Genomic DNA, 57,671 nt, shown 5'->3' with positions numbered 1-57,671 from the left:
GGAAGCATCAACAGCCCTCCATTTATCAAAGCGCAAGACGTGGCTGTCCGTTATATTGCCGCAAGCGCTGCCTCCCATCATCCCAATGATGGGCAACTATTTGATTGTTATATTTAAAGAGACGCCAACCTTGTCAGCCATCACGCTTGTAGAACTGCTGCTGACCGCAAAAAGCGAGGCATCTGTCTCCTACCGCGTATTTGAACCATATACTGTTGTCGGTCTGTTGTTTTTAATCGTTAGTTTGATCTTTTCATACGGTATACGCCAGCTGGAAAAACGAATGCTTCGGCACGAGCATCCAGGGGGAGGAGAAAAACGATGAACGCACAGCTAGAAAGAAGCATCATGCCCGAAGAGGAAAAATCACCTGGAGATGGTCGATTGATCGAATTAACAAGAACTTCGCAAACGAATCCAATGGTTCGTTATCAGTCCATACAGAAAAGTTTCGGGGATCTGCAAGTTATTAAAGGAATTGACTTGGATATATTTCCGGGAGAAAAAATTGCGCTTATTGGACCTAGCGGTTCCGGCAAGACAACGCTTGGCAGGATGCTGATGACGCTAGAGGAGCCATCTTCAGGGACGATTACAATTGAAGATGAACCATTATGGCAAATGGAACTAAAGGGGAAGCTGGTTCGGGCCAATGAAAAGCACCTGCGAAAAATGCGCGGCAAAGTAGGGATGGTCTTTCAGCATTTCAACTTATTCCCTCATTTGACGGTGTTGTGTAATGTGACGATGGCTCCCAGATCTGTACTTGGATTATCAAAGGAAGAGGCTGAGGATCGGGCTGTTATGATGCTTCGCAAGGTCGGATTGGAACAGAAGCTGCATGTATATCCATCTCAGCTCTCCGGTGGGCAAAAGCAACGTGTGGCGATTGCGAGGGCGCTGGTCATGCAGCCGAAGGTGATGGTATTCGACGAGGTAACCTCTGCCCTAGATCCTGAGCTTGTTGGCGAAGTGTTGTCCGTCATCAAAGAAATCGCTCTAGAGGGCCAGATGGCAATGATGCTTATAACGCATGAAATGGAGTTTGCCCGCGAGGTAGCGGATCGTGTTATTTTCGGGGCGGAAGGTCTTATTGTTGAGCAAGGGACTCCGGAAGAACTGTTTAGAAACCCGAAAAGTGAACGTCTGCAAGCATTTTTACAGCGGTTTCTTTAGAAAAGTACATCAGGGCATTTAAACAAAGGGAGGTGAGAAGTTTGAAGCATAATGAAACTGAATGCTTTAGTCTGCGCGCTCCTGACACCAGTGACGGTTCAGTTGTATGGCAGCTCATTAGGGATGCGGGCTCGCTTGATTTAAATTCTCCGTACAGCTATATCATGCTTTGCGATATATTTCGAGATACGTGTGCGGTTGCTTGTAGCGGGACGGATATTCAAGGTTTTATGTCCGGTTACCGGTGTCCTGATAAGGAGGATACGTTGTTCGTTTGGCAGGTAGCCGTAAGCGAGAAATTCAGAGGACGAGGCATTGCGAAGGCAATGCTGCAAGAGCTATTGAACCGTAAGGGAAATGAACATATACGGTACGTCGAAGCAACCATCGCACCTGAAAATATTCCCTCCAGAAGGCTATTTACGGGTCTTGCAGCAGAACACGGAACGGAATGCAAAGTAGCCGAGCACTACGGCAAGCACCTATTCCCAGTAGGGATGAACCATGAGCCAGAGCTGTTGTTTCGTATCGGTCCGCTTCGTAAGCGTAGCCATCATTAATTGATTATACAAGAGAAATAAGGAGGGTATAAGATGAATCAAATGCAGCAGCAAACAGATAAAATGAGTGTATTTGAACAAATGGAGTCGGAGGTTCGCAGCTATTGCCGCAGCTTCCGAACGGTATTTACGAAGGCGAGCAATGCGAAAATGTGGGATGTTAACGGGAAGTGCTATATTGACTTTTTTGCCGGTGCAGGCGCATTGAATTATGGGCATAACGATTCCAATATACGGACGAAGCTGATCGATTACTTGCTGGAGGATGGGATAGCCCATAGCCTAGATATGGCTACAAAGGCAAAAGAAACATTCTTGTTAACATTTAATGAGGTAATCTTGCAACCGAGAGGACTGAATTATAAGGTAATGTTTCCTGGTCCTACCGGAACCAATACGGTGGAGAGCGCATTGAAAACGGCACGTAAAGTGACGGGACGAACGAACGTCATATGCTTTACGAACGCATTTCACGGCATGACACAGGGTTCTTTGTCAGCGACAGGAAATCGTTTCAAGAGAGCAGGGGCTGGATTACACCTTGGGGGTACGACCTTCATGCCTTACGACGGTTACTTTGGTGAATCAATGGATACGTCCTTTATGCTGGAGAAGCTTCTGGATGACCCAGGAAGCGGTATTGATCTTCCAGCAGCGGTTATTTTGGAAACATTGCAGGGCGAAGGAGGACTAAACAGCGCTTCCTCTGAATGGCTACGCAAGGTCGAGCAGATTTGCCGCAAGCATAAAATGCTGCTTATCGTTGACGACGTGCAAATGGGCTGTGGACGCACAGGAACGTTTTTTAGTTTTGAGGATTCAGGCATTAATCCGGATATCGTTTGCTTGTCGAAATCAATTGGCGGTTATGGACTTCCTCTCGCATTGACGCTCATCAAGCCGGAGTATGACATTTGGAGCCCGGGCGAGCATAATGGTACATTCCGTGGCAATAATCTTGGCTTTGTAGCAGCTACAGAGGCACTCCAATATTGGAAGTCCAATGAATTCCAAAAGGATATCAAGCGCAAGTCCGACGTCATACTTGCTTGTTTGAAACGTCTGGCGATGGACTACCCAGATTGGATTAGCGAAGTTAAAGGTAAGGGATTTATAGTAGGGATGGCCTTCCGACAACCAAAGCTAGCGGCGAGACTGTGTGCAGAAGCGTTTGATAATGGTTTAATTATGGAAACCTCAGGACCTTACGATGAGGTGGCAAAGCTCATGCCTCCGCTTACAATTGAGGACGCCGTTTTGAAGCAGGGACTTACGATTATGGAGCAAGCTTTGAAGCAAGTTATAGATACCGAAAATAAAGCAGTAAAGAATACGGCAGTCGCTAAGATTAAGATAAATGCATAAATAAATGAAAGATATATGAATCAATTTCATAATGCATAGTTAAAGAATCGTAGACTAACCGAATGTGAGCATTTTCGTTTTTTAAATTATGCTGCTACTTCTTGTAATTGGCGACTTAGACGATCGCATGCTAACTTTGTGCAATTATAAACCAGCGTTACCAAGTTAAAATGTGCTTTCGCTTTTTGACCTGTTCGATGTCTTACATTGTTCAACTGGAAGAATTCCTTTAGGTAAGCATTCACTCTTTCGACTGCAGATCGTTTTTTAGCGATTTCTTTCCAAAGTTTCGAGCCTCGAGCCGGAGCACTATACTTTCTAAGATCAATTGTGATCTTCATCTTGTAAACCTTCTGGCAAAGTGAATCATGCGTTAATGGACAGCTCTCACATTCTTTCGGTCGTACGTATTTGAGCGTTTCATATTTCGAGTCGTAGCTGTCGTAACGATACGAATGCTCTCTCACACAGGTAGGGGCGAAGTGTTCGTCAAACCCGACAAGTTCGGGTTCTCGCCGACGGTTATAAGCGATAACGGCATGAGCCTTCGCTTCTCGCACTTGCTTATATATGGGCTCATAATCGTAACCTGCATCCATCGCTGCATAGTTGAAATGGAAATTTGGATGCTGCAAAGCAATCCCTTTTAGGAGCGGAATCGCGGCTTTACCATCATTCAAGTTCCCAGAAGAGAGCATGGCTCCAAGGATATATTGACTCTTGGTTCCGACTGCAAGATGACCTTTATAGCCATACCAAAAGACGTTTTTCCCATCACTATTTTTCTTGATTCCCCACTGCGGGTGAAGAGGCATTTCATCCCTTAGAACATGGAACGTCTCGCTGAGTTGTGCAGCGATTTCTTTCTCGAAGATTGGCTTTTGTTTCTCTTCTTCTTGTTTTTGTTCGAGCCAAGCTTCACGTTCGGCTTTTGATTTTCGACCACGCTTTTTAGGTTTGGGTTTTTCCTTTTCTTGCTTTGCAGGCGCTTGATCCCGAGCCTCGATATGAGTTGCATCTATGGCAACGGTATCGTCCGTAATGAATGATTCTGCCATGGCTTGCTTTAACAACTGGTCTTGCATTTCTTCTAGCGCATAGCTTTGGCTCATCTTGCGCACCAGCCTGGAATAGGAAGATGCAGAAGGAATGGCTTCTGAAAGCATAAAGCCACAATCCAAGCGGAATAGGATGTCATGCTGAAGACGCTTTATTAAATCTTTGATCGTAGGAATACGTTCAACGATTCTAACGATTAAGGAATAGACCATCGCCCTGTAATTCACTTCAACGGGAGCGCCATAAAGAGATGTTTTTCTGACCAAGCGCAAGATAGGCGTAATATCGATGGTAGAGAAAATCTCAAGGAAACGATCTTTTTGTTCCATTTCATAAAGCTCTTGCAGGGTAAATAAGCTCTCGTGTCGTATATATGGCATAGGGAGTTCTCCTCGTCTCTTTCGGTATGGTGTGGTTACTTTACCTATTCGAGATTTGGGGAGGTACTCCTTTTTCTATGCCTTAAGAAGCTAGTCCTAGCAAGGCTTTATTATTATGAAATTGATTCATATATGTACAAAATAGGAAGGTGATAGAGTATGATCGTAAAACATTTGGTTGATGTTATTCGTACAAAGGACGATATCGATACACCGACATGGAATTCGCGGCGTTTGCTGCTCAAAAAGGATGGAATGGGATTCTCGATGCACGATACGCTGATTAAAGCCGGAACTGAAACGCTTATTTGGTACCGTAACCATGTGGAAGCCGTGTATTGCATCGAAGGTGAAGGAGAAATAGAGGTCGTCGGTGGTGTTATTTATCCGATCGAGGCAGGAACACTGTACGCATTGGACGGTAATGAGAAGCATTTGCTGCGGGCAAAGAGCCAAATGCGAATGGTATGTGTGTTTAATCCACCGCTTACGGGCAATGAAGTGCACGATGCGGACGGTGTTTATCCTTTAGTTGAAATCCAAAAGACCCAATAAATATATTAGGGAGTGAAGGTTATGAATCCTATTTTGAAATCAGACCAGTTAGAGAAACAATTGTTAGCGGATAAGTATCCATCCAGAGTAACTGATGTACCCGTTATAATGAAACGTGAAGACCCGGTGATTTATTCTGAATGGACGGAGCAAAGTCCTTTGACCACGGAGCAATTGGATTTCTACGAACAAAACGGTTTTTTGGTTCTAGATCAATTCTTCTCAGCGGAGGAAATTACTGAATGGCGGTCGGAATTGAAAAAGCTTGGTGACATTTATCGTAAGGAAGAGGCGGAGCACGTAATTTTAGAGCCGGAAAGTAGAGAAGTACGTTCAATCTTCGCCATTCATGATCATAATGAATGTTTCAAAAAGCTGGCCGAGCATCCGCGACTCGTAAAAATAGCAAACTACTTACTAGGGTCGGACATTTATGTTCACCAATCACGCATTAATTTCAAGCCGGGCTTTACGGGCAAAGAGTTTTATTGGCATTCGGATTTCGAGACATGGCATGTGGAAGATGGAATGCCGGCAATGCGGGCGTTCAGCTGTTCTATAGCGCTAGAGGATAACTATCATCATAATGGACCGTTAATGGTTATTCCCGGTTCACATAAGAAATTTATATCTTGTATCGGTAAGACGCCGGACAATCATTTTAAGCAATCGCTTCGCCGGCAGGAATACGGAGTTCCAGATCCGGATAGTCTGGAAATGCTGCGCAAGGAAGGTGGCATTCATACGGCATTAGGCTCTGCGGGCTCTATTATCTTGTTCGATTGCAATACGATGCATGGTTCGAACAGCAACATTACACCGGATCCGCGCAGTAATGTATTCCTTGTGTACAACAGCAAGGAAAATAAGCTTCAAAAGCCGTATTCCGGACAAAGTCCGCGACCGTTATACATCGCAGCGCGTGAATAAGTAATGAGCCCGTTATTGCTTATTAGTTCAATTGCTATTATTAATATAACCTACGTATCGTTGTTTACGCTGCGCCTAATATTTCTAATAAAAGGGAGAAGAGGCGCAGCCTCTCTCCTTGCAATGGTTGAAGTGTTCATTTATTTAGCCGGGTTGAATCTTGTTCTACAAAATCTTTCCAATCCTATTAATATGGTAGCCTACTGCCTTGGCTTCGGAGCAGGCGTCTATCTGGGGAGCCGAATCGAAGAGTATATGGCGCTAGGCTATTCCGTCGTGCAGGTCATCGCCGATTCCGTAGAGACTACGCTGCCGGACAAGCTAAGAAGTTACGGGTATGGCGTGACGTCTTGGCTAGCAGACGGCAAGGATGGCAAGCGGCTCGTAATGCAAGTGCTCGTCAAGCGAAGTAATGAGAAGCGACTCATGGATAGTATTGCAGCAGATGCTCCGCGTGCGTTCGTGATTTCTCACGAGCCAAGACATTTTAAAGGCGGATTTTGGACGAAAATGATTGAAAGGTAGCTAGGTCATGCTTTCTTCTTGGCTATGATAAATTTTAATGTTGATATTTGGCCGTAAGAAAACCGCCTTTGTGAAAAGGCGGTTTATTGTGGTATCCTTCCCAATAGATCAATTGGTTGGGGATATAAATTGGAAGACACCAATCAAGACCAGTAAAACCACAAGAACAATTATAAAAGTTAAGCTAAACCTCAATTTGGTTGCAACACCATTAAAGCGGTCCTTCCTTTTTTTCAAGCGCTCGTTATGAGTGGTGAGTTGAGCGAGAATCAAAAGGAGAAGATTGTTTGAGCTCAGGAATGCACAGGCTAATCTATTCTCTTCATGAATGATCCCAGCATGCTTTTGAAAAATAGAAGATGTAACACAAGGCCAATTCCAAAAGCTCCTAATGAAAGCAATGATTCTCCTGATACGGCTAAAATATAGCTTTTTGCAGGCCAATATGTCGGAATCCAAATCCCCAAATACGACCAGGGAAACGGTGTGAAGGCAGCTATAATAGGTCCTGCAAAGAGCAAGCCGCTTATTTTGGATAAGGCTAAGCCTTCTACCTTATTGGCGGCATAGGCTGCTAAAAATAAAGCCAGGCAGGGAGCCTCTATTGTGAGCAGAAGTACAGAATAGAGGCTCTCTATTCGTATCGAGGTAATGCCGGAGCATATAAAAAACAAGCTGGATAAACCAAATGTCAAAAGGCAAGGCCAAAATAGTCGGTATGCAAAATAGCCTCTTCGGGTAAGAGGAGTAACAGCATAATAGGAAATCATGTTTTCATCGCGTTCATCCAGCATGAGCAATCCGGCGAACGTACCTGAAAGAAGCGGTATTGTAAGCAGGAGAAAGGTTGCAATAAAATCAGAATATAGGAATATCGAAAATGCATATTGTTGTTCGATCCAAGACGAAAGGGGCGGGACGATGAAACGTGCAAAAACAATAACGGCTATTGGCCCTAACAAGCTGGCCATTAGCAGTGGATCATTCCAAATTTGCCGGGCATCATTTCTCATCAGCGCCTTCAGCTTTTTAATCATCCTTCTCCGCTCCCCATGTTTAGTAAGATGTTCTGATTGAAGGAATACTGCGCCCAGAAAAAAACAACAGCATTGCCAATGGATAAAATGATAACTCCATAAATAGCCTCACCAACCGCTATTTGCTGAAGCATCGATTTTAGAAGCAGCAGAGAGCCCTCTGTTGGGAAGATTAAATACATAAACCTGGGTCCTATATCAAAAAAATCAAGCAAAGGTAATGCAAACGGCAGTGCATATAGCTGTGAAAGGAGAATAAAGCCGTTAATGGATTGGGAACGGACAACTACGCCGATAGAAAGCAACGTGAAAAAACTTGAAGTCAGCATGACGGCAAATGTAAATAAAAAGGGGGAAGAAGGCATACCTAGAGCAAAAATATGAATAACCCATGCCGAGAGGACCGAGATAATTGATAATGAGATCGATTTAGCGATCAGGTATTCCCTTAAACGAATCGGCGTTACAAACAGACTGTCATGTATGCCCTGATCCTTCTCCAGCAATACAATGCCTCCCGCTAGGATTAGTCCGAGCGCGCTCGGGTCAGAGAAGGTAAGCAGGAGTGCGGCCGTTTCTTTGTAATGCACAGGAATAGAGTGGAGTAGAATAAGATAGATTGTACAAACCAATAGATAGACGAAATAAAACCCATGCCGCCACTGGAAGCGAATATCGTATAATATCGTCATCAGCATTCTCATTGTAAGAGTCTCCCTGTTATATCGATGAATATTTGCTCAAGCGATGCTTCCAATGAATGTATGGTTTCGATCTGTTCGTTGCGGAGAAGATTTAGAAAGGATGGATCATCAGCCAACCCAATCATTGAAAAATGTGCACTTAAACGTTCTTGCTCCTTTAAATAGTCAACTCGAATTTGTTTCTGTCCAAAGCGCAGCTTTAGTTCACGGGGGGAATCAATGAGCTTGATATGACCGTCGACGATGAAAGCGACACGATCGCAAAGCTCCTCTGCGGCCACCATGTTATGCGTTGTAATAACGATGGTTGTACCGGATGCTTTTTTCTCTATTATTATATCCTTCATTCGTTTGGCATTTACGGGATCAAGACCGGAAGTAGGCTCATCAAGAAATAAGACACTAGGACGATGAAGCAAGGAACGGCAAAAATTAAGCCTCATTTTCATTCCTTTAGAAAGCTGTGACACCTTCATATGGGCTGCCTCCTCAAGTCCAACCAGCTCCAGTAGTCGCATAGGTTCCTCTGTAGCGCCGGCATATAAGGAGCGGAAGACATTTAAATTCTCAAGAGCTGTAAATTTGCTGTAGAAGTTTGGAAATTCAAATGCAACACCAATGCGTTCATAGTAATCTGGGGTAGTATTCTTTATTTCATTTCCAAGAACCTGTACACTGCCCGTGTAATTTTTGAGGGCACCAATAAGTATTTTTTGGGTAGTGCTCTTTCCAGCGCCTGATGGTCCTAAAAACCCGAACACTTCCCCTTCTGCAATAGAAAAACTTAAATCATTTAGAACTGTATTTGTTGATGCTGGGTACGCATATTTCAGATGGTTGACATTAATAATCACTGAGTTTCCCCCTTAGTCTCTTTTAGCGACCATGCCTTCTGAGATCAAGTCCAGTAAAAATGAAAGGGTGTCGTTATAAATATCCGTTCCGATCTCCGGCTTATGTAAAGTAAGTAGTACCAAAGATCTAATCAAACTGACAATTAGTTCAGGACGCGTGTGTACTAGAATTCCAGCTGCTTGCCAAGAATGAATAACGGGCATTAGCGCATCGGTATCCTCTGAAAAATTACGCTTTAGTAGTTCCGGGGGGAGCTTTCGGACAAGCTGAGCAAACTCACCATCCAAATACATCTGACGGATTAAGGGGTTTTCGTCTAATAAACGTAATGCCTCAAGCAGAAATTGTTTAATATCTTCTTTTGTTACCGTTGATATCTCCTTTACCGTGGCAAGGATCTGATTGCGTATTGCAGCTTCTTCCTCAAGCAGGATGTGATAGAGGAGCTCTTCTTTAGAACCGTAGAACATATAGAAGGAGCCTTGCGCAATTCCGGAGGCTTTGGTTAGGTCCTCTACACTCGTTTTTTTTAGACCAACTGACTCGAAGCGTCGTTTGCCTTCCTCAAATAGTTTTTTTCGTATCCATTGTTTTTCATTTTCATTGAATTTTTTAGGCATAAAGGATTAGTCCTTTCATTTAATGACTTTGTGAATAATTTTATTTTAAATTCATAATAATTGTTTGAAAAGGTAAGTGTCAAGAGTGCAGGTGTGTTCTATATTCCAAACCATTTTTGCAGAAAATATTCGGGATATCGATGTGTACCGCCTTTTTACCAAGATTACTCCTAAGTTCGGAAATATCTCTGTACCTTATTCGATGTTGAAAAATAATGGGACATGCGATAAAAACATATTTAGAAAGTCTTGATTAGCTCCACCTTTATCCTTTATTGGGTGAACGTCTTGCAGCTAGTTGGATAGGGGGAATCATTGATATTTTGACGGTCATCGCCACTATTTTTGGAGTAGCAAACGTCGTAACCGTGTTGTTCCTCATCTCGGCAAGTACAGGTTTGGATAAAGGAATTAAAATTATGAGCAACACAAACCTGATTATAGCTGTTATATTAATGCTTTTCGTATGGGTAACAGGGCCGACTTCCTTTATGAGGACCGAGTTCGTTACCTAAAAGGGCTCAGGCCCATCCGCTAAACGCTATCGGTCTCCACACCTTGGATGGGTATAACTAAGGAATGTAAGGGCATTGACCCGTTGAGTTATGGGAGGGTGAACCTCCAGAGATCATGTGGAGTATGCGTGCAGTAGAGATAGCCAAGGGAATATTTCCTGAGTATACCTCTATTTCCGCATGCCCCAGCCAACCACTTCAATTCGCAGCAACTGCGTTTTTATCTGAGATGGACTTGATCCAAGGGTAGGATCTGAAGAAGCCTTCCAGAGTAGCTCTATGCAAGGTTCATTTTTTAAATTAGGTCCTCTGTTTTATGATTAAGTAAACCATAAAACATTATTCTGCTTAATTCCTCGAGCATACGTGTATTGGTACTTACTTCTTTAAAAATAGGTGTGAGCTTAATCTCCTTAAGAAGTCTAAAATAGACAAGTATAGTATTAGAAGACAAATCACGATCGATATAGCCCTCGTTTTTCCCAGTCTCGATGAATCGCATTAATTCTGGCAAAACATCCTCAAACATATCTTCAACCATTTGTTTCCATTCATTATCATTAGAAAGCAGCTCTTCAAGAATTTCTTTATTCCATTTACCTGTCCACTCTTCGCCGTCAAACATTAATCTTTTTACTTTCTCAAGAAACGGAAGGTCACTTTGCATTAGCTCAATTTGCCTGCGCCATTCTTCTTCTAAAAAGTAAATCATGACTCCTTTGACAAGCGCATCCTTGGTGCCAAAATAATTATAAATCGTTACAGGCGATACACGAGCCTTCTTTGCAATTTCAGCAAGGCTAACTTTCGCAATGCCGTGACTAGCGAATAAATCGAGCGCGGCAAGCTGTATGGCCTTTCTTTTGTTTTCTGTACGCTGCCGGTAACCATCCATTCTATTCACCTCGTCTTAAGCATATCTTACGTTTTGAATGATTACAACGGATTATATTCAAAAACATATTGATATTGTAGTCATTCAGTAATATTATGAATAATATATATAATTTTAATTCAAAACAGTCAAAGGGGTTGGCGCAGGATGATTCAACTCAATGAGCTAACAAAGACCTTTAAAAACGGTAGAGGCATATTTCAATTAAACTTTGTAGTAAAGCGTGGGGAAGTTTTTGGTTTTTTAGGTCCAAATGGGGCAGGTAAGTCCACCACCATTCGTCATTTAATGGGATTCATAAAACCTGAAAGCGGCAACGCAGAAATTAATGGGCTTGATTGCTGGAGAAAGAGTGCAGAAATTCAACTTCATGTTGGTTATTTGCCAGGGGAGATTGCTTTTCCAGAAGGACTGAACGGATACCAATTGCTAAAGATGCTTGCAGGAATGAGGGGCATGAAGGATTATGGTACATCACTTGATCTACTAATTGAACGACTGCAGTTTGATGTTCGAACTCCATTTCGCAAAATGTCAAAAGGCATGAAACAGAAGGTCGGAATTGTAGCGACTTTCATGCACGACCCCTCGGTGCTTATACTTGATGAGCCAACATCGGGACTTGATCCTCTTATGCAGAATGTATTTATTGAACTGGTGAAGGAGGCAAAGGACGCTGGAAAGACAGTTATCATGTCGTCACATAGCTTTGAGGAAATCAATAGGACCTGTGACCGTGCAGGAATTATAAAAGACGGCCGTATTATCGCAATTGAAGATGTGCAGCAGCTGCAAACGATGCAAAGAAAAATGATTGATCTCACACTGGCTACGAAGCAGGACATCACTGTGATTCGCGAATCAAATTTGGAAATTGTTGATGAGGAAGGTCTTACTATAAAAGTGGCTTTGCAGGGAAATTACGATGAATTCATTCAAACCTTATCAAAGTGTAAAGTGAAGAATATGGATATTCATGCGCAGAAGCTTGAAGACATTTTTATGCATTATTATGTTCAAAAGGAGAGAATGGGATGAACACAGCACTATTTCTATCTACAGTGAAGAGAACCTATAGGCTGTTTGCAATATTTACAGCGCTCATCTTATTTTATTTGCTAGTTATCATGGGTATGTATACATCAAGTCTTGAATCTGATCCATTCGCCATGCTGCCCGAGGCTATGCGTGATGCGTTGGGGTTAAGCGCTGGTTTACATGGAATGACAGGATTTATAGCCACAGGCTTTTATGGCGTTACTTTTGTTGTTTTCATGATTATTTTATGTATCATCGCTGCAAATCAATTAATAGCTAATTTAGTAGATCGGGGTTCAATGGCTTATTTACTTTCTACACCTGTCTCAAGAAGCAAGATAGCGATAACTCAGGCCACTGTCCTGCTTACAGGGCTATTCATGCTTATATCAATTACAACGGCAGTGGGTTTAATAGCGGGCTCTATTTTAATTGATCAAGATGATTTCAACCGTTCAGCATTTATTCAAATCAATGCCATGGGGTTTTTATTGTTTTTTGCCATTAGCGGATATGCCTTCTTCTTTTCCTCTATATTCAACGAAGCGAAGCAATCGCTTCTCGCTTCGGGAGCGCTGTCAGTCGTATTCTACATGTTTCAATTACTTTCAAATATGTCCAATGATCTGAAATGGCTTGATCGATTTACTGTGCTTACTTTCTTTAAGCCGGCAGAAATAGCAGCTGGGAGCGCAGATCTTTTGCCAAGTATGATTGGTCTTGGTATGATTGGACTATTGTTTTATACGAGTGCTATTTATGTATTTAAAAGAAGAGATTTACCTTTGTAAGCTGAAGTAATTGGAGTAGGACAAGGAGAGCATTCATGAAATGGATTGCAGAAATGCCCTATTATAAGGTGGGGCGTGAAATCATCGGAAATGAGCAAATAACGGTGATAGATGAACGGTTCATCCATCTGTATGCAGATAAAATCACAACCCGATATCATGAGTTTCTTATCCGAGAGTTATTTGATATCTCGTACCGACATTTGGGCAGCACGGAAGGCTTCCTCTATTTGCATACAAAGCATGGAATATTTTCTTTTTCTATTAAAACGGACCCAACTGGCTTCATAAAAGTGGTTAGGGCTGCTATAAACAAAAAACATGAGCAGCATTAATCATCTAAACTGCGTATGGTTACGTGTTATTCTGACGTATTCACGCGGCCCATAAGGTGTTTTTGGATCAACAACGGGCTGTTGAGTATGCGAAGAGAAAATGGTATAGCCTTTATCAACTGGCGGAAATACTTGTTGATTAGTGTGTTTTATCTGAATGTGTGAATCCATAGCCCATGCAAGTCCAAAAAGAACAAGAAAAATAGTTACACTACTCCATACTCTAACGCAATACATCCTACATCACTCCTTCATCCAAAGTAATCCCCTCCCATGTGTGCTTTTATTCATCTGGCATGGTTTTCTTTTGACAATACTAGCTTTTAACGATACAATTGAAAATGGTTTTGCAAATAATTAAATAACTTTATTTTTCGGAGGAGCCTGCCAACAGCGGGCTCTTTTTGCTTTTTTTTTAGAAAATCGCGTGGAATTGAAGTATTTTTACTGAAAATGGGAAATGCTTATTAGGTTAAGTCAAATGATCTGGAGGGTTGAAATGTCTTTATTGCTGATCGCTGTTTTTTTACCTTTTATTGCAGCCGCTGTTAGTCCTCTTTTGCAAAAGCTGTTGCATCGTATGCATACAGGTTGGTTTGTTCTTACTATTCCTGTATTATTATTCTCATTTTTTCTGGGCCAAATTTCATCCATACAAAATGGAAATAGCATTTCCGATGCCATTCCTTGGATTCCATCGCTGGGTATTTCAATATCCTTGTATTTGGATGGATTAAGCTTATTATTTTCTTTGCTTATAACGGGGATTGGAGCTTTGGTTGTTCTTTATTCCATATTTTATTTAGATAAAAGAAAGGAAGCTATCAACACCTTTTATGTTTATTTACTTTTATTTATGGGAGCTATGCTTGGCGTTGTGCTGTCCGATAATCTCATTGTCCTCTACGGGTTTTGGGAGCTAACTAGCATTTCATCCTTTCTACTAATTGCGTTTTGGCATCGAAGGGATAAATCAAGATATGGCGCATTAAAATCCATGCTTATTACCGTATTTGGCGGATTATCCATGCTAGCCGGTTTTGTCTTGTTGTATGTGATGTCGGGGACGTTCAGTATTCGAGAAATAATAGGGAGTCTAGAGACTGTAACGAATCATTCGTTATTTTTACCTGCCATGATACTCGTTCTTATTGGCGCATTTACAAAATCAGCACAGTTTCCTTTTCATATATGGTTGCCGGATGCCATGGAAGCCCCAACCCCAGTAAGTGCCTATCTCCATTCCGCAACGATGGTTAAGGCAGGATTATATTTGGTCGCAAGGTTCAGTCCTGTATTTTCCGGGGAGGCTGCTTGGTTCTGGCTTATATCATTTGTCGGACTGCTCACCATGATTTACGGATCTTACCGGGCTATGAAACAAATAGACTTAAAGGCATTGCTGGCGTTTTCCACCATTAGTCAGCTTGGTCTCATTATGAGCTTACTGGGACTTGGATCGGCAGCAGCTTTCTACACCGGTGGAACGGACTCTCTTTTCTACACAAAAGCAACGATGGCGGCAATCTTCCATCTTATCAATCACGCAGTATTTAAAGGTGCTTTGTTTATGGTTGTTGGAATTGTAGACCATGGAACAGGAACAAGGGACATTCGGAAGCTGGGAGGCTTGATGTCCTTTATGCCGATCACTTTTTCAATAGCGCTTATTGGAACGTTTTCTATGGCTGGTTTACCACCATTTAATGGTTTTCTGAGCAAGGAAATGTTTTTTACGGCAGCGCTCAATATTAAACAGATGGATATTTTGGATTTACAGTTTCTTCTTGTTCTTGTGCCTGTTATTGCATGGATCGCAAGTATATTTACATTTATTTATTGTATGATTTTATTATTTAAAACCTTTAGAGGACCTGTACAGCTTGAGAAGCTTGAAGTTAAGCCGCATGAAGCACCTATGGGAATGCTGATCTCGCCGGTAATACTTGCATCGTTAGCGGTTGTGATTGGATTTTTCCCGAATTTGCTCGCTTATTCCTTAATTGAACCTGCTATGGCTGCTATCCATCCTAGCATGCTTCTGCCCGGTGAGCGTTTTCTTGTCTCCATTCATTTCTGGCATGGCTGGACGACTGAAATATATATGACAATCGGGGTTATTTTGATTGGAACAATTCTATTTAGGCTGCATCAGCGTCTGAAACTAATCAGTGAGCCATTGGTTCGCAAAATGACTCTAAACAAGATGTATGATGGAGGCCTCCATTTTCTAAATCGATTTTCTAACCATATAACGAATATGTATATGACGGGGTCTATCCGACATTACCTGATCTACATTTTTATGTTTCTTATCGTTTCGCTTGGCTATACCATGCTACAATCGCAAAACATGCAATTCGATTTCACCAACTTTGCGCCTACGTCGATGTATGAAGCCATTATTATTGTTGTTTTGATTTTATCGGTTATGGCTATACCCTTCACAAAGTCTAGAATGATGGCTATTATTTTAACCGGTACGGCTGGTTATATGGTTACTTTGTTCTTTGTCATTTTTCATGCGCCAGACTTAGCATTAACGCAGATGATCGTAGAGACCGTTTCTGTAACCTTGTTTCTACTGTGCTTTTACCATTTGCCGAAATTAAGCAAAGAAATTGCAGCTTTACGTTTTAGGCTGTCTAATTTTGCGATAGCTGTTGGTGTCGGTACGGTTATGACACTAATTGCGCTAAGCGCGAGCGGAAACCGTTCGTTTGATTCCATATCTGATTTTTTCTTGAAGGAAAGCTATCAGCTAGCTGGCGGGAAGAATGTTGTTAACGTTATTCTTGTTGATTTCCGTGGCTTTGACACCATGCTTGAAATTGTCGTGCTTGCTATCGCATCCTTCGGTATTTATGCCATGATCAAGCTTCAACTGGAGCCGGAGGGTGATGGGGTTGAACTCCCGAAATTTAGCAACAGGGGTAAGTTAGTATTTCCTGTGATAAAAAGTAATGATGTAATCCTTCAGACGATTTCCAAATTGGTTATTTCCATTATTTTAACCTTTTCAGTATATTTGTTTTTTGCAGGCCATAATAATCCCGGCGGGGGATTCATAGGAGCATTGATGGCATCAGCGGCTTTTGTACTACTCACCATGGCATTTGGTATCAAAACAATGCGGAAGGTCATCCCCATCGATTTCAAGATGCTGACAGCAGTCGGACTCGCAGTTGCAGTATTGACGGGAATAGGCTCTTTCTTTGTAAAAGCGCCATTTCTCAGCCATTCGTTCGGACATTTCATGCTGCCGATTCTAGGCGACACGGAGCTTGCAACAGCCATGTTATTTGATTTAGGAGTCTATTTAACAGTCATTGGCATCACAATGAACATTATTTTAACAATTGGGAGGGATAAGTAACATGGAATTATACATGTCACTGGCAATAGGCGTGATATTCACTGTCGGGGTGTATCTCGTTTTGTCCAAAAGCCTTCTTCGTATTATATTAGGCACATCTATTCTTACACATGGCGTTCATCTACTCTTGCTGACCATGTCAAGGCTGAAGACGGGCGATGCACCGCTGCTTGGAGAAAAGGCAGATGCTTATGTTGATCCCTTGCCACAGGCTCTTATTCTAACTTCGATCGTTATTAGTTTCGGTGTAACCTCATTTTTTTTCGTGTTGGCCTATAAAGCGTACCAGAAGCTGGGAACGGATGATATGGAGCAGTTGAGGGGGAAGGAAGATGAATAACCTATTGGTATTACCGCTTTTAATCCCGTTGTGTACCGCTGTTATTCTTTTGTTCTTTAATAAACAAATCGCATGGCAGCGATGGATCAGCACCATAAGTGTTTTGCTTAACCTAACCGTTTCAAGCGTGATCCTCTTTCAAGTGAAAATAGAAGGCATTCAGACGCTGTATATGGGAGGCTGGCTGCCGCCATACGGTATTGTATTTGTTGCTGATATGCTGGCTGCTTTAATGGTCCTAGCAACATCGGTAGTAGGTGCTTGCTGCTTGTTTTTTGCGTTTGGGACCATTGGAAAGGAAAGAGAGAAGTATTACTTTTATCCTTTTTTTCAATTTCTGCTTGTGGGGGTAATCGGGTCATTCCTAACAGGAGATTTGTTTAACTTGTTTGTTTGCTTTGAGGTCATGCTCATTTCCTCGTATGCTTTAATCGTTCTCGGAGGAACAAAGCGTCAGTTAAGGGAAACGTTAAAATATATTCTCATCAACATCCTATCCTCGACTTTATTTGTAGCTGCTGTTGCTTATTTGTATGGTGTCGTGGGCACGCTGAATATGGCAGACCTTTCCGTGAGAATAGGGGAGGTGGGGCAGGATGGCATTTTGAATGTAATTGCCATTATGTTCTTGGTTGTGTTTTCTTTAAAGGCGGGGCTTTTCTTATTTTTCTGGCTACCAGGCTCGTACAGCGTTCCTCCTGCAGCCATATCATCTTTATTTGCCGCATTACTCACGAAGGTTGGTCTATATGCGCTAATAAGAATGTTCACGCTCATTTTCTACAACGATCCGGCTGTTACGCATAGTTGGATCGCTTGGATGGCTGCAGCAACGATGATATTTGGCGCTTTTGGGGCAATGGCCTATTCAGATATATGGCGAATTTTAAATTATAATGTAATCATTAGCGTAGGTTTTATTGCGGTGGGTTTAGCGGTTGGCACGGAGGATGCGTTAAACGGAGCGGTATTCTACTTGCTGCATGATATGGCGGCTAAAGCGCTGCTGTTTATCCTGGGTGGGACTCTTGTTATTACAGCTGGAACCAGTCGCTTGACTGAAATGGGTGGACTCATAAGGCGTTATCCGCTCATGGGGTGGATGTTTTTTATTGCTGCGCTTGCAATAGCCGGAATCCCACCATTAAGCGGGTTTACAGGCAAACTGCTTATCATCAAGGACGGCTTTCAGGAAGGTTACTTTTGGTTGATGGCAGTGTCTCTTGCTTCAAGTTTTATTGTTCTTTATTCGCTAATAAAATTATTTATGGCCGCTTTCTGGGGAGAAGAGGGACAAATGGTCTCTGCTTTACCGAAACTCAATAACGGATTTATTCTAACGGCTGGAGGCATGAGTTTACTCCTTATTGTTATGGGACTCGGTTCGGAATGGGTATATGAGTTCGTTTCAGAAGCAGGGAATACGCTTAGCAGCCCTGCAACATATATTGATGCTGTACTAAGGAGTAGATGATATGGCTTTACAAATCCTATTGAATTTTATTATAGCCGTCGTATGGATGTTTTTGCATAATGAATGGTCATTTCCTAGGTTTACAATCGGCTACGTGATCGGTGCTGCGATTATGGGACTTCTTAGCCGCATTTGGCCACATGATTTTTATTTAAAGAGAGCTTGGGCAGTTATTAAGTTGCTTATTTTATTTACGAAAGAGCTATTCGTATCCAGTTTTGTCGTTATGGGACTTATCATAAAACCTAAGTTATCCATTCGTCCAGGAATCATAGCTCTACAGACTGAACTTAAATCAGATTGGGAAATTACAGTACTTTCCTGTTTAATCTGTCTGACACCAGGCACGTTGACGCTAGACGTATCTAGAGATGGACGAACTTTGTATATTCACGCAATGGATATTAATGATGCAGAGCTGCTTTCTCAGCAAATTAAGGATTCTTTTGAAAAAGCCATTATGGAGGTGACGCGTTAATGTTATATCCTATGTTGCTCGTATCACTCGCTATTTTATCACTAGCCATATTAGGATGCTTGTATCGGCTGCTATTAGGACCCTCCATACCGGATCGGATTGCCGCTTTGGATACCATTGGTGTTATTTTATTATCGATGATAGCCGTGATTAGTATGCTGCTGAAAACAAAAACGTATTTCGATATTATTCTTCTAATTGGTATTTTAACCTTTATCGGAACAACTGCTTTTGCAAGATATATCGAGAGGGGTGTAGTCATTGAGCATGGAGATGATAAGTAAGCTAGGAGAACTGCTCCTTGGATTGGTTATCTTGTTTGGTTCACTAATTAGCGCACTAAGTGCATTTGGTCTTATAAGGCTGCCAGATGTTTACTTAAGATCACATGCAGCCACTAAAAGCGCGACGCTAGGCGTTTTGCTTATTTTAATCGGTACATTTCTCTATTTTATGTTTTATTTGGAGCATTCAAGCGCTAAGCTGCTACTTGGCATCGTGTTCGTATTCATAACAGCGCCGGTAGCTGGTCATTTGAACGGAAGGGCTGCGTATCGGTCCGGCGTTGCATTATGGGTGGACAGCACGCAGGATGATTTGAAGGATGCTCTGAAAAAAGAACAACGAATGTAAGAATTCATGAGTTTAACCAATCCTTTATTCAATATCAAATAGTCATTACCATAGTTCATGATTTATTCTTAAGTGCTAGTTTTATCAAAGCCACCAGAAAGATAAGTGTTGTTAACCCGCCTTCTATCGATAATGCGACATAAGGAAACCAATAACTTAAATATTTATCAACGATGTAGCTATCTTGGCTATATGGAAATACTGGACTGAAAATAATGACAGCCCCGAAAATGAATATCCATTTTTTGTGGGAACGGTTTTTAAAAAGTTGTGCTGTGCCAACGGTTAATGAATAAAATAATGTCGAAATTGTAATAAACGAGCCAGAAATGAAAATGAGAAGAAGTAATACTTCAATTCGTTCAAAAATAATAAATTGAGAAACTCTAGATAGGATATAGATAGGATTTTCGAATTGTCCGGCCATAAAGGGTCCCATAACAGCAATACTATACAAAAGGTAAAGCGTCATGATAAAAGCACCTAGAATAACTGCAGAAATTTTCACTTGAAGTGTTTTCTCAGGTGTCTTCATATGCGGCATAAGCATTCCCATGATAATACAAATCCCAAACCAGCTTCCTGGATAAATGGCCCCATTTAAAGCAGGCATGAAACCATTCTCAAATTGAGGAAATAAATATCCAATATGAAAATAAGGGATTGAGCTGGCAAACAAGATAAGTGATGTCAGTAATACCAATACACCTATAATCTGACTCAGGCGGGCAATGGACTCAATACCTTTCCCAGCGGCTGACCCTGCACAAAGAGTCATGGTTATTGAGAACACAATTCGAGGGGTATCTGGCATAAATGATCTCGACAAAAAGTCGCAAAATATCCACATAGCTGTGATAATGACAACTAGAAAAAATAGCAGAAAAATTAAATTGATGATTCTTCCTAGAAAGCCCATTATTTCATTGGTATATTCAACTAAAGATTGATTGCGGTGTTTTAACCCTAGCCAATAAAGTATAGAAGCAACACAAATATCAATGATTGTACCTAAAGTCATAGATAGCCAAAGGTCCTGTTTTACTTTTCCTACGAGCTGGCTTGGGACAGAAAAGAAACAGAGAGATGCTATTGCCACAAATATGATAAAAAAGAATTGTCCATTCGAAATTTTATTTTTAATCATTTCGGTCGTCCTTTTTTATTATGCCATCTATAAGCAAACCTGATTTTGTTAAATGAGCTTCAGTGCTGACAGTGATTTTAATTGATTTCATCTCTGATTCCCATTTTGCTCCAAGTGATTTCCATTTGTCGGGATAAGAACGATGAACGACTTCTCCAAAGCCGACTACATCACTCTGATAAGAAACAAATATTTTATGTAATGTTTTTTTAATTTCTTTCTCCAGGTATTGGTTTAATTTTGTTTCAATAGTATGAGATATCTTTTTGGAGGATAAATCTAGTTCTTTTGTAGAAGTTTTTATGTGCGCGTCACATTTCATCTGAGTTTTCATAATTAATTGTCCGTTTTGAAATTGTGGAGTCATTTTAATATGAATGTTTTTTAAATCAAAATCTATGTACTCATCCTTCATTATTTTGACTTGTATGACTCCAGTTTTGGTTGAGTGAGAAAGCCAATTAACTATTCGACTCTCATCTGATGAAAGCCAGCCCGACATTTTATAGCCATTAAAAACAGCAAGCTGCCCGATTTCCATTATCATTTGATTTGAATTCGTTGAATAAGGTAATAAACCAGGGGCCACAGCCTCGTAACTGGATTGATCCAACCGCGATAAAAATTCGTATAATTCAATTCCACCACGTGCAGTTATGTTTGTTTTATCTTTCAAATAGGCCTTCCATTCATCTGCAGAAACGGAAAGGAGTTCCTTAGAATTGCTTAGAGTATTAATTGCGGAAATGTCAGAAACGAGTACCCAACTATTAAAATTTTGGTTAGGCTCTCTCCAAAAGTAATCAACAATATCTTTGAGTCCATTTCTAGCTAGTTTTTCGCTGAGAAGAATCACTCTAGTTTGAGAAAAAAACAAGTCTTTTTTAGAATGTTTTTTTATAACTTCTATGGCTTCGTGAATTGTATTTCCAGTTGCGGAATAAACGGCAACAGCCCTACGTTGCTGAGTAGCTCCCCCAGCTGCAACTGGGAGAGTCGGATTAACAAGCTGGACGGAAACCTGTAATTTTTTATCTTCATTTAAATCTAAACCTATAGCTGACACTACAGTAATTTGATCGAAATTAATTTGACTCCAGCATCCGCTTAATATTATTGTTATGGTAACTGCAAAGAAGCATTTGAAATAACGGATAACCACGGATGAACCTCCCTGAGTCTTATATGTTATTTGTGTTTTTTTCGAAGAGTAAACCATGGTATGCGAACGAATGTTCCTATGGCTTCTTTAGGCTTAAAGGGTGCAAATGGAGCGAGGTATGGCATACCCACTGATTTAATAGATGTAAGGTGAATTCCTAATAAGAACAAACCGATCATAATTCCATACAGTCCTAGAAAGGAAGCTAAAATAATCATAACAAAGCGCAGTAAACGAATAGTGGCTGATAAAGAAATGGACGGGATTGTAAATGAGGCAATTGCGGTTCCCGCCACTACAATTACTGAAGGTGATGAAATAATCCCTGCTTTAACCGCTGATTCCCCAATAACCAAGGCTCCAACAATGCTAATTGCCGAACCAATGGATTTTGGCATTCGAATGCTGGCTTCCCTCAAACCTTCAAAAGTCAATTCCATAAGAAAAGTTTCCATAAGTAGTGGAAATGGAACGCCATCTCGAGCTGAAAGAATACTGCTTAAAAGTTGGGGGGGTAACATTTCAGGATGATAAGTGAGCACCCCTAAATAAGATGCTGGCAATAATAACGTAATTAAAAAACCTGTGAATCGAAGCCAACGTATGAATGTTGCAATAGGATAAGCTAAATATAAATCTTCAGTTGTTTTAAGTAGATGAAAAAGTGTGCAGGGAAGGACTAACGCAAATGGAGTACCATCAACAATAATGGCTACTCGCCCTTCAAGAATTGCACCTGCAACATCATCTGGTCGCTCAGTACTATATACGGTTGGGAAGAAAGAATAGGGGCTATCTTTAATTAAGTCCTCAATATACTGCGATTCTAATATGGCATCGATGTCAATGTGCTCAAGCCGCTTCCGGATTTCTAGAACAGTATCTGGATGTGCCCGATTATGAAGGTACATCATTGCAATTTTTGTATTAGAGATATTACCGATGCAATGATTCTCAACTCGAACCATTTTATTTCTCACACGACGACGGATTAGAGAGATATTTACATCAATTGATTCCACAAAACCATCTCTTGGTCCACGAATAACACTTGCTGAAGCAGGTTCATCAATATTTCGAGTCTCTAAACCTTGTGTATTTGCAGCAATCATGAGATCAATTCCCTCTATAATTACAATTGACCACCCATTTATGAGTAAAGGAATTAACTTTTCATTGGTTGATATATGTAAGACTTCGGTCGTTGTTATTAAAGAATTACTAATAAATCTTACTGTTTCCTCATCTTGATCAAGAATATTTATCTGTCTGCTGCCGTTTAAAAGCGGTGAAATGATATTTTCATTTAAGTTTTGTTTGTTAATCAGTCCATCTATCCATATGATCAAAGTAGGTAGTTTTTCAGTTCCGATTTGACACTCTCTGACGGAAAGATCTGAACTATATCCGAGTTCTTGCTCTATATATTCAAAGGCGTGTTTTAATTGACTATTGAAGTTTCTCATGGAGTTCTCCTTTAAAATTTCATTTGTCACTTAAGAGTAGTATGGCTTAAATTGGTTATAATATTCGACAATCAAACATTGAATGAACAGCAGGAACGTAAGTTGCATTAATACTATTGGACGTTAGAGGTCATTTGACAAAAGTAATAATATACTTTAGATTAAGCATATTAAAAATTACATTTTCAACAACGGAGGAGCCTGCCAACAGCGGGCTCTTTCTGCGTTTTTAAGACATTGTATAAGAAGAGAGGAAACTAATATGCAGAGGGTATCATTAAGAATGAGCTTAATGTTAATTCTCATTGTAGTCATTGGTCTTGGACTTCCAGTATATGAAAACGAAAAAATACAGAAACATAGCTCAACAGCAATATCTGCCATTGAAAAAGTGCGGGGCGATGGATTTATATTCTACAATAAATTTGGGTGCAGAATATGTGAAATTAACAACAAGAGGCTGGACTTGGGTAAACGGAGGAAGTTTTGGTTCAAGCGATATTGTATTGGGTCTCGAAACGGATAAAGCTAGGAGTGTAAGCTTAAAAGCTCAATATTTAGAGAAGGGCAATGAAAGAACAGGGGTTGATTCCCCATTACCGCTTATATATGGAGTTGTTCAAAGTCCTGATATTACGAGAATTTCGATTCAGGATAATACTGCAGGTATAACGAGGCAAGCAACAATAATTGAAGTGGAAAAACATTTTAAATTATTTTATGTATTTGTTGATGAAATTAAAGGTGAGCAATTCGATATATTGGGTTATAGACCCGATGGGAGTATTGAAATAATTGAGAAGTTGAACGACTCTTTAGTAAATCAAAACAGTACCGAAATTGATGGTTAATAGGGTACTAACAGCTCCAGAGGGCATTTTCGGATTAGATAAGTAAGCTCGCCCTCCAAAATACATCTGACGAATTAAGGGCTGGTTGTTAGCCGATGATTAGCGTTTATATTTATAGAAATGCTACAATAAGTAAAAAAACAGATGCATGTGAAGAAGAGAGGACATTGTTATGGAAAATACTAAAACGGGAACTGAGCGGTTCAAGCAATTTATTTTGAACAATAAGTTTGTCTTGTTTCTGCTCGTTTTGCTGCTTGTTGGGCTCAATATTATGGTGATAACAAAAATTTCATATATTTTCACACCATTTACTATTTTGCTCAAGACTCTAGTTCTACCGGTCATACTAGCGGGAATCGCTTATTATTTGCTGAACCCTGTTGTTGATTTTCTAGAGCGGAGAAAGGTGAATAGAATCTATTCGATTATTGTATTATTTATGATTGCAGCAGGTTTAATTACGATACTACTCGTTGCGGTAATTCCGCTTCTAAGTGATCAAGCCGTGAGCTTCGTTAATAATTTCCCTAAATACGGTGAGCAGCTCCGCCATATATTTGAGGATTTTATGGGCAGCGCAGGTTTTCTTCAAGTTCAGGAGTGGTTTAACTTAAACCCTGCCGAGCTAACAGGCAATATAACGGAGAAAGCAACATCATTGCTAAATAGTACGCTATTGAGTCTCGGCTCATTTGTTGGGGCGCTTAAGGAAATTGTTCTCGCGATTCTGCTGCTGCCATTTATTTTGTTTTATTTGTTAAAGGACGGAAAGCACTTGCCGCAGGCGATTGTCAGGTTTCTGCCTGGTCAGGTACAGCCACAGACGAAACGAATTATGGCGGAAATGAATGGTCAAATCAGCAGCTATATTAGAGGACAAATTATAGTGAGTTTTTGTATCGGTATTTTGTTATACATTGGCTATTTAATCATCGGCCTGGAGTACTCTCTTGTACTTGCTCTTGTCGCTGCGTGTACGAGCATTATCCCCTATTTGGGCCCGGCGATTGCCATTACACCTGCACTTGTTGTAGCTATGGTAACATCACCGGTGATGCTGTTAAAGATGATTATCATTTGGACAATTGTTCAGTTTATTGAAGGTAAATTTATTTCTCCACAAATTATGGGCAAAAGCTTGCGAGTTCATCCGATTACGATCATTTTCGTTATTTTAACAGCAGGCAATTTATTTGGTCTTGTAGGAATCGTATTGGCAGTACCCGGATATGCGGTTATTAAGGTTGTTGTCATTCATCTGTTTGTATGGTTTGAAAATAATTCTTCTCTTTATAAAAAGAAGTACAACAGCGATCAGCTCCTATAATAAGCGGAAACGCAAGAGCAGCTTGTTATACAGGTATACGATGCCGTATGCAAGCAAGTAGGACAGAAAGGTAAACCCGATATTCCAGCCGTTACCGTAGGATTGAGGCTACAGAGCCGATGGGGAATATCAGCAGTATCGTTTTTGGACTTTTGCGAATGAGGAATAGGGCTGCCAGCCAAGGAATGATGAACCCGAAAAATATGTTGTTTAACATCAGAAATCTCTCCCTTAACCTTTTTGGTTAGCGTTCCCTGAATAACGAGCAGCATACGTTGTAAACAAAAACAAGGACGGTGCCTGAAGACACCGTCCTTGTTCAACTTATACTCCGCCTATATTTTTGCGAGAAACTTCTTGTGCATACAAAATGTATTTATAAAAAATTACGCTCATCCAGCTTCTGTTTTGAGTAGAGGAATTGGCGACGTTATCGTAAGCTCAACCTTGTTAATTCGATGCTTGCTTACTTCGCGAACAGTAAAGATTAGATTTTGAAAGCTGAATTGCTTGCCAGGCTTAGGCTCTTCCATTTCACTGAACAACCAGCCGCCAATCGTATCAACCTCTTCATGCGTAAGTTCGGAACCAATCAAATCACCAAGCTCTGTGAGCGATACTTTGCCATCCAGCAAATACGAGGTTTCTGATAGCTTGTCAATGTTCTTGCGTTCATCCGCATCAAATTCATCTCTAATATCGCCAACGATTTCTTCCAAAATATCCTCAATGGTCACAAGCCCAGATGTACCGCCGTATTCATCGACTACAATCGCAAAGTGTACTCGCTCCTGTTGCATTCTTGTCAGCAGCGTCTTGACCGGCAATACCTCAGAGACAGACATGACTGGTTGAATGAGCGTTTGCAGATCAATATCTTTGTTTTCCTGATACTGTAGAAATAACTGCTTCGTATTGATCATTCCGACAATATTATCTTTGCTGTCGCCAGCTACCGGGAAACGAGTGTATTGTTCCTTGCGAATGATAGCCATATTTTCCTGGAGCGTGTTGTTCTTATATAAGACGGTCATATCCATACGCGGAACCATAATTTCTTTCGCCAAAATTTCATCAAAGGCAAAAATCCGGTTTACATAGCCATATTCCGTATTGTTAATTTTCCCGCTTTCTAAGCTGTCGGTCAAAATAATTTGAATTTCTTCCTCAGTATGGGCATTCTCATGCTCATTGGTAGGCTTTAAGCCTAATAAGCGAACTAAAGCATTCGCAGAGCCGTTTAATACCCAGATAAACGGGTACATAACTTTATAGAAAAAAATAATTGGCTTTACAATAGCGAAGCTGACGAGCTCTGCCTTTTGAATGGCGATGCTCTTGGGAGCAAGCTCACCGATAACGACGTGAATAAAGGTAACTCCTATAAACGCGATTAGAAACGATAAAATATGACTGATATCGCTATTCATATTCCACTTATCGAATAGAGGGAGCAGCAGTTTCTCAACGGTAGGCTCTCCAAGCCAACCTAGTCCGAGTGCTGTAATCGTGATGCCGAGCTGACATGCGGATAGGTAACCATCCAAATTGCTTATTACTCGTTGAACGGCAAGTGCGTTTTTTTTGCCCTCAACGACTAATTGATCGACGCGACTGGAACGAAGCTTGATGATGGCAAACTCAGTAGCTACGAAAAAAGCGGTTAACACAACTAGCAAAGCAACTAAAAATAGATTAAATCCTATACCCATAATGAATATTCACAATCCTTCTTATTCAAATTTTATTTGATTCTCTTAATAGTACGAACTTTCAGGAAATTCATCAAACCGCTGTTTAAGTGATTAAAGGCGCAATTAGCTCAATTAAACTGATTTGGAGAGGCTGGCAGATCAATATTAGCCAATATCTCAGTTTTACGGGATCATCAGTATGGTTTTATGAATAGTTCATATGAACTTGTTCTGAAAAGTAAAAAAGAACGGCACTCGGCCGTTCTTTTTTACTAGACATTTTAAAACTTATTAGCCTGCTGCTCGGACCAATCGCCAATGACGGGCAGCTTGCTTAGCTTGCCTTGCAGTGTTAGCAGCATGAGTCCAATCCATAGGACAAAGCTGGCTAATGAAAGCAGAGCGCCAAGGAGCCACCCGAGTATAGGGATAAATCCAAGGAAAATACTAATCACGATCAATGCTACGCTTACGACAATCGATTGAACAGCGTGCAATCTAACGAATCGGCTCTGTTTCTCCAGCACTAAAAATATGATGCCGGTTATAAAGCCCCCAAGATAGCAAAGCAAGCCCGCTACCTTCGGGTCTAGACCGGTTGATGATTTGTCTGGTTGTATAGTTGGAGGCTGGTCCAAAAGAATCATCCTTTCTTTATACATATACTTGCAATGATTGTATTCGTCACAAAATGCTAATAGACCTTTTTTATTTTGAAAAAATATTAAGGTGAAACGGCTGTCGCCTTCTTTTGGCGGCGCTGCGCGTTTCATTCCGGAGAAATATAGAGATAGTAAGGCGAAATGATTTACTTTCTATATTTTAAAAAAAGGAAGAAATTCATTGTAAAAGTTTTGTAACCTGTTCTAAACTATTTTCGTTTAAAATGAGAGGATGTAATAATAAAACCATATTTCAGTTAGGGGCAGTCTCATATTATGAATAGACGTAAATGGATATACCTCTCGTCATCCGTAGTGCTTATCCTTCTCGCCGTGGTTTTCTTTAACCGCACTGCTTTAACGATGCTTGGGTTTGATTGGTTCCTTCAAGGCCATGTGGAAAAACAGCTGGAGCAAACTTATAAACCAATCGTTGGACGGGAACCCGTTCCAGTTAGTACAATAGATAAAGAGCAGGATCCTTTCTCTGTGCTTCTGCTTGGCGTGGATCAGCGCGGCAAAGAAATCGGACGATCAGACACAATGATTTATACTGTTGTGCGTCCTTCTGATGGAGATATTCTAATGGTCTCTATTCCGCGGGATACGTATGTGGAAATTGTAGGCAGGGGCAGAGAAGATAAGATTACACATGCATTTGCTTTCGGAGGAGCGGGAATGGCGATGGATACCGTTGCGAAGTTTTTTGACGCGCCTATTCATTACTACGCATCTATTAACTTTGAAGGCTTTCGCAATGTAATTGATACACTTGGCGGAATCTCTCTTCCAATTGAAGAGGATATGGTAAATGATGATCCTGATCACGAAAAGTTTGTCATTAGGGGCGGTCAAGACACTTATAATGGTCAAGATACGCTTAATTATGTTCGGTACCGTGAGGATGCTGGCGGTGATATGAGCCGTATGGAGCGTCATCAAATATTTCTGAACCTTCTGATGGATAAAGCGAAGCAAATGAATCAATGGTCAAAGGTACCGGATCTTATGAACATCATGGGCGATAATTTCAGTACAGATATGCTTCCGCAGCAGCTTGTAGATCTAGGCCAAGGGATTTTGCAGGCGAAGGAGCGTAACATTTACAGCCATTCACTATTAGGAAATGGGCATCGCTTGAAGGATGGCGGAGCCTGGTATTATTTCGCCGATGAAGAGGATTTAACGAAGGTGCAGACGATGATTAAGAGCTGGTTAAATGCGGATACGCCTGAAGCTAGCCTTGTTTTTCCGGATAAATACGCGGTGAACAAGGTTAAGGAGGTAGGGGTGCTATCGAGCAGTGACACCCCAATCAAACAGCCCTAGTGCTGCTTGCTCCGATCCGTCAGCAGCCTTCGAGGGCTTAGGAAAAGGAAAGAGCAAACGGAACGGAGTTGTTGGTGAAGATGAATATAGCCTTTTTTTTATTGCCTAAACAGGATGTCGTGTGTTTTACACAGGATACGACTTTAAGACAGACGCTGGAACGTATGGAATATCATCGCTATACCGCGGTGCCTATCATTAATGAAGACGGCGGTTATGCAGGAACGGTCACTGAAGGAGATCTGCTTTGGTATATCAAAAGTCGTACAGATCTCACGCTCGATCAGACAAACAAAGTAAAGCTGCTCGATGTGCCTTTGCGCATCAATAATAAATCCGTACGGATCGATTCGAATATGAATGATCTCATTTCGTTAGCCAAGGTCCAAAACTTTGTCCCGGTTGTGGATGATATGAATCGGTTTATCGGCATTGTACGTAGAAGCGAAATTATTGATTATTGTCAAAAAATCATTATGGAACAGCACAATATTTTGCAGGATCAATAGTCATTGATTGAGCTGTAGAGCATAATAAGGTACTATTCTCAGAGCATGCAGGGCAATATAACATAGAAAAAAGACGGATCGCAGCTGCTATTCCGTCTTTTTCGCTTTTGCACAATGATTGGAATGTACGTGATAAGTTTAGCTTTTATGCTATAATGAGATGTAAAAGTTTCGTAAGAAACCAGATTCTATGAGCAAGAGGTGAACGGTTTGAAAACCGGCTTGAAACCAGTGTTGTGGAGCTGTGCAGCACTCCTTTTATTATTGTCCCTTGCAGTACCTGTACTTAACCTCATTAGCTTGCTGCTGATGATGTTGCCGCTCGTAGTACTGTATACGACCCTGCCTCCAAAGTCCTTTGGTCTGCATATGCTTGCAGTATGGGTGCTCGCGTTTGTCATCGGAGGACCGGCTACGCTAATTATTGGGTTGTTTTTCTTAATACCTTCAATTGTGATGGGTTACTTGTACATGAAGCAAGCGACTGCCTCAAGAGTTGTTAGGTCGGTAGGTGTTGTAATTCTTGCTCAATTGATGCTTGAACTGCTTATATTCGAGATCTTCTTGGATATTTCCCTTCTCAAGGAAATGGGCACAATCGTACGAAGCACGTTTGCTGACTTGATGACACAAGGTCTGATCCCGTCCGATTGGGATTCCAGCTTAACGGAAATCGTTATTCAGACGATGATTAATTCCATTCCTGTTGTTTTTATTATGATGGCTTTTGGCTATACGGTCATTACGCAATTCATGGCGCGCCGCCTGGTAAGATGGAGCGGAGGACCGGCTACGCCAAGATTTACACGCGCAAGAGAGTGGCGCTTGCCGCGCTTGCTGGTTGTGCTGTATCTCATTACTTATGTCATGGAGCTATTCTCCTCTACGACAAGCAGCTCATTCTTTTCCGTCGCACTATTGAACTTACTCCCATTGCTTAGTTATCTTTTTGCGTTTCAGGCTGTCGGATTCTTCTTCTTCCTTGCTCATCAGAGAGGATGGAATAAAGCCATACCGGTGCTCATTGCTATTCCGGTGCTTTTGTTCCCGCCGCTTAGCATAATTGGTGTGCTGGACACTGCTTTTCCAATCCGAAAGTCGTTTACGAAACCATAGCACAGGAGCGGATCGGAAATGCCGAAGTTTTTGGTAACACGGTGGCACGGAATGCATCAAATATGGGCTTTCGTAATTATGGTGCTGATGTCAGTAGCGCTCGCATGGTTTGAGTGGCTGCTGGGACTGCTGGGGCTTTTATTAACCGGTGGTGCTTTGTTTTATACCATCATGGCGGAGCGGGCGTTCCGTAAAGATCTAAAGTCGTATTTAGGTACTTTGTCTTATCGAGTGAAGAAGGCGGGCAACGAGGTTATTAGCGAGCTCCCTTTTGGCATTATTTTATATAACGAGGAACGAACGGTTGAATGGCATAATCCTTATATCGCGGTTCTGATGGAGAAGGAAAATGTAATTGGCGTGCCGCTTGCAGATCTTTTTCCATCCTTGCAGCAGGTTAAGGAACGTGAAGGGACCATCGAGGCAACAGTGGGCTCTCATGTTTATCAGCTTATTTTCAAACCGAAGGAACGGATTCTGTATGTGCAAAATATTACCGAGCGTTGGCAGCTAGCACGGAAATATGATGACGAGAAGCTGGTTCTGGGCATCGTGATGATCGATAACCTGGAGGAAGTTACTCAAGGGCTTGATGACCATCAGCGCAGCTCGATGCTGGCGAAGGTAACTACAGAGATTACGGAATGGGCGCAAAAATATCAAATATTTTTGAAAAGGCTGACTTCCGATCGGTTTCTTCTCGTTACGGATCAGAAGAAGCTGAAGCAGCTGGAGCAATCCAGATTTGTTGTTTTAGATGAAGTTAGAGAAATTACCGGCGACCATAAAATACCTGTGACGCTTAGCATTGGCTTCGCCGCTGGTGCCGAGCACATTATTGAACTGGGCCAGTGGGCACACTCCAGCCTTGATATCGCTCTTGGACGCGGCGGCGACCAAGCTGCTGTTAAGGTTGGCAGTCGTCAATCCTTCTACGGCGGCAAGTCCAATGCTGTAGAGAAGCGGACACGCGTTAGGGCAAGGGTCGTTGCCCATGCGCTTCGTGATTTGATACGTGAGAGCCATAATGTAGTCATTATGGGGCACAAGATGCCTGATATGGATGCTATCGGAGCAGCGATCGGGGTTATGAAGGCGGCGCAGCTGTTCGGTAAAGAAGCTTACATTGTATTGGAAGGCATCAATCCAGCCATTCAGAAAATGATGGAGCTTATTAAAGAGGATGAGAAGCTTTCCAAGCGCTTCGTGTCGCCAGAGCAAGCGTCATCGCTAATTACACCAGAGACGCTTGCCGTTGTCGTTGATACGCATAAAGCGTCGATGGTGAAGGAGCCGAAGCTTCTTACCCAAACGGAGCGTATCGTTATCGTCGATCATCATCGTCGCAGCGAGGAATTTATCGCAAATGCGATATTAGTGTACATGGAGCCTTATGCGTCTTCAACCTGCGAGCTCGTGACCGAGCTGCTCCAATACATTCATGATCGCGTTGTACTCGATGTACGGGAATCAACGGCATTGCTCGCGGGCATTACCGTTGATACGAAGAGCTTCTCGCTTCGAACAGGTGCAAGGACGTTTGAAGCGGCATCGTTCCTTCGCCGTAATGGCGCAGATTCCATGATGATTCAAAGGATGCTGAAGGAAGACCTTGAGGAATATGTACGCAAGGCAGAAATTATAAAGCATGCTGAGGTGCTTTATGAGCATGTTGCCATTGCAGTAACGGAAGGCGGTCGTAAATATTCACAGCTGCTCATTGCGCAATCGGCAGACACGCTGCTGAATATGACGGATATACTTGCTTCCTTTGTCATTGGGGAGCGCCAAGACGGACTTATTGGCATTAGCGCTCGCTCGCTTGGCCATATGAATGTTCAGGTTGTCATGGAAAGAATGGGCGGCGGTGGCCATTTGACGAATGCTGCTGCACAGCTTGAGGGATCAGTTATAGAGGTTGCTCGGCGTCTGAAACAGGTTTTGGACGAAATTGAAGAGGAAGAGGGGTTATTTGAATGAAAGTAATCTTTTTGCAGGATGTTAAAGGACAAGGGAAAAAAGGGCAAGTGAAGGATCTTTCCGAAGGATATGTACGTAATTTTCTATTGCCGCAAGGACTAGCGAAGCTGGCTTCAGACGGTAACCTTAAGACGCTTGAGGTTCAGAATGCTTCTGAGCAAAAGCGTAAGGAAAAAGAAAAAATAGATGCGCAAGCACTTGGCAAGAAGCTGGAAGAAATGACAGTCGTCATCAAAACAAGAGCTGGCGAGGGCGGAAGATTGTTTGGTGCTATTACGAGCAAGCAAATCGGTGAAGCGCTGGCAGCGCAAGGCATTAAGGTCGACAAGCGTAAGATCGAGCTTGACGATCCGATCCGGACGCTAGGCGTTACACAGGTGATCATAAAGATTCATCCTGAAGTGAAAGCAAAGGTAAACGTTCAAGCAGTCGAGGAATAGAAGGATGAGCATGTTTACGAAGTAAGTTTTCTACGAAAACTAAGATGATGCTTACGAAGTAAGTTTTCTTCGAAAACTTTTAGGAGGGACCAATGAGTACAGAGCTGATGTTTGACCGAGTTCCACCGCAAAACTTAGAAGCTGAACAAGCTGTCATCGGGGCAATATTACTGCAATCGGAAGCTCTTATTACGGCGATGGAGCGGGTGCGCAGCGAAGACTTCTATAGTGGTCCCCATAGACAAATCTATGAAGCGATGGTCGAGATCGCAGAAAACAACCAGCCGGTTGACCTCGTGACCTTAACCGCACACCTGCAGGATCAGCATTTGCTTGAGGAAATTGGCGGCGTCAGCTATTTGGCGAAGCTTGCCAATTCGGTGCCGACGGCGGCCAATGTGGACTATTATGCACAAATCGTCGAAGAGAAATCAATGCTCAGACGCTTGATTCGAACAGCTACCAATATCGTATCGGATGGTTATGCGAATTCTGAGGACGTTGGAGTATTGCTCGGAGATGCGGAGAAAAAAATTCTCGAAATATCAAATCGCCGTTCAGGAAGCGGATTTATTTCTATCCGGGATGTATTGATGGAGGTATTCGAGAAGGTTGAGCAATTGTATCAGGATAAAGGCGGTACGACGGGCATCCCGTCTGGCTTTACAGATTTGGATCGGATGACCGCGGGTTTCCAGCGAAGCGATTTAATAATCGTTGCTGCCCGTCCTTCTGTAGGTAAAACGGCGTTCGCGCTTAACGTAGCGCAAAATGTCGGCGTCCGCGCCCGCGAGACCGTGGCCATCTTCAGTCTGGAGATGTCGGCCGCTCAGCTGGTTCAACGTATGATCTGTGCCGAAGCTAACGTTGATGCTCAGCGCATGCGTACGGGCCACCTAGAAGGCGACGACTGGGAAAAGCTAACGATGGCCATAGGTTCCTTGTCCGAAGCGCAAATCTTTATCGATGATACGCCAGGGATTACGGTAGCCGAGATTCGTGCGAAATGCCGTCGTTTAAAGAAGGAAAAAGGCCTTGGCATGATTATGATCGATTATTTGCAACTGATCTCCGGTCGCGGTAAAGCAGGCGAGAATAGGCAGCAGGAGGTATCTGAAATTTCACGTACCTTGAAGCAAATTGCACGTGAGCTAGAAGTTCCTGTTATCGCGCTCTCGCAGCTTAGTCGGGGCGTTGAGCAGCGTCAGGACAAGCGTCCAATGATGTCTGATCTCCGGGAATCGGGTTCGATCGAGCAAGATGCTGATATCGTATCCTTTCTTTACCGGGATGATTATTACGATAAAGAGTCGGAGAAGAAGGATATTATCGAAATTATTATCGCTAAGCAGCGGAATGGGCCAGTCGGTACGGTAGAGCTGGTTTTCCTCAAAAAATACAATAAATTCGTAAGTATCGATCGAGCACATCAAGATCCGATGCAAGCGTCATGAATTCCCGAACAATTGCATGGGCAACTATGCAATTGTTCGTTTTTTGTTTGACTTCTCGAAGCTGTACTGCTACACTATTAATGCTGTCTTTTGACTGACATCACGAGCCCTTAAATGAAGGAAACTTTGTGCTGCAGCATGATGATGGTAATTTTCGGTGTCATAAACACCGGACGGGGGTATTATTATGTCTACGGTTGTTGTTGTTGGTACACAGTGGGGAGACGAAGGTAAAGGCAAAATCACTGATTACTTGGCAGAGGGAGCCGACGTCGTCGCTCGTTACCAAGGGGGAAACAATGCCGGACACACGATCCTTATTGATAACAAAAAATACAAATTGACGATGATTCCATCGGGTATTTTCAATCATAATAAAACTTGCGTTATCGGCAACGGAATGGTTATTAATCCAGAAGCGCTGATCGACGAAATTAACTATATTCATGAAAATGGCTTCTCAACTGAAAACTTGAAAATTAGTGATCGCGCGCACGTCATTATGCCGTATCACCTCATTCTTGACGGTCTTGAGGAAGACCGCAAGGGCGATAACAAAATCGGCACAACGCGTAAAGGGATTGGCCCTTGCTACATGGACAAGGCGGCTCGCAACGGTATCCGTATCGCTGATTTAATGGATGCTGAGGAATTTGAAGCAAGAGTTCGCAGCGTTGTAGTTGAGAAGAACCAATTGATCGAGCAGGTTTATGGCGGAGAGCATCTTGATGCTGACACTATCATTCAAGCTTATCTGGGCTATGCAGAAATTTTGCGTCCTTATGTAACGGATACGTCTGTTGTATTGAATAACGCGATTGACGCTGGTCAGAAGGTATTGTTCGAAGGCGCTCAAGGCGTAATGCTCGATATCGACCAAGGAACTTACCCGTATGTAACGTCCTCCAACCCATCGGCTGGCGGCGTATGTATCGGTTCAGGCGTTGGTCCATCGAAAATCCAGCAGGTTATCGGCGTAGCCAAAGCGTATACTACTCGTGTAGGCGATGGTCCGTTTCCAACCGAGCAGGATAATGAAATTGGCCAGCTTATTCGTGATAAAGGCCATGAATACGGCACAGTAACCGGTCGTCCACGCCGTGTAGGCTGGTTCGATACGGTAGTGGTTCGTCATGCGCGCCGTGTTAGCGGAATTACAGGTCTTTCACTCAACTCGCTTGACGTATTGACAGGTATTGAAACGGTGAAAATTTGCACAGGCTACAAATTGCGCGGCGAGGTTATTGATACCTACCCTGCAAGCTTGAAAATGGTATCCGAGTGCGAAGCTATTTACGAGGAGTATCCAGGCTGGTCAGAGGATATCTCTGGCGCGAAAACGCTTGAGGATCTTCCGGCAAATACGTTGAACTACTTGAACCGTATCTCTGAGCTTACCGGCATTCCAATCGCGATTTTCTCGGTTGGCCGCAATCGTGAGCAAACAAATCCAGTTCTCCCGATTTACGAATAGAATAAAAATCCTCAAAGATGGCCCCCTGGGCCATCTTTTTTTTTTATAGATAAGAATTTATAAGTTTTTAATTATAAATAGGCTTATCTATCACTGCGAAGCTATGGATTATCGGAATCTGTTGATACCGATGCTGCGCGAGCAACCGGAGAGCGCAGCATGAATTCTAACGGAAACCAGAGACGCTAAAGCACCATTTTTGGATAGCTTCACTTTTTAACGGAACAGGGAGACGCTATTACGCAGAAATGAAGCGAGATCCGGCATGTAGGGTACAAATAGAGGCCCGTGTTTCCGTTAGAATCTTGAAACGACAAATAAAGGCGATTTAGCGTCTGTGGTTTCCGTTAGAGGTGTGAGCGTCTGCGATTTCAATTCAACCGTTATAACTTGAACTTACAGAATGACTACTGACGCAGCGCCCCAAACATAGATCTCCAGTTCAACTTATCTCGTTGGGTTACTTTAGCTTTCTTTCTCCGGTTCTTAGATTGGTCGTGCTAGCTCGATGGGTTCAGCGCTATAGGGAGAGGGCTACGCTGCAGTTTTTACAACGTAATCGACGTTACCAGCCTAACTAAGGCACGTACACTGTAGTTTGTGCAATAGAATGCCTATTCTTGAGCGATATTCGTTGGTTTGGAGATCAGTCTACTGCAATAGTACAATGTAGCTGTCTGAAACAGCTCTCATGTGAGGTTTTCATTGTAATAAGTGCAGTGTAGGCGCTTCTCCTTAATCTAACGGAAGACTTTAGTGTAGGATTTAGCGGATTTCGGGTCTTGCGCAGCTAAGGATGCTGCATGGATAGCTGCGCGTTGGAGTCTAATCTATAAGTTGAACTTATCATATGAAGATTAGCGAAGTGAGAAAATCGTCTGGAGAAACGAAGTATACGCCTTTAGAGCCGATATTCTCACCTTGAAATCTCTTAGGGAATCAAACGGTCTGAATGCAACCGTGCCCCTAAAGAACGCTCTACTGGCGCAGTGCACAAAACGTAAACTTATAGTTCAACTTATTATTGAATGGCTTTGAACAAATATAATACGATAGTGAGAATGTCTGCCCTTAATGTTGACCATAATGATAGATAGCAGATTATGGAAGAAGCAGGCGGTGGCTTGATTTAGCTACCTCTGCCCAGCGAAGGGATTGGTGCAATAATGATGAGAAAGATGGAGTGGCTGGCGAAGCTAGTAGCAGCAGGGCTGATTTTAAGTTTTTTGTCGATATGGACGACTGGATATATTGTAACGAGCTATGTCGAAACGCTGTTGAAACAGTTTAATTTGCCGCTAGAGGTACCGCCAATGGCAATGTCAGGCGTATGGGGAAAGCTATGGGGAGCAGATCCTCTAGTAACCACTGATTTAGTAGAAAAGGAACAGACTGTACCGGTCATAGCAGATGAATTAGACACTTCGTCCGAGGATCAAAATGATACAGAAACTCCAGCGGCTGTGGACGCATTTGGACAGGAAAACGATCCTCCGCTCACCGATATAGGAATCGGTGGAGGCACGCAGGCAGGCGGCAGCGCAGCACCAGAAACGGGTGAGGTGCAGGAGGGCATTGCAGGCACGGATGATCCGGAAACAGCGATGACAACAGAGGCTTTGACCGAGGTAAAGGAACAAATGAGCACCCAAGATAAGGAGGATTTATTTGGGTTGTTGATGAGTAAATTGCCTCAGGAATCGTGGCAAACGATCTCGCAATATATCGAAGATGGGCTGACGGAGCAAGAACTGACAGCGATTCAACAAATAATGGCACAGCATCTCGACAAGACCGAATATAATCAAATGATGGACATTCTGAAAAAATATTAATATTTTGTTGAAGGAGTAAAGGTTGCTCCAATTGTTAGGCATATGTTAAAGTAATAGGCGAGTATTCCTTTGGAATAATTCGTCTTTTTTTATTGTCGGAGATTGGAAAAAAAGCAGCATAAGCGCGAAAAGGAGACAATCATGACCGTTTTCAAGGACAAGGGTCGGATCCAGAAAGTATGGGATCGAACGATTCAATATTTTCAACGCAACCGAACGCAGCACTTGAATGACAAGACACAGCAACAAGCCGAAAGCAGTAAGGCACAAACGCCATTTTGGCGAAAGAAGCCAGTTCAGCTAACGAGCGGGGCGCTAGTACTCCTCACAGTAGCCGGATTTAGCGGCATCCAATATGTCCAAGCTAACACAGTCGAGTTTTATAACGTATATATAAATGGAACAGCCATTGGAACGATAAGCAATCCGGATGAGGTAGAGCAGCTGGTTCTGCTAGAAACTGAAGAAGTACAGAAGGCTAATCCAGATCTCAATGTGGTACTTGATACAGGAGAGATTACATACGAGCCGGAGAGCGCTTTCAAAGGGAAGCCTGAAACGGATGCAACGCTGGACAAGCTTGAGGGCATGTTCACTTCGCATGCGGTTGGCGTAGAACTGATCGTTGACGGGGCAGTGGTCGGAATTGTAAAGGACCAGCAGACGGCAGACGATATTTTGCTGCGCGTACAAAGCAAGTTTGCGCCTGAGCTTGCTGCAAAGATGAAAAGCGCAAAAGAAGTAAGGTCGTTATCCTATAATGCGAACGAGGAAGAAGCAAGCAAGGTATCTAAGAATCCTGGTCGTGAGGTTACAGAGGTCGAGTTTATTGAGACTGTTATGACAGAGACGATTGATACCGATCCAGAGCAAATTATGGAAGCAGAGGCTATTTATAAGCTGCTCATACAAGGTAGTATTCAGCCAATTGAATATACAGTACAAGCTGGCGATTGTGTCGGTTGTATTGCCATGAAGTTTGATATTTCGCCGGAGGTTATTTATAAGAATAACCCATGGATTAAAGATGATAAGATTACGATTGGCGATGTGCTTGATTTAACGGTGCTGCAGCCAGAGCTTACCGTGAAAACAACCGAAACCTTGGTTGAGATCGAAACGATTGAACCGCCAGTTGAAATTAAGAAAAATGAAACGATGCGAGTCGGCGAGTCGAAAACAATTTCAGAAGGAACGTCTGGCTCTAAACGGATGACGTATCAAATCGTGAAGCAAAACGGCTATGTCGTATCCGAGGAGCTGATTTCGAAGGAAGTCATCACGGAAGCAACTCCCAAAATCGTTGAACGAGGTACAAAGGTAGTTCTAGGCGAAGGCTCAGGCCGGTTCGCGATGCCCGTATCGAACGCTAGATTGACCAGTAAGTTCGGACAGCGCTGGGGACGCATGCATAATGGTGTCGATTATACAGGAAACAAGAACATTATGGCGTCGGACACAGGTGTAGTTGAGTTTGTCGGAACGAAGCCGGGGCTTGGGAAGACGATTATTATTGACCATAAGAATGGTTATAAAACGGTTTACGGACATCTAAGCTCTTATAAAATCACTAAAGGCAAAATTGTAGAAAAAGGCGACATTATTGGTATTATGGGCAGTACAGGCAATTCCACTGGCGTTCATTTGCATTTCGAGGTGCATAAAAACGGCGTTTTGCAAAACCCGCTTAAGTACTTATAAATTATACCCAAATGACTGCAAAAAGAATCACTTTCGCGAGCTGCGAGGTGGTTCTTTTTTTATATATAGGATAGGTTCGGCATGTGTGTGAAAATGAAAGGAAAATCCTTGTTAACATGAGGGAAGTTTCATTGTGAACTAAAGGATAACGTGTGTTAAAATAGAAGTTAATACAAAGGACAAGCGACGGGCGGGTGTAACGATGCACGGAAAAATATTAGTGGTCGATGACGAACAACCGATTGCAGATATTATAAAGTTTAATTTGGAGAAGGAAGGGCATGAGGTTATATGTGCCTTCGATGGCGGCGAGGCGGTTCGGCTCGCTTTTGAGGAGAAGCCCGATCTTATTTTGCTGGATCTGATGCTGCCTGTAAAGGATGGCATGGATGTATGCCGTGAGGTTAGAGCTAAGCTGCAGATGCCTATTATTATGCTCACTGCAAAGGATACAGAAATTGATAAGGTGCTTGGTCTTGAGCTTGGAGCAGACGATTATGTAACAAAGCCATTTAGTACGCGCGAGCTGCTGGCAAGGGTGAAGGCTCATTTGCGCAGACAGCAGAAAACTTCAGAAATGAACGGTGAAAACCAAGCGGGCACGACTGAAGGGCCTGCAGCGCAAGAGCAGCAGGGCTTTAAGCTGTTTAACTTGTTTATTGATACAGACATGTATGTGGTTTACAAGGATGGCGAGCCGCTGGATCTGACTCATCGTGAGTATGAGCTCGTTCATTATATGGCCCGCAACAGCGGCAAGGTGATGACGCGCGAGCATTTGCTGCAAGCGGTATGGGGCTTCGAATATTTTGGGGATGTGCGTACCGTTGATGTGACCATTCGCAGATTGCGTGAGAAAATCGAGGATGATCCAAGCCGACCTGAATATATTATGACCCGCCGGGGACTTGGCTATATGATGAGAAGCTCCAAAAACGGGAGCTTTGGTGCAGGATGAAGGGCAAGAGTTTTTTTCGCACGATTCAAGTTAAGCTGGTCATTATTTATTTGCTGCTTATTCTAGTTGCAATGCAAATTATCGGCGTTTATTTTATAAGCACGGTCAAGCATTCGTTAATTGACAGCTTCACGAAAAACCTGAAGGAGCAGGCAGATATTTTGTCCAAGTTTGCGGCTCCCAGTCTAGCGGCAAAGCCTGACACTGAGGGGGATTCTTCGGAGAGCACGACGGAGGATCTAAGCCTAGTGGTTCGTAATCTATTCAGCATAAGCGGTGCTGAGGTTCAGGTGCTGGACTCGAACGGCAAGATGGTTGCCACCTCCGTGCAGGGCAATCAATCGAATATCGGGAAGAAGAATAAGTCGCTTGCCGTGAGCAGGGCGCTTCAAAATATTACTGACAATGAACAGGAAATTATAGATGAAGACAATACGCGCAAGAAGATGATTGCGCAGCCGGTGACAGTGAACGACAACAAGGTAGTTGGGGTAGTGTATGTCGTAGCTTCGATGACGGAGCTGTATGAGACGGTAAACCGAGTTAACCAAATCTTTTTCTCGGGAACTCTGATCGCCCTTGGACTTACTGGTGTGCTTGGCGTATTGCTCGCCCATACGATTACAAGTCCTATAAAAGGTTTAACGAGGCAAGCGGAGGCGGTTGCGGAAGGAAAGTTTGATCTGCAGGTGCCGGTGCTTGGCGATGATGAAATCGGCAGCTTGAGTATAGCCTTTAATGATATGACCATTCGGTTAAAGGAGGCGCTATCGGTCAATGAGGAGGAGAATGAGAAGCTTGCTTCTATCCTCTCCAATATGAGTGACGGCGTAGTGGCAGCCGACGAGAACGGCAAGGTCATTGTCTGGAACCGCAGAGCGCTTGAGCTGCTGGACAAGCGGACCTGTGAGGGCTTTGCTTTATCGGAGCTGTTTGATCTTTCGGAGCAGCGGCTGGGGGAGCTTCAGCAGGGCAAGGGCCAGACTCTTCTCATTGAGCGGGATTTCGATGAGCAGGAGATGGATGCAAGCAGCGAGGGGATCATGCGCGCGACCTTCACGCCTATTCATCGCCGAGATAAGGGGATTACGGGAACGATTGCGGTACTGCAGGATGTAACTGAGCAGGAGAAGCTGGAGCAGTCGCGTCGTCAATTCGTCGCTAACGTCTCGCATGAGCTGCGAACACCGCTAACAACGATTAAGAGCTATGCTGAGGCGCTTAATGACGGAGCGCTTGAGGAGCGGGAGTTGTCTGAGCGGTTTGTTGGTGTTATTCGCAATGAGACGGAGCGGATGATCAGGCTCGTTACCGATCTTCTGCATCTATCGCGTCTGGATTCGAATCAGGCGCCGCTTCGCAGGCGGCAAACGAATATACACGATATGCTTGACGAGGTAGCCGACCGCTTCTCATTCCAGCTTAGACAGAAGTCTATTCGAGCAGCGGTCCACGTCGAGCAAGGACTGGAATCTGCTTGGCTGGATCGTGATCAAATTGATCAGGTACTGGATAATTTATTCTCGAACGCAATCAAATACACGCTGGACGGTGGAACGATTGAATTAACGGCAAAGAGGCCGGCCGATTCGGCATTGCTTGCCATTAGCGTGAAGGATACAGGGATTGGCATTCCTAAAAAGGACCTTAACCGAATTTTTGATCGCTTCTATCGTGTGGACAAAGCTCGCTCACGCAATATGGGCGGTACGGGTCTTGGACTTTCGATTGCCCGGGAAATTGTTAAGGCGCATAGCGGTACAATCTCCTTAGATTCCGAGCTAAATGAAGGCACGACAGTTACATTTACTCTTCCGCTGCTGGGTGAAGGGGGCGAGCTTGCATGAAGGAGAAAATAAAAACAACAGTGCTTATTGGACTCGTTGTCATTAGCCTTCTCCAAAGCTATCTGCTTGCCTATAGCATGCCTGGTCTTGGTGTAACGGTAAGAAGTGATCAGGATTATGTGATTACAGAGCCGATAGGAACAGCAAAGAGCGTGGAGAGTGTTATTTTTCCCGAGGAGCTATTCATACATTTGGGCGGCAATAAGCATACGGTTATCTATCCAGGTACGCAGTTCTACGAGATGATTCTTAATCAGCGTATTCAAGGCAGGGAATTTAAAGGATTCCAGCGGAGCCCGGCCGATGTGCTGAACTGGGAAAGTATTCGCAAGAATGATATCGGGATCGAGCTGAGGTTTAACAATGGCATTCCTGTTGAGCTGCTGCAAAAGCTGCTTAAGCTGGAGGGAGATCTGCTGTTTCTTAACGAAACGATTGATCGGATTTGGATTTTTAAGACGACGGGGACAGAGGAAATTCGAACCTTCTTCTTCAGTATAGACGGCAAGATGGTTTATGAGTCCGTTCGTGCAGACTTAACGGTCCGTGATGTACAGGATTATGTTGGATTTGGACAATTCCAGCCAATGTATACGATGACTGCAGATGGGCTTTATATTCCGGATGGGCCAATTCAGTCAACCGAGATGATATTTCCGTATGAGACCTATTCGCCTGACTTGATGCAAAGAAGCTTGTTCTTCGATCCAAGCACAACGAATTCACTGGAGCACCGAAGCGGGTCACAGATTTACACGGACGGAAAGCGCGGCTTACAAGTAGAGCAGAACGGAAAATGGATTAGCTACACCGATCCAAGTGCGCCGCAAATTGCCGAAAATCTGCTTAGCGATAACGTTTATAAGTCTGTGGACTTCGTTAATCAGAACGGCGGGTGGGACGGAGTACATCGGTTTGTAAATGTTGCGCCAGGAGGCGAAGGGAAATATATTCGCTTTAAACAGTATGTAGAGCAGTATCCAGTCATTGAGACACCGCCTTTTCGTTATGGTTATATGAATCTGACGCTTCAGCAAGGCGTCGTTACTGAATATTCAAGATCACTAATTACGCTCGGCGCACAAACGGAAGCGCGCAATGTAAGATGGCTGCCCGGCGGCGAGTCGCTGCAGCAAAGCCTCAAAAACTATGGCAAGCGCAGTGAAGTAGAGCATCTTTTCCCAGCCATGCAAGCATTGCCGATAGATGATAGTCAGCTTCGGTTTACGCCCGTATGGGCGGTTCGTTTGACGGATGGAACAGAAGAAATTCTAGTGGATGCGTACCCTAATGGCTATGAACCGCCGGAGGACTTTGTCGAGACCGCAGAGGATGAGCTGGGGGAGGATCAGGAGAGCGCTGATGAGAAGGATATAGCTGCAGCTTTATACGGAGGAGCAGCTGTGAATTCTGTTGGCGGCCTGAATCCACTGAGAACCAGTGATATTGGCCAAGTACGTTAGATGGCAGGGGGTGAAGGCGAGTGGATTGGGGACGAGCGAAAAACGTGCTTATTATTTCGTTTTTACTGCTCAATGTGCTGCTGGGCTATCAGCTTTGGCTCGATATTAGAGAGCAGCTGAATATGAATGTGAATTCGGCAGAGCTGCCGCAGGATAAGGTGGTGCTTATGCAGCAGAAGCGTATTGCGTTAGAAGCCAATCTGCCGCTGGAAACGCCAGAGCTAGGGGATCTAAAGTATGTGCTTCATTCAGACAGCCGCAAAAATGCGGAGCCGATTATTTTGGACAAACCGGTAGACAGTACCATTATTTATTCGAAGACACAATTGCTAAAGACGCTTGGGAGTCATATTCCTGAGCTCGATCAGTATGCTTTTGATCTGTTGAACAGCAGTGTGGACAAGTTCATCCTATATCGAGTCGTTGAAGGACGACCCATGTTCGATGTGAAGCTAACGCTGTACATCAGTAATCAAAAAATAACCTCCTTCCTGCAGGATCGTGTGGAGCTGCTTGATATGAGCGAAGCGAAGCCGGTGCTGCCAGCTGCGAAGGTAGTGGCTAGTTTAATTGAAACCTATTTGCCGGATGGAGCAATCATCTCTGATATTCAGCTTGGCTATAAGGGCCAAATCTTCGATTCTGAGAAGCAGGTGTCTGCGCCGTCATGGCGGGTCATGCTGGAGAGCGGAGACCTGTTTTATGTGCATGCCATTAGCGGCGAGGTTGCAACGGATGAGGAGCAAGAGGAAGCTGCAGCGAACGGTTTACATTAACGGGAGCGGGAGAAGGGACAGGAAAGAGAGATTATGGGAATGCGATTTACGGTACTTGGGAGCGGCTCGACCGGCAATGCGACGATCGTGCAAGGAAATGAGAAGACGGTCATTGTTGATGCAGGAATGAGCGCGAAGAAGCTGGATGAGCTTATGCGGGAACGAGGGATATCCGGCCATGAATTGGACGCATTGTTTGTTACACATGAGCATTCCGATCATATAAAGGGCTTGGGTGCATTTGCCCGCAGATATGATTTGCCTATTTACGCGAATGAGGCGACATGGGCTGCAATGGAGAGGCATGTGGGCACGATTGCGGCAGAGAAAAGAGTATTTATGGAAACAGGCGAAGAGATTGCCTGCGGTTCGATGCTAGTACAATCGTTTCCGATTTCGCATGACGCAGCTGAGCCGGTAGGCTATTGTTTTGCAGAAGACGGTGAAAAGCTGAGCCTGGCTACGGACCTAGGCTACGTTAGTGAAAAGGTAAAGCGTCAGATCATCGATTCGGATGTACTGGTGCTGGAAGCCAATCATGATACTGAGATGCTGCGGATGGGCCGTTACCCCTGGAATACGAAGCGTCGTATTCTGAGTGATGTCGGCCATTTATCAAATGTGGCAGCAGGCGAGGCACTGCTGGAGCTCATGACAGATCGAACCAAACGTGTCTATTTGGCTCACTTGAGCCTTGATCATAACTTAATGGATTTAGCGATGCTGACGGTGAATTCTATATTAGAGGATCACGGAATATTTTATAAGAAGGAAGAGCATCCCTTGCGGGCAACGTATCACGACAGGCCTACTGCATGGGATGAAGTGAAACGGAAATAAGGGTTTCCAGCTGTGCATCGAGCGAATCGGCTTTGGCGCTTAATTCTTCTCTTGTCAGTATGCCTTTTTCTATAAACAGCTCTAGCATTGCGCTTAAAGTTAGAATAGTACGATAGTGATCATCCTTCAAATCTGCTAGCTTCGCAGCAAGCTGTACATGTTCCCAAGCGGCAGGCGTTTTGGTTTTCATAGTAACATCTCCTTTTTTGGTGGGATGAATATTGATCTTATATTCAAGGTGAAACGGCTGTCACCGTCCTTATGGCGAAATGCTATACTTTCCTATATTTTATAAAAAATACGTTATGCTCGTCGTTCGAATCTATTATTATTTTAGTCAATTCTTCTGAAAACATTCCTATATAAGTTGAACTAAAAAAATAAAGTTACAGCGAAGCGAGAAGATCGTTCTGGAGAAACGAAGTATTCGCCTTTGCAGCCCATATTCTCACCTTTAAATGTCTTAGGAAACCGAAGGATCTGGCTGCAACCGCGACCCTTCAGAATGATCTACTCGCGCAGCGCACAAAACGCAAATTTCTAGTTCAACTTATATAGAATGAAAAAATAGTCTTGATGTTTTGAAACATCGAGAGGAGCGATTGTAATGAGCCTGTTCGACGACGATTTTTATTCGACTAAAGTATCCAAGCGTGCTGCTCGCGAGAGCAGAAAGAAGGACTTGGCTTTTCCATATAGAAGATTCCCATTTAAGTGGACAAATGTTCGCATAGCGGTTGTTTCATCCATGACAAGTGCAGTTGTTGCAACGCTGTTGTTCGGCGTTGTTTTTGGCGGAGGGCCCAGCATAGGCACCGGAAGATCCAAAGCTGTGTCAAGCGGCATATTGGCGGTTGATCCTATGGAGCGACCGATTCAGGCGTCTGCAAAAGTGCGTCCAGCAGTGGTAAGCGTCATTAATCAGCAAATGTACGCCCTTGGTATTGGAAAAGGTGCTGCGCTGCCCAAGGGGACCGAGGAATCGGGTATTTTGCGGGAGGCTGGTATTGGCTCGGGTGTAATTATAAGCAAGAAGGATGGAAAAGCGACTATTATTACCAATTATCATGTTATTGATGAGGCTGCAGCTGTAAAGGTTGTGCTGATGAGCGGAGAGACGCGTGATGCGCGGATTGTAGGCAAGGATCAGATTACAGATCTTGCCGTGCTTGAAATCGATGCTAAGGGTATTGATGTTGTCGCTGAGATTGGAGATTCCTCTACTCTTCGCGCTGCTGAATATATTATTGCAATCGGCAACCCTCTCGGACTTGGAGAATCGGTTACGACAGGAAGTGTAAGCAAGACGACACAAATTGTGCCGGTATCGCTTAATCAGGATGGTGTGTACGACTGGGAGCAAGAGGTTATTCAGATCGATGCTTCGATTAATCAAGGCAACAGCGGCGGTCCGCTCATTGATTTGAACGGCAGGGTCGTCGGAATAAACAGCATGAAAATAGCAGATTTAGGCGTTGAAGGGATTGGTTTTGCCATTCCAATCAATCTGGCCATGCCAATCGTGGATAGTTTAATTAAGCTTGGTTATGTGCCGCGTCCGTATCTTGGCGTCTACACGATGGATCTGGAGCAGTACTGGCAGCAGCAGGACTTTGAGGATGCATTCGGAAATGCGCTCGAGGAGGATGGTCTGCCGGATGCTAAGGCTGAGGATGAAGACGATCTGGAAGGCGGAGGAGTACCTCTAAAGCTACCAGATGAAGTATATGACGGTGTTATCGTGCTTGAAGCGGTAGGACCTGCTAAGGATGCTGGCTTACTGTTTAATGATGTCATCGTGAAGCTGGATGGTCAATCGATTGGCAGCACGATCGATCTTCGTAAATATTTGTACACGAAAAAAAATATTGGCGATGCTATCGAAATTAGCTATTACCGCGATGGAAAGCTAAAGATTGCCAATTTCAAGCTTGGCGAGAAGGAAGCTGAGGAATAGCAACCTTAAGAACCGCAGTGTGCTAACGGGATGCCGTTTGCGCTCTGCGGTTTTTGTTTTGGGGAGACGGAAGCGGGAATGAGGGTAAGGGCAGAGCCAGAGCCAGTGCAATAGCGAGGACAAAAGGAGGAAGCGAAGGCGGCATACAGGAGAGGATAAGGGGAAGAAAAACAAGGGTGAAAATAGGGGAGGATTAATAATGAGTAAATGCGAAGCTTGTCGTCTTCACATGGAGTAGCGTTTTCTGATATGCTGTGTATAGATAACTTGGACAATTAACGGATACGAAAACCATCAACTAGGGATAGGAAGCGTGCAGCGATGTATTGTGTATGTAAAGAACATATTGAAAAGGCATTGGATCGATTTGTAGATGAATACGAGGATGCGCCAGATGTGGTGGATTTAAAGGAAACGCAATTTGCAGATTGGGACCCACCGCGGAAATGCGATTTTTGTGATGAACCAGCTACTTTTTTGGTGGTTTAAAGAGAAAGGGATCGTATTATACTTGTGAGCACGTATAATGAAGCGGGCTTAGGGATAGGTATGGACATTATAGGGATTCATGTCCGTTTAGTGTAGCGGGCGGAAGACAAGATCCGACACTATAAAAGGACGTGTAAGGTTTGCATATACAAATAGCTGCAGTTGGAAAGCTGAAGGAAAAGTACTTAGTGCTTGGCATAGCGGAATATGCCAAGCGGTTAGGGCCTTACGTGAAGCTCACGCTCACGGAAGTGCCCGATGAGAAGGCGCCGGAGACGATGAGTCCGGCGGAGGAAGCGATTGTGCGCGAGCGAGAGGGCGAGAGGCTTCTAGCGCAGCTGAAGCCTGAAGCGCATGTTGTCGCGCTCGCGCTTGAAGGCGAGCTCTGGTCCAGCGAGGATCTCGCGGGCCAGCTCGATAATTTAGCCACGTATGGGCGCAGCCACGTGGCTTTTGTTATTGGCGGGAGCAATGGTCTTGCTCCCGCGGTACTGAAGCGCGCCCAGCAGAAGCTGAGCTTTGGGCGCATGACCTTGCCGCACCAGCTTATGCGTCTGGTGCTGGTGGAGCAGATTTATCGAGCTGTGAAGATAAATCGGGGGGAACCTTACCATAAATAGGGCGAAACCCGTGACAGGCGCAGTTGAATAATACGGGGAGAACGTCGATCCATAAATGCACGTTCGTTTGGGGCAATGCTGGCAATTGAACCAAAAACAAAAAATAGCGGCGTAGGGATCACCTCCCTTGCGCCGCTATTATTTTAGGTTAATTCATTCTGGTCCAACCAATCTTGAACGACTGGTTGGAGATTGTCTCTGCTAGTTATAGAAAACGGCGGGTTAAATTGAAATCTGTTACGATAGGCCTCTCCAATGGCGATCAAGATATCGTTTAAGTTTTCAGCGGTCACTCCGTCTATTCCTACATCGGCAAATGGTGCGACTTTTCTGTAATTTGTAAGTGTACACACCCTACTTCCGCCACGCAGCAGAAATAGTTTCGCATACTCGAGCGTGAACTTAAAGTTTTCTTTAAGTTCATTAATGGGCTAATCTACCATGATAAAATATTACATAAAGATCCTTCATGGTAAAGGAGTGAGTCTGATGCTGGTCGTTGGAAGAAAACCCGGACAATACATAGTGATCAACGAAAAAATTATCATAAAGGTAATTAAAAGTGAAGAGGGGCACTTACGCTTGGCTATTGAAGCGCCAAAAGATATCTCTATCGTTCGCGGAGAATTGCTAAATCAAGAATAAGCACAAGAATGAAAGCTGCTTGAGAACAGGTAACGTTCCTGCAAGCTTTTAATCTTCCCTAACGCGCCCCATCTGAAGTATGCCGTGCAAGCATCCTGAAGATATGCTTCCGCTATATGATTCTTGTCCATTGAAAGGTAAAGTTGAGCCGCTAATTCATTCGCAATCGCTTCATATCGAGGATAGCAATGTTCTTGAGCCCATTGGATCGCTTGATCGTAAAGCTTCGTCGCTTTCCGGAACGACCTTTGTCCATTGTTTCATTCGAGCCAGCAAGCGTTTTAACACTTTGCGATAACCACGCCTTGAAATATCCGTAGCACTGGGGTAAGGGCCATAATGGCTAATGAATGATAGGATCAGTGTCCCTGCTTGATTAATGGGAAAATTTAAATTCATTTTCTAGTTTCTCGGATTCTTCAGCAAATGCGACAGCTTCCGAATAACGGCCATATAAATAATAGACCTCAAGCTTGTAGGTGGAGTAATAATACATATTCCCTTTGTTGTGCTCATTGTTCGATATCTTTTCCTGCAGCAGTCGGCTCTCAAAAAGCCCGCCGTTGAAAGTCAGGTGGTTAGAATCCGTGATGTTTTTAAAGCCTTCACGTTCTTTAATCGATTGAATATCCCAATCCCAAAATAATAATAACTTTCAAAAAAATTTTTTCGCAAAAAGACTAAACATTTCAAATAAATTGTCGATATATAAATTAATCTAATATCCGATTACTCATGGACGAGTAAATACGCATGTAGTTTCAAGGAAGAACACTTGAAACAGATGCCTATTTATTCGTCTTTTCGCTGTTTAGATGTCGTTTTTTGAAAATTGAATAATTTATTAAATAATTACGAGACTTAGGATGAGCAAATAAGTCGCCGTCATTCTTCAGGAGGAAGAAGGGCAGCGACCTGTTTGCTCATTTTTTTATGTCCATTTAATAAGCGGGATAAGGGGGTGAGCCAATGCTCGTGTTAGGGAGAAAACCCGGAGAATATGTGCTGATCGACAACAACATTATGGTAAAGGTCATTAGGAGTGAAGAAGGCCATTTACGCTTGGCGATTGAAGCACCTAAGCATATTTCTATTGTTCGTGGAGAGTTATGGGAAGAAAACAATACAGCCCTAAGAACGGCAAAAAAGGTCGAGGCCTCTGCCACTTAAGGACGAGTGGTGAAATCAAGGAAGATAACAGTTTGACTTACAAATCCTAGTTTTGGATTAGCGCGCAATCCATCAATGACTTGTGAGTACAGGGCATACGTTTCAAAGGATGCAAACGGATAGGCATCCTAAAACACACTACATGGAGGTAATGAGAAATGAGAATTAACCACAACATTGCAGCACTGAACACGCACCGCCAATTGGGTGCAAACCAATCAGCATCAGGCAAGAATCTTGAGAAATTGTCTTCCGGTTTGAAAATCAACCGTGCAGGCGACGATGCAGCAGGTCTCGCAATTTCCGAGAAAATGCGCGCACAAATCCGCGGTCTAGACATGGCTTCCAAGAACGCACAAGACAGCATTTCCTTGATTCAAACTGCTGAGGGTGCAATGAACGAAACCCACAGCATCTTGCAACGTATGCGTGAATTGGCTGTTCAATCTGCCAATGACACGAATACAACGGAAGATCGTGAGAAACTTCAATCCGAAATTAATGAGCTTACTTCTGAAATCAACCGTATTGGTAAAACAACACAATTCAACAACAAAGATTTGTTGAAAGGTGATTTTGATTACAAAGCAGCAACAGGTTCATCGATTACGGGTACAACTGCTATTGCTGGATTTACACTAACTGATACTGTTGAAGTGTTTGCTGGCGTGAAAGCAGAGGATGTTGCTGCTGTTCGTATAGAAGATACAGCATCTATTTTGACTGGTGGAGTAACAGTTGCTGGCACTGATGCTATGGATGATGACTGGGATGAGCTTACGATTAAGATTGGTACAGGAGCTGCGAAAACTATTACTGTAGACGCAACAGGCGATCTTGATAAAGCTATTACTGATTTGAATGGTCAACTTGCTGGAGACAACGTGGCTGCTTCGATTGTAAACGGCAAACTTGTATTGGAATCTACAGCTAAAGGCACGACTGCACCTTCAATATCCGTACTCGGCGGCGGATTTGCGGATAAGTTCATTTCTACAAATGCGAATCCATCTAGCTTTGTTCAAGGTCAAAAGGATGCTTTGATGATCGGAGCTGCTACACCTGCAACTTCGACTGGTAGCACAGCTGTAACTGCTTACTCACCTACTGTAACTACAAATGAGCTTACACTCTCAGTCGATGGCAGTTCGCATACGGTAGCGCTCAACGTTCCAGGTACTGCGTACGACTTAACAGATCTTACTGATCAAACTACATTCCTAGCGGATCTCAATGCTAAGTTAGCAACTAAAGGTGCAAACGTTATAGCATCATTTGATACGAGCAATAACTTGGTGTTAACAGGCGGCACTGGCGTTAAGGATGTATCGGTAACTGGTGGTAATGCTGTAACTGGTCTTGGTCTGGCTACAACTACAGATGTAACAGCTGGAGCAGATAACAGTGCGATTGTGATTAACGGTGAATCCTACACACTGACCAATGGTGCTTACAAGGACCTGGATGCTGTTATAACTGAGTTGAACTCAAAAATCTCTGGTGATGGTCTTGTAGCAAGCGTTGATGCTGGCAAAGTGAAAGTGGCATCGACATTATCGACTACTGCGGCAGTAACCGTTACGGGTACTGGCGAGCTAGCTAAACAGCTAGGCTTGGATGATGTTACGGCAACGGGGCATGAAGCTGCAGTTATCGCAGACAACTCGTTTGACCTGACTGTAAATGGTAAAGATGCAACGATTACCTTCGATAAAGGTACTGCTTATACTCAAGCGCAAATTAAAGATGCAATTGCAACTCAATTAACTGCACAAGGAGCAACCGATTTTGAAGTAGCTATTAAAGATAACAAACTTCAAATCACTTCTACTCTTACAGGTACAGCATCGGGTATCGAAGTAGAAGATAGTGATGCGCTTGCTGCACAACTTGGTCTTGAAGGTCTGAGTGCAACAGGTAAAGCTGCTGAAAACGAATTACTTACTTTCCAAATCGGTTCTAATCAAAACCAAACAATGGCACTATCGATTGCTGACATGAGAGCTGAGTCACTTGGCATCACAGGTAGTGGTACAGGTTTTAGTGGCACTTCCAATGTTACTGACGGAACAAATAATGAATTTGTTGAAAGCTCCCTGGACATTACAACATCCACAGGTGCTGCTAATGCGATCAGCGTTTTCGACAAGGCAATTAACTCAGTATCCGCTGAGCGCTCCAAGCTTGGTGCTGTTCAAAACCGTCTTGAGCACACAATCAACAACTTGGGAACTTCTTCCGAGAACTTGACTGCTGCTGAATCCCGTATTCGCGATGTAGACATGGCGAAAGAAATGATGGAGTTCACAAAGAACAACATCCTTTCCCAAGCTGCACAAGCGATGCTTGCACAAGCAAACCAACAGCCGCAAGGCGTTCTTCAATTGCTTGGTTAATAACAAAGAATTACAAGGAGATCCTAGACTATCTAGGGTCTCTTTTTCTTGGGACTGAGCTAAAATATGATCTTCACCAACATGCAGGCCTTCTCTTCGGGGGCCCTATTTTTGTTTCAGAACCCTAACGATAGAGATTAATGTGTATGAAACCAATCTGAATCACGCGATCTACTGACAAATGCCGCTTCTGTATTGGTCACTCACAACCATCCAAGCGGAGATCCAACCCCGAGTCCAGAGGACATTGAAGTCACCAAAAGGCTGGTACTTGCTGGTGAAACCTTAGGAATCAAACTCATCGATCATCTAATTCATCGGTGACGGGCAGTTCGTGTCACTCAAAGAAAAAGGATACCTGTGAGAAGGGGGAGTCAGAATGAAGAGTGCAACATCAAGGTTTAGACAGTACGTGATAGCAGGCTCACAGCATCGAGATAGACGAAGAGAGCATCATCTGGGAAGCCATTACATTCTACCACGAAGAGCTAGATGAGCAAGTGGTGCCTGTCGCAGATCTGAAAGACTTCTCAGATCCACTGACCATCTGCTGCACTACATACGATGGCGAAAACGGGGGGCCGTTGGACGCGGCAATTTCTTGACCACTCTGAACACACAGTTAAATGGAGCTTTCGGCGCAGGCAAAGTGGTTACGTCTTTCAACGCTGGACAACGAGCTTGTCATTACGAAAAGTCTGACTGGCAGCGCGGTGAACCTTATCATCTATAGAGCGAAATCCGTGGCAGGCGCAGTCCTCAGGCACTGTCATCCCAATCAAACCTAAAGATCAAATTCATTAAAAAATAGCGACGTAGGGATTACCTCCCTTACGCCGCTATTTTTTCTAGTTTAAATCATTTTCTCGCTTGAGAGCTACCTTCAACTCAACGTTGAACAAGCCAACCCTTTGCAGTGTTACGATTATTGCATTCTTTAATCGTTATTATAGGCTAAGTAATCTAAGTAAAAGTCAACAACATCCTGGATTTGTTGTTTAGTTTGCATAGGCACTCCACCATTACTGCTTGGGAAATTAATATAGGTCGATTCAAATTCAGACAAGAAATTATCGAATTCATCTTCGTCCAAATCTGTCAATCCGGTTATACCAGCGCTAGCAAATAATTCTGCGTTCGGTTTAGTAAATCCAAAACCTAAGAAAGGAGTCAAATATTCATAGATTGACTGTACGGTGAGTTCTTCAATCGTCTTGTCAACGATCTCTTGAATATCAGTAGTTGATCTCGGATAGGACTTCCCGCTAATTTCCAAATAGTATTTGACGGCGAATAGGTTATCAGATGTAACATACTGAACACCCGCATCGGCAAAAGTCGTCACAGTAACTTGCGTCTCCGAAGAATACGTCAATATGCCTTTCTCTGATTCATCATTGATTAAATATAGTGCCGCTTGCTTTGTAATATCGTCAATAACCGCATTGACGATGGCTTGAATTTCTGAAACTGTCCTCTTAGAGCTTCCACCAGATTCGAGTACAACTTTAACAGCTGATACATTGTCTGCCGTTACACCTGTAATACCCGCATCGGCAAAAGTTGTCACAGTAACTTGCGTCTCCGAAGAATTCGTCAATATGCCTTTCTCTGATTCATCATTGATTAAATATAGTGCTGCTTGCTTCGTAATATCATCAATAACTGCATTGACGATGGCTTGAATTTCTAAAACTGTCCTCTTAGAGCTTCCACCAGATTCGAGTGCAACTTTAACAGCTGATACATTGTCGTTCGTTACATCCGTAATACCTGCATTGGCAAAAGTTGTCACATTAACATTAGCCCATGAACTAGAAACTGATGCAGCATTGATCAATTCTAGTGGGGTCTTGGATGGTGTTGGCGTAGGCGTAGGCGTTGGTGTGCTTTCCTGATTCTTCTGCTCTTCTTCCTTCTTCCTTTCTTCTTCCTGCTTCTTCAACGCTTCTACAAGCTTCTCGTTTTCCTTCAGAACCGCTGCTACCCATGGTTCTGCCTCAAAGGATACAGACACAAGGTCCGCGCGTGTAGCAGCATCTGTATAATTCGTTGGAAAATCAACTCTTGCGTCTTTTATAGCTTGAATATAACCTGCAGCCCAAGGTGCAGCTCCCTCTACTTCTGCATCTTCTACTTTTTCAAGTTCAAGCATGCGTCCAACTACTACCGCCATCTCTTGGACTTTAATTTCGCCTTTAGGGTTAAATGTTCCATCTGCGTTTCCTACAAAAATGCCAGCTTCTTTTGCAGCTGCAATCTCTTCTGTATACCATAATCCCAGTTCCACATCGCTGAAAGGCTTTTCTGTTACAACCTTAGTATCCGTTTCTCCTATCCCTTCAAGACCTAGGATTAACGCAGCGACTCTAGCAAATTGTGCACGATTCATATTCTGATCAAGTGCAGCTTCGCCGTTGATTCCGGCAAAAATTCCTTTCGCTGCTAAAGCATCATATTTTTGCTGCGCAGTAAGTTCAGTAGTGTTCTCGGCATTCCCTATTGTTGGGAAGAGAAAAGTTCCCATCAACAAAACGATTAACATTCGACTTAGATTCTTTTTCATAGAGTTTTTCCTCCTTAAGTATGAGTGAAATCACATAGGTCTATAGTAACATGCCAAGTGCGCTGCAAGAGCGAACTTAAAGTTTTCTTTAAGTTTCTTAACTGGGCTAATCTACCATGCAATATGCTTTCAGATGTCAATAATCATTGGGTTGCTTCATATAAGTAAATTACAGGACGATCCTAATGGAAGACGAAAAAACCGTCAGGGGTTTGATAGCTGTCATCTCTCCAACGCCAAATGAGCGCTTTCCAAGAAATTCTGTGGAATGCGAACTCCAGCGCTATTTCCCATTTGACGAAGTGGCAACGCATTCAAGTAAGAAGAAAGCAAGGTGGGAGTAATTGGTACAAGGTTAAACGTCATGTAGCTCAGGAGGAAGATAAGTCGGCAGCTACACTACAAGGCCGATTGGTATAGCCGCTCGATTAAGGAAGCCCCAACCTTTGCCCCTTCGAGCCAAGCCTGTCACGTCTGTGGATACAGAAACGCAGATGTGAAGAATTTGGGCATCAGGAGATGGGAGTGTTCAACTGGCGATCACAAAAAAGGATTTCATCTCGATCTAGTGTGGGTACATTTTCCTGTAATGATGATATAGTATGATAATCAACTTATATATATATCGAATTTTGTAGATTGGGGTCGGTTTCATGATGAGGGGTATTCTCCGATTCGGTACTCGTACGATCTTACTTCATATAGCTGCTGCCGTTGTTATTGGATTGGTTGCAGGCTTTGCCGTCGTCTCTGCACCGGACGCCCCTAAGTTCCAAAGTGAAGAGGGCATTCTGAATTTAAAGCAGCTTCATGTCAGCAATCAGCCGGTAAAGTTACAAGGGGAATGGGAATTCTACTGGCAAGAGCTGCTGTCGCCTAAGGACATACAGATTCGTTCTACAAGGGACGGGAATAATGACCGCTGGATCAACATCCCAAGCTCCTGGCTGGGCTATCGGTTAGATGGTCAGCAGTTGAACGGTACAGGTTTTGCAACCTTTCGGGTGGTCATTGAGCTTAGCGAGCAGGATCGAAATGAGCGGCTTGCTCTGCGGCTGCCTACCATCTTTCATTCGTATAAATTATGGGTGAATGGCGAGCTGCTGGCAGAAGTCGGCGTGGTTGGTCAGGACGAGAGTGGCGTGACACCGCATCTGTCATCGAAGCTGGTGTTCTTCCAGCCTGAAAACAACTCAGTAGAGTTGGTTATGCAAGTAGCCAACTTCCATCATAAGCGAGGCGGAATCACCAAGTATATAGAGCTTGGCGGCAGTGATGTGTTAACAGTTAGGACAAATCTGAAAATCGCTGCTGAAATGTTTATCACCGCAAGCCTGCTGGTAATTGGCGTGTATCACCTGCTGTTGTTCGTACTGCGACGCAAAGATAGGGCTCCATTGTATTTTGGTATGTTCACCTTGTTGTCCGGTATCCGATCCTTGCTAGTCGGCGAGCTCTTGCTCACACAATTGTGGCCAGCATTTCCATGGGGATTGCAGTTCAAGATCGAGTACCTGATTCTTTGCAGCATTGGTTATATCACGACGAGGTACTTTGATAGCATTTTTCCAAATTATGTGACGCGTTGGTTTCATCTTGGCACGCGGATCGTTACCGGCGCATTCTGTATCGTTGTTGTGGTGACCCCTGCACTTCTATATACCAAAATGTTACTGATGATCGGTGTGATGGTTGTTCTGCATATGGTTTATCTGATGGTTGGGTTGGTCAAAGCGGCTGTGTGGCGTATGGAGGGAGCGCTAATCTTCCTGTTGGTGTCGGTGGTTGGTTTAGTTACTGTCGTCAACGATTTTTTATATTACAACGAATGGTCACTGATCGGTAATACATCTCCGCTTGGTCTGTTGGTGTTTACGATCGCACAGATAATTCTGCTTTCTTCGAGATTTACGAGGGCGGCATCGAACGAGGAGAGGATTGCACGTGAGCTGCAGGACGCCAACAACAAGCTGACCGAAATGAATATGAATTTGGAACGGACCGTGCAGGAGCGCACACAGGCCTTATCTGCAGCTCACGATGATCTCCGCACTTCGTATGACCGGTTACTTCACTCCGAGCAAGGGAGGAAGAAGCTCCTTGCCTATATTACGCATGATCTGCGTATGCCGCTGTCTAGCATGCTTGGTTAT

54 protein-coding genes and 1 pseudogene (2 of these 55 cut by a window edge) are annotated in these 57,671 nt (G+C 43.4%); 42 read left to right on the top strand and 13 right to left on the bottom strand.

The annotated features are described in order from the left end of the window. From ehuD to ectB, 4 genes are all read left to right on the top strand, one after another. On the top strand, positions 1-325 hold the 3' end of the coding sequence (gene ehuD, locus MHI37_RS30955; protein WP_076339316.1) for an ectoine/hydroxyectoine ABC transporter permease subunit EhuD. It extends 356 nt beyond the left edge of the window; 325 of the gene's 681 nt are visible here — the last part of the coding sequence; its start codon lies beyond the left edge, outside the window; its stop codon occupies positions 323-325. A 95-nt stretch (positions 326-420) separates the two neighbouring features. Further along, positions 421-1,176 carry an ectoine/hydroxyectoine ABC transporter ATP-binding protein EhuA gene (gene ehuA / locus MHI37_RS30950; protein WP_179090309.1) on the top strand — a complete coding sequence of 252 codons (756 nt, stop codon included), beginning with the start codon at positions 421-423 and terminating at the stop codon, positions 1,174-1,176. A 41-nt stretch (positions 1,177-1,217) separates the two neighbouring features. Beyond that, complete coding sequence (gene ectA / locus MHI37_RS30945) at positions 1,218-1,736, top strand: diaminobutyrate acetyltransferase (protein ID WP_076339318.1); 519 nt, start codon at positions 1,218-1,220, stop codon at positions 1,734-1,736. Positions 1,737-1,769: 33 nt separating this feature from the next. Further along, a complete protein-coding gene (gene ectB / locus MHI37_RS30940; RefSeq protein ID WP_076339319.1) occupies positions 1,770-3,101 on the top strand; it encodes a diaminobutyrate--2-oxoglutarate transaminase in 1,332 nt (443 codons plus the stop codon). 86 nt (positions 3,102-3,187) lie between these two features. Here ectB and MHI37_RS30935 read toward each other — a convergent pair whose 3' ends face one another. Further along, positions 3,188-4,540, bottom strand: a complete 1,353-nt coding sequence (locus MHI37_RS30935; RefSeq protein ID WP_076340185.1) for an IS5/IS1182 family transposase — start codon at positions 4,538-4,540, stop codon at positions 3,188-3,190. Positions 4,541-4,699: 159 nt separating this feature from the next. Between MHI37_RS30935 and MHI37_RS30930 the strand changes: the two genes are divergently transcribed. Genes MHI37_RS30930 through MHI37_RS30920 form a run of 3 tightly spaced genes read left to right on the top strand, consistent with a single transcriptional unit; the run spans position 4,700 to position 6,550 of the window. Continuing rightward, the gene (locus MHI37_RS30930) at positions 4,700-5,095 is read left to right on the top strand and encodes an ectoine synthase (protein WP_076338419.1); all 396 of its coding nucleotides are present in this window, start codon (positions 4,700-4,702) and stop codon (positions 5,093-5,095) included. A 21-nt stretch (positions 5,096-5,116) separates the two neighbouring features. Beyond that, complete coding sequence (gene thpD, locus MHI37_RS30925) at positions 5,117-6,025, top strand: ectoine hydroxylase (protein WP_076338418.1); 909 nt, start codon at positions 5,117-5,119, stop codon at positions 6,023-6,025. A 3-nt stretch (positions 6,026-6,028) separates the two neighbouring features. Further along, positions 6,029-6,550 carry a DUF2179 domain-containing protein gene (locus tag MHI37_RS30920; RefSeq protein ID WP_076338417.1) on the top strand — a complete coding sequence of 174 codons (522 nt, stop codon included), beginning with the start codon at positions 6,029-6,031 and terminating at the stop codon, positions 6,548-6,550. Between the two features lie 308 nt (positions 6,551-6,858). Here MHI37_RS30920 and MHI37_RS30915 read toward each other — a convergent pair whose 3' ends face one another. The 4 genes from MHI37_RS30915 to MHI37_RS30900 are packed head-to-tail and all read right to left on the bottom strand — an operon-like array spanning position 6,859 to position 9,766. Continuing rightward, positions 6,859-7,587, bottom strand: a complete 729-nt coding sequence (locus MHI37_RS30915) for a hypothetical protein (protein WP_076338416.1) — start codon at positions 7,585-7,587, stop codon at positions 6,859-6,861. Continuing rightward, positions 7,584-8,291: an ABC transporter permease gene (locus tag MHI37_RS30910; protein ID WP_076338415.1), complete on the bottom strand. Its 708-nt coding sequence runs from the start codon at positions 8,289-8,291 to the stop codon at positions 7,584-7,586. The genes MHI37_RS30915 and MHI37_RS30910 overlap by 4 nt, the downstream gene beginning before the upstream one ends. After that, the gene (locus MHI37_RS30905) at positions 8,288-9,142 is read right to left on the bottom strand and encodes an ABC transporter ATP-binding protein (RefSeq protein WP_076338421.1); all 855 of its coding nucleotides are present in this window, start codon (positions 9,140-9,142) and stop codon (positions 8,288-8,290) included. Before MHI37_RS30905 ends, MHI37_RS30910 begins: the two co-directional genes overlap by 4 nt. A gap of 15 nt (positions 9,143-9,157) precedes the next feature. Beyond that, positions 9,158-9,766: a TetR/AcrR family transcriptional regulator gene (locus MHI37_RS30900; RefSeq protein ID WP_076338414.1), complete on the bottom strand. Its 609-nt coding sequence runs from the start codon at positions 9,764-9,766 to the stop codon at positions 9,158-9,160. A gap of 419 nt (positions 9,767-10,185) precedes the next feature. On the opposite strand from MHI37_RS30900, the gene MHI37_RS30895 reads away from it, so the two are divergent. Next, positions 10,186-10,281, top strand: a complete 96-nt coding sequence (locus MHI37_RS30895; RefSeq protein WP_342556567.1) for a hypothetical protein — start codon at positions 10,186-10,188, stop codon at positions 10,279-10,281. A gap of 295 nt (positions 10,282-10,576) precedes the next feature. Here the strand turns inward: MHI37_RS30895 and MHI37_RS30890 are convergent, their stop codons facing one another. Beyond that, complete coding sequence (locus MHI37_RS30890) at positions 10,577-11,176, bottom strand: TetR/AcrR family transcriptional regulator (protein WP_076338412.1); 600 nt, start codon at positions 11,174-11,176, stop codon at positions 10,577-10,579. Positions 11,177-11,323: 147 nt separating this feature from the next. Between MHI37_RS30890 and MHI37_RS30885 the strand changes: the two genes are divergently transcribed. The 9 genes from MHI37_RS30885 to mnhG all read left to right on the top strand — a co-directional run bounded on the left by MHI37_RS30885 (position 11,324) and on the right by mnhG (position 19,641). Further along, positions 11,324-12,214, top strand: coding sequence for an ABC transporter ATP-binding protein (locus tag MHI37_RS30885; RefSeq protein WP_076338411.1), 891 nt, complete (start codon positions 11,324-11,326; stop codon positions 12,212-12,214). Further along, the gene (locus MHI37_RS30880) at positions 12,211-13,005 is read left to right on the top strand and encodes an ABC transporter permease subunit (protein WP_076338410.1); all 795 of its coding nucleotides are present in this window, start codon (positions 12,211-12,213) and stop codon (positions 13,003-13,005) included. The genes MHI37_RS30885 and MHI37_RS30880 overlap by 4 nt, the downstream gene beginning before the upstream one ends. Before the next feature lie 35 nt (positions 13,006-13,040). Beyond that, complete coding sequence (locus tag MHI37_RS30875) at positions 13,041-13,340, top strand: hypothetical protein (protein ID WP_076338409.1); 300 nt, start codon at positions 13,041-13,043, stop codon at positions 13,338-13,340. Positions 13,341-13,839: 499 nt separating this feature from the next. Further along, positions 13,840-16,716, top strand: a complete 2,877-nt coding sequence (locus tag MHI37_RS30870; protein ID WP_076338407.1) for a Na+/H+ antiporter subunit A — start codon at positions 13,840-13,842, stop codon at positions 16,714-16,716. A 1-nt stretch (position 16,717) separates the two neighbouring features. Then, a complete protein-coding gene (locus MHI37_RS30865) occupies positions 16,718-17,056 on the top strand; it encodes a Na(+)/H(+) antiporter subunit C (RefSeq protein ID WP_076338406.1) in 339 nt (112 codons plus the stop codon). Further along, a complete protein-coding gene (locus MHI37_RS30860; protein ID WP_076338405.1) occupies positions 17,049-18,530 on the top strand; it encodes a Na+/H+ antiporter subunit D in 1,482 nt (493 codons plus the stop codon). Before MHI37_RS30865 ends, MHI37_RS30860 begins: the two co-directional genes overlap by 8 nt. A 1-nt stretch (position 18,531) precedes the next feature. Next, complete coding sequence (locus MHI37_RS30855) at positions 18,532-19,008, top strand: Na+/H+ antiporter subunit E (protein ID WP_076338404.1); 477 nt, start codon at positions 18,532-18,534, stop codon at positions 19,006-19,008. After that, positions 19,008-19,292, top strand: a complete 285-nt coding sequence (locus MHI37_RS30850) for a Na(+)/H(+) antiporter subunit F1 (protein WP_076338403.1) — start codon at positions 19,008-19,010, stop codon at positions 19,290-19,292. The genes MHI37_RS30855 and MHI37_RS30850 overlap by 1 nt, the downstream gene beginning before the upstream one ends. Beyond that, on the top strand, positions 19,276-19,641 hold the full coding sequence (mnhG, locus tag MHI37_RS30845) for a monovalent cation/H(+) antiporter subunit G (protein ID WP_076338402.1): 366 nt from the start codon (positions 19,276-19,278) through the stop codon (positions 19,639-19,641). Before MHI37_RS30850 ends, mnhG begins: the two co-directional genes overlap by 17 nt. Positions 19,642-19,696: 55 nt before the next feature. On the opposite strand, the gene MHI37_RS30840 is transcribed toward mnhG, so the two are convergent. Genes MHI37_RS30840 through MHI37_RS30830 form a run of 3 tightly spaced genes read right to left on the bottom strand, consistent with a single transcriptional unit; the run spans position 19,697 to position 23,416 of the window. Further along, on the bottom strand, positions 19,697-20,788 hold the full coding sequence (locus tag MHI37_RS30840) for an endospore germination permease (protein ID WP_076338401.1): 1,092 nt from the start codon (positions 20,786-20,788) through the stop codon (positions 19,697-19,699). Beyond that, complete coding sequence (locus MHI37_RS30835) at positions 20,781-21,950, bottom strand: Ger(x)C family spore germination protein (protein WP_076338400.1); 1,170 nt, start codon at positions 21,948-21,950, stop codon at positions 20,781-20,783. Before MHI37_RS30835 ends, MHI37_RS30840 begins: the two co-directional genes overlap by 8 nt. A 26-nt stretch (positions 21,951-21,976) precedes the next feature. Next, entirely contained in the window at positions 21,977-23,416 is a 1,440-nt protein-coding gene (locus MHI37_RS30830) for a spore germination protein (RefSeq protein WP_076338399.1), read from the bottom strand. 335 nt (positions 23,417-23,751) lie between these two features. Here MHI37_RS30830 and MHI37_RS30825 point away from each other — a divergent pair, with 335 nt between their 5' ends. Both MHI37_RS30825 and MHI37_RS30820 read left to right on the top strand, forming a co-directional pair. Beyond that, complete coding sequence (locus tag MHI37_RS30825) at positions 23,752-24,267, top strand: hypothetical protein (protein WP_144023746.1); 516 nt, start codon at positions 23,752-23,754, stop codon at positions 24,265-24,267. A 172-nt stretch (positions 24,268-24,439) separates the two neighbouring features. Next, a complete protein-coding gene (locus MHI37_RS30820; protein ID WP_076338397.1) occupies positions 24,440-25,597 on the top strand; it encodes an AI-2E family transporter in 1,158 nt (385 codons plus the stop codon). Between the two features lie 392 nt (positions 25,598-25,989). On the opposite strand, the gene MHI37_RS30815 is transcribed toward MHI37_RS30820, so the two are convergent. Then, positions 25,990-27,309, bottom strand: coding sequence for a hemolysin family protein (locus MHI37_RS30815; RefSeq protein ID WP_076338396.1), 1,320 nt, complete (start codon positions 27,307-27,309; stop codon positions 25,990-25,992). 263 nt (positions 27,310-27,572) lie between these two features. Beyond that, complete coding sequence (locus MHI37_RS30810) at positions 27,573-27,938, bottom strand: DUF4870 domain-containing protein (protein WP_256710625.1); 366 nt, start codon at positions 27,936-27,938, stop codon at positions 27,573-27,575. Between the two features lie 291 nt (positions 27,939-28,229). Here MHI37_RS30810 and MHI37_RS30805 point away from each other — a divergent pair, with 291 nt between their 5' ends. The 14 genes from MHI37_RS30805 to MHI37_RS30740 all read left to right on the top strand — a co-directional run bounded on the left by MHI37_RS30805 (position 28,230) and on the right by MHI37_RS30740 (position 45,675). Further along, positions 28,230-29,282, top strand: coding sequence for an LCP family protein (locus MHI37_RS30805; protein ID WP_076338394.1), 1,053 nt, complete (start codon positions 28,230-28,232; stop codon positions 29,280-29,282). A gap of 80 nt (positions 29,283-29,362) precedes the next feature. Then, positions 29,363-29,791 carry a CBS domain-containing protein gene (locus MHI37_RS30800; protein WP_076338393.1) on the top strand — a complete coding sequence of 143 codons (429 nt, stop codon included), beginning with the start codon at positions 29,363-29,365 and terminating at the stop codon, positions 29,789-29,791. 201 nt (positions 29,792-29,992) lie between these two features. Continuing rightward, complete coding sequence (locus MHI37_RS30795; RefSeq protein WP_083676423.1) at positions 29,993-30,907, top strand: DUF2232 domain-containing protein; 915 nt, start codon at positions 29,993-29,995, stop codon at positions 30,905-30,907. Between the two features lie 18 nt (positions 30,908-30,925). After that, positions 30,926-32,887 (top strand): DHH family phosphoesterase, encoded by a 1,962-nt coding sequence (locus MHI37_RS30790; protein ID WP_076338391.1) that lies wholly within the window; start codon positions 30,926-30,928, stop codon positions 32,885-32,887. Further along, on the top strand, positions 32,884-33,327 hold the full coding sequence (gene rplI / locus MHI37_RS30785) for a 50S ribosomal protein L9 (RefSeq protein ID WP_076338390.1): 444 nt from the start codon (positions 32,884-32,886) through the stop codon (positions 33,325-33,327). Before MHI37_RS30790 ends, rplI begins: the two co-directional genes overlap by 4 nt. 92 nt (positions 33,328-33,419) lie before the next feature. After that, positions 33,420-34,781, top strand: a complete 1,362-nt coding sequence (gene dnaB / locus MHI37_RS30780) for a replicative DNA helicase (RefSeq protein ID WP_054025738.1) — start codon at positions 33,420-33,422, stop codon at positions 34,779-34,781. A gap of 187 nt (positions 34,782-34,968) precedes the next feature. Then, a complete protein-coding gene (locus tag MHI37_RS30775; RefSeq protein WP_076338389.1) occupies positions 34,969-36,255 on the top strand; it encodes an adenylosuccinate synthase in 1,287 nt (428 codons plus the stop codon). Between the two features lie 1,166 nt (positions 36,256-37,421). Beyond that, positions 37,422-38,090 carry a hypothetical protein gene (locus MHI37_RS30770; RefSeq protein WP_144023745.1) on the top strand — a complete coding sequence of 223 codons (669 nt, stop codon included), beginning with the start codon at positions 37,422-37,424 and terminating at the stop codon, positions 38,088-38,090. Positions 38,091-38,231: 141 nt separating this feature from the next. Continuing rightward, entirely contained in the window at positions 38,232-39,791 is a 1,560-nt protein-coding gene (locus tag MHI37_RS30765; protein ID WP_076338387.1) for a M23 family metallopeptidase, read from the top strand. Positions 39,792-39,993: 202 nt separating this feature from the next. After that, the gene (gene yycF, locus MHI37_RS30760) at positions 39,994-40,749 is read left to right on the top strand and encodes a response regulator YycF (RefSeq protein ID WP_076338386.1); all 756 of its coding nucleotides are present in this window, start codon (positions 39,994-39,996) and stop codon (positions 40,747-40,749) included. Continuing rightward, the gene (walK, locus tag MHI37_RS30755; RefSeq protein WP_076338385.1) at positions 40,746-42,596 is read left to right on the top strand and encodes a cell wall metabolism sensor histidine kinase WalK; all 1,851 of its coding nucleotides are present in this window, start codon (positions 40,746-40,748) and stop codon (positions 42,594-42,596) included. Before yycF ends, walK begins: the two co-directional genes overlap by 4 nt. After that, the gene (yycH, locus tag MHI37_RS30750) at positions 42,593-44,059 is read left to right on the top strand and encodes a two-component system activity regulator YycH (RefSeq protein WP_076338384.1); all 1,467 of its coding nucleotides are present in this window, start codon (positions 42,593-42,595) and stop codon (positions 44,057-44,059) included. The genes walK and yycH overlap by 4 nt, the downstream gene beginning before the upstream one ends. A gap of 20 nt (positions 44,060-44,079) precedes the next feature. Continuing rightward, positions 44,080-44,835 carry a two-component system regulatory protein YycI gene (gene yycI / locus MHI37_RS30745; RefSeq protein ID WP_076338383.1) on the top strand — a complete coding sequence of 252 codons (756 nt, stop codon included), beginning with the start codon at positions 44,080-44,082 and terminating at the stop codon, positions 44,833-44,835. Between the two features lie 33 nt (positions 44,836-44,868). Continuing rightward, on the top strand, positions 44,869-45,675 hold the full coding sequence (locus MHI37_RS30740; protein WP_076338382.1) for an MBL fold metallo-hydrolase: 807 nt from the start codon (positions 44,869-44,871) through the stop codon (positions 45,673-45,675). Here MHI37_RS30740 and MHI37_RS30735 read toward each other — a convergent pair. Then, positions 45,644-45,865, bottom strand: coding sequence for a hypothetical protein (locus MHI37_RS30735; RefSeq protein WP_076338381.1), 222 nt, complete (start codon positions 45,863-45,865; stop codon positions 45,644-45,646). The genes MHI37_RS30740 and MHI37_RS30735 overlap by 32 nt on opposite strands. 417 nt (positions 45,866-46,282) lie before the next feature. Between MHI37_RS30735 and MHI37_RS30730 the strand changes: the two genes are divergently transcribed. The 7 genes and pseudogenes from MHI37_RS30730 to MHI37_RS30700 all read left to right on the top strand — a co-directional run. Further along, positions 46,283-47,632: a trypsin-like peptidase domain-containing protein gene (locus MHI37_RS30730; RefSeq protein ID WP_076338380.1), complete on the top strand. Its 1,350-nt coding sequence runs from the start codon at positions 46,283-46,285 to the stop codon at positions 47,630-47,632. A 321-nt stretch (positions 47,633-47,953) separates the two neighbouring features. Then, complete coding sequence (locus MHI37_RS30725) at positions 47,954-48,121, top strand: CxxH/CxxC protein (RefSeq protein ID WP_076338379.1); 168 nt, start codon at positions 47,954-47,956, stop codon at positions 48,119-48,121. Positions 48,122-48,261: 140 nt separating this feature from the next. Beyond that, positions 48,262-48,741 carry a 23S rRNA (pseudouridine(1915)-N(3))-methyltransferase RlmH gene (rlmH, locus tag MHI37_RS30720; protein ID WP_076338378.1) on the top strand — a complete coding sequence of 160 codons (480 nt, stop codon included), beginning with the start codon at positions 48,262-48,264 and terminating at the stop codon, positions 48,739-48,741. 489 nt (positions 48,742-49,230) lie between these two features. Next, on the top strand, positions 49,231-49,386 hold the full coding sequence (locus MHI37_RS30715; RefSeq protein ID WP_076338376.1) for a carbon storage regulator: 156 nt from the start codon (positions 49,231-49,233) through the stop codon (positions 49,384-49,386). A gap of 969 nt (positions 49,387-50,355) precedes the next feature. After that, positions 50,356-50,556, top strand: a complete 201-nt coding sequence (locus MHI37_RS30710) for a carbon storage regulator (RefSeq protein ID WP_076338374.1) — start codon at positions 50,356-50,358, stop codon at positions 50,554-50,556. Between the two features lie 158 nt (positions 50,557-50,714). After that, complete coding sequence (locus MHI37_RS30705) at positions 50,715-52,952, top strand: flagellin (RefSeq protein WP_076338373.1); 2,238 nt, start codon at positions 50,715-50,717, stop codon at positions 52,950-52,952. Between the two features lie 171 nt (positions 52,953-53,123). Beyond that, positions 53,124-53,316, top strand: a pseudogene (locus tag MHI37_RS30700) (JAB domain-containing protein); the annotation flags it as partial. 573 nt (positions 53,317-53,889) lie between these two features. Here the strand turns inward: MHI37_RS30700 and MHI37_RS30695 are convergent. Then, positions 53,890-55,518: an S-layer homology domain-containing protein gene (locus tag MHI37_RS30695; protein WP_076338372.1), complete on the bottom strand. Its 1,629-nt coding sequence runs from the start codon at positions 55,516-55,518 to the stop codon at positions 53,890-53,892. A 382-nt stretch (positions 55,519-55,900) separates the two neighbouring features. Between MHI37_RS30695 and MHI37_RS30690 the strand changes: the two genes are divergently transcribed. Further along, positions 55,901-56,119, top strand: coding sequence for a zinc ribbon domain-containing protein (locus tag MHI37_RS30690; RefSeq protein WP_083676422.1), 219 nt, complete (start codon positions 55,901-55,903; stop codon positions 56,117-56,119). Between the two features lie 52 nt (positions 56,120-56,171). Continuing rightward, on the top strand, positions 56,172-57,671 hold the 5' portion of the coding sequence (locus MHI37_RS30685; protein ID WP_076338370.1) for an ATP-binding protein. Its footprint extends 651 nt past the window's final position; the window shows 1,500 of its 2,151 coding nt (coding positions 1-1,500); the start codon lies at positions 56,172-56,174; its stop codon lies beyond the right edge, outside the window.

The sequence above is a fragment of the Paenibacillus sp. FSL H8-0548 genome (genome assembly GCF_038630985.1).
Classification (GTDB): Bacteria; Bacillota; Bacilli; order Paenibacillales; family Paenibacillaceae; genus Pristimantibacillus.
The sequence above is the reverse complement of the archived record's forward strand: the minus strand, read 5'-3'. Positions and strand labels throughout refer to the sequence as shown.

Excerpts from the sequence above, each read along its gene's own strand:
- ehuA (WP_179090309.1), top strand. The coding sequence starts at position 421 with ATGGTTCGTTATCAGTCCATACAGAAAAGTTTCGGGGATCTGCAAGTT.
- ectB (WP_076339319.1), top strand. The coding sequence starts at position 1,770 with ATGAATCAAATGCAGCAGCAAACAGATAAAATGAGTGTATTTGAACAA.
- MHI37_RS30935 (WP_076340185.1), bottom strand. The coding sequence starts at position 4,540 with ATGCCATATATACGACACGAGAGCTTATTTACCCTGCAAGAGCTTTAT.
- MHI37_RS30930 (WP_076338419.1), top strand. The coding sequence starts at position 4,700 with ATGATCGTAAAACATTTGGTTGATGTTATTCGTACAAAGGACGATATC.
- thpD (WP_076338418.1), top strand. The coding sequence starts at position 5,117 with ATGAATCCTATTTTGAAATCAGACCAGTTAGAGAAACAATTGTTAGCG.
- MHI37_RS30920 (WP_076338417.1), top strand. The coding sequence starts at position 6,029 with ATGAGCCCGTTATTGCTTATTAGTTCAATTGCTATTATTAATATAACC.
- MHI37_RS30915 (WP_076338416.1), bottom strand. The coding sequence starts at position 7,587 with ATGATTAAAAAGCTGAAGGCGCTGATGAGAAATGATGCCCGGCAAATT.
- MHI37_RS30910 (WP_076338415.1), bottom strand. The coding sequence starts at position 8,291 with ATGAGAATGCTGATGACGATATTATACGATATTCGCTTCCAGTGGCGG.
- MHI37_RS30900 (WP_076338414.1), bottom strand. The coding sequence starts at position 9,766 with ATGCCTAAAAAATTCAATGAAAATGAAAAACAATGGATACGAAAAAAA.
- MHI37_RS30895 (WP_342556567.1), top strand. The coding sequence starts at position 10,186 with ATGAGCAACACAAACCTGATTATAGCTGTTATATTAATGCTTTTCGTA.
- MHI37_RS30890 (WP_076338412.1), bottom strand. The coding sequence starts at position 11,176 with ATGGATGGTTACCGGCAGCGTACAGAAAACAAAAGAAAGGCCATACAG.
- MHI37_RS30885 (WP_076338411.1), top strand. The coding sequence starts at position 11,324 with ATGATTCAACTCAATGAGCTAACAAAGACCTTTAAAAACGGTAGAGGC.
- MHI37_RS30880 (WP_076338410.1), top strand. The coding sequence starts at position 12,211 with ATGAACACAGCACTATTTCTATCTACAGTGAAGAGAACCTATAGGCTG.
- MHI37_RS30875 (WP_076338409.1), top strand. The coding sequence starts at position 13,041 with ATGAAATGGATTGCAGAAATGCCCTATTATAAGGTGGGGCGTGAAATC.
- MHI37_RS30870 (WP_076338407.1), top strand. The coding sequence starts at position 13,840 with ATGTCTTTATTGCTGATCGCTGTTTTTTTACCTTTTATTGCAGCCGCT.
- MHI37_RS30865 (WP_076338406.1), top strand. The coding sequence starts at position 16,718 with ATGGAATTATACATGTCACTGGCAATAGGCGTGATATTCACTGTCGGG.
- MHI37_RS30860 (WP_076338405.1), top strand. The coding sequence starts at position 17,049 with ATGAATAACCTATTGGTATTACCGCTTTTAATCCCGTTGTGTACCGCT.
- MHI37_RS30855 (WP_076338404.1), top strand. The coding sequence starts at position 18,532 with ATGGCTTTACAAATCCTATTGAATTTTATTATAGCCGTCGTATGGATG.
- MHI37_RS30850 (WP_076338403.1), top strand. The coding sequence starts at position 19,008 with ATGTTATATCCTATGTTGCTCGTATCACTCGCTATTTTATCACTAGCC.
- mnhG (WP_076338402.1), top strand. The coding sequence starts at position 19,276 with ATGGAGATGATAAGTAAGCTAGGAGAACTGCTCCTTGGATTGGTTATC.
- MHI37_RS30840 (WP_076338401.1), bottom strand. The coding sequence starts at position 20,788 with ATGATTAAAAATAAAATTTCGAATGGACAATTCTTTTTTATCATATTT.
- MHI37_RS30830 (WP_076338399.1), bottom strand. The coding sequence starts at position 23,416 with ATGAGAAACTTCAATAGTCAATTAAAACACGCCTTTGAATATATAGAG.
- MHI37_RS30825 (WP_144023746.1), top strand. The coding sequence starts at position 23,752 with ATGAAAACGAAAAAATACAGAAACATAGCTCAACAGCAATATCTGCCA.
- MHI37_RS30820 (WP_076338397.1), top strand. The coding sequence starts at position 24,440 with ATGGAAAATACTAAAACGGGAACTGAGCGGTTCAAGCAATTTATTTTG.
- MHI37_RS30815 (WP_076338396.1), bottom strand. The coding sequence starts at position 27,309 with ATGGGTATAGGATTTAATCTATTTTTAGTTGCTTTGCTAGTTGTGTTA.
- MHI37_RS30810 (WP_256710625.1), bottom strand. The coding sequence starts at position 27,938 with ATGATTCTTTTGGACCAGCCTCCAACTATACAACCAGACAAATCATCA.
- MHI37_RS30805 (WP_076338394.1), top strand. The coding sequence starts at position 28,230 with ATGAATAGACGTAAATGGATATACCTCTCGTCATCCGTAGTGCTTATC.
- MHI37_RS30800 (WP_076338393.1), top strand. The coding sequence starts at position 29,363 with ATGAATATAGCCTTTTTTTTATTGCCTAAACAGGATGTCGTGTGTTTT.
- MHI37_RS30790 (WP_076338391.1), top strand. The coding sequence starts at position 30,926 with ATGCCGAAGTTTTTGGTAACACGGTGGCACGGAATGCATCAAATATGG.
- rplI (WP_076338390.1), top strand. The coding sequence starts at position 32,884 with ATGAAAGTAATCTTTTTGCAGGATGTTAAAGGACAAGGGAAAAAAGGG.
- dnaB (WP_054025738.1), top strand. The coding sequence starts at position 33,420 with ATGAGTACAGAGCTGATGTTTGACCGAGTTCCACCGCAAAACTTAGAA.
- MHI37_RS30775 (WP_076338389.1), top strand. The coding sequence starts at position 34,969 with ATGTCTACGGTTGTTGTTGTTGGTACACAGTGGGGAGACGAAGGTAAA.
- MHI37_RS30770 (WP_144023745.1), top strand. The coding sequence starts at position 37,422 with ATGATGAGAAAGATGGAGTGGCTGGCGAAGCTAGTAGCAGCAGGGCTG.
- MHI37_RS30765 (WP_076338387.1), top strand. The coding sequence starts at position 38,232 with ATGACCGTTTTCAAGGACAAGGGTCGGATCCAGAAAGTATGGGATCGA.
- yycF (WP_076338386.1), top strand. The coding sequence starts at position 39,994 with ATGCACGGAAAAATATTAGTGGTCGATGACGAACAACCGATTGCAGAT.
- walK (WP_076338385.1), top strand. The coding sequence starts at position 40,746 with ATGAAGGGCAAGAGTTTTTTTCGCACGATTCAAGTTAAGCTGGTCATT.
- yycH (WP_076338384.1), top strand. The coding sequence starts at position 42,593 with ATGAAGGAGAAAATAAAAACAACAGTGCTTATTGGACTCGTTGTCATT.
- MHI37_RS30740 (WP_076338382.1), top strand. The coding sequence starts at position 44,869 with ATGGGAATGCGATTTACGGTACTTGGGAGCGGCTCGACCGGCAATGCG.
- MHI37_RS30735 (WP_076338381.1), bottom strand. The coding sequence starts at position 45,865 with ATGAAAACCAAAACGCCTGCCGCTTGGGAACATGTACAGCTTGCTGCG.
- MHI37_RS30730 (WP_076338380.1), top strand. The coding sequence starts at position 46,283 with ATGAGCCTGTTCGACGACGATTTTTATTCGACTAAAGTATCCAAGCGT.
- MHI37_RS30725 (WP_076338379.1), top strand. The coding sequence starts at position 47,954 with ATGTATTGTGTATGTAAAGAACATATTGAAAAGGCATTGGATCGATTT.
- MHI37_RS30715 (WP_076338376.1), top strand. The coding sequence starts at position 49,231 with ATGCTGGTCGTTGGAAGAAAACCCGGACAATACATAGTGATCAACGAA.
- MHI37_RS30710 (WP_076338374.1), top strand. The coding sequence starts at position 50,356 with ATGCTCGTGTTAGGGAGAAAACCCGGAGAATATGTGCTGATCGACAAC.
- MHI37_RS30705 (WP_076338373.1), top strand. The coding sequence starts at position 50,715 with ATGAGAATTAACCACAACATTGCAGCACTGAACACGCACCGCCAATTG.
- MHI37_RS30695 (WP_076338372.1), bottom strand. The coding sequence starts at position 55,518 with ATGAAAAAGAATCTAAGTCGAATGTTAATCGTTTTGTTGATGGGAACT.